Source organism: Sphingomonas sp., from assembly GCF_036402235.1.
In the GTDB taxonomy this organism is placed as follows: Bacteria; Pseudomonadota; Alphaproteobacteria; order Sphingomonadales; family Sphingomonadaceae; genus Sphingomonas.
In genome coordinates this window covers 1-56,215 of sequence record NZ_DASWTG010000029.1, presented here as the reverse complement: position 1 = coordinate 56,215, position 56,215 = coordinate 1, and the positions used below count along the sequence as shown (strand labels likewise).

52 protein-coding genes and 3 tRNA genes (1 of these 55 cut by a window edge) are annotated in these 56,215 nt (G+C 66.9%); 31 read left to right on the top strand and 24 right to left on the bottom strand.

Features of this window, described 5'->3' with window-relative positions; all coding sequences use genetic code 11:
* The 6 genes from VGD28_RS06020 to VGD28_RS05995 form a co-directional block, all read left to right on the top strand.
* Positions 1-1,612: the 3' portion of a glycoside hydrolase family 3 protein gene (locus tag VGD28_RS06020; RefSeq protein ID WP_331027425.1), read on the top strand. Its footprint begins 845 nt before the window's first position; 1,612 of the gene's 2,457 nt are visible here — the last part of the coding sequence; the start codon falls outside the window, past its left edge; it ends in the stop codon at positions 1,610-1,612.
* Between the two features lie 337 nt (positions 1,613-1,949).
* A complete protein-coding gene (locus tag VGD28_RS06015) occupies positions 1,950-4,841 on the top strand; it encodes a TonB-dependent receptor (protein WP_331027424.1) in 2,892 nt (963 codons plus the stop codon).
* 52 nt (positions 4,842-4,893) lie between these two features.
* Positions 4,894-6,432 carry a tryptophan halogenase family protein gene (locus VGD28_RS06010; protein ID WP_331027423.1) on the top strand — a complete coding sequence of 513 codons (1,539 nt, stop codon included), beginning with the start codon at positions 4,894-4,896 and terminating at the stop codon, positions 6,430-6,432.
* A complete protein-coding gene (locus VGD28_RS06005; RefSeq protein WP_331027422.1) occupies positions 6,429-7,961 on the top strand; it encodes a tryptophan halogenase family protein in 1,533 nt (510 codons plus the stop codon). Before VGD28_RS06010 ends, VGD28_RS06005 begins: the two co-directional genes overlap by 4 nt.
* Positions 7,962-8,004: 43 nt before the next feature.
* Complete coding sequence (locus VGD28_RS06000; protein WP_331027421.1) at positions 8,005-9,615, top strand: GH39 family glycosyl hydrolase; 1,611 nt, start codon at positions 8,005-8,007, stop codon at positions 9,613-9,615.
* Positions 9,616-9,645: 30 nt separating this feature from the next.
* Positions 9,646-11,247 carry a tetracycline resistance efflux system leader peptide gene (locus VGD28_RS05995; RefSeq protein WP_331027420.1) on the top strand — a complete coding sequence of 534 codons (1,602 nt, stop codon included), beginning with the start codon at positions 9,646-9,648 and terminating at the stop codon, positions 11,245-11,247.
* A 52-nt stretch (positions 11,248-11,299) separates the two neighbouring features.
* Here the strand turns inward: VGD28_RS05995 and VGD28_RS05990 are convergent.
* Positions 11,300-11,374, bottom strand: a tRNA-Thr gene (locus tag VGD28_RS05990).
* A gap of 101 nt (positions 11,375-11,475) precedes the next feature.
* On the opposite strand from VGD28_RS05990, the gene VGD28_RS05985 reads away from it, so the two are divergent.
* Positions 11,476-11,604 (top strand): hypothetical protein, encoded by a 129-nt coding sequence (locus VGD28_RS05985; protein WP_331027419.1) that lies wholly within the window; start codon positions 11,476-11,478, stop codon positions 11,602-11,604.
* A 137-nt stretch (positions 11,605-11,741) separates the two neighbouring features.
* Here VGD28_RS05985 and VGD28_RS05980 read toward each other — a convergent pair whose 3' ends face one another.
* The gene (locus VGD28_RS05980) at positions 11,742-13,544 is read right to left on the bottom strand and encodes an aminopeptidase P family protein (RefSeq protein WP_331027418.1); all 1,803 of its coding nucleotides are present in this window, start codon (positions 13,542-13,544) and stop codon (positions 11,742-11,744) included.
* Between the two features lie 244 nt (positions 13,545-13,788).
* Here VGD28_RS05980 and VGD28_RS05975 point away from each other — a divergent pair, with 244 nt between their 5' ends.
* From VGD28_RS05975 to VGD28_RS05965, 3 genes are all read left to right on the top strand, one after another.
* Entirely contained in the window at positions 13,789-14,448 is a 660-nt protein-coding gene (locus tag VGD28_RS05975; RefSeq protein ID WP_331027417.1) for a L,D-transpeptidase family protein, read from the top strand.
* A gap of 219 nt (positions 14,449-14,667) precedes the next feature.
* Entirely contained in the window at positions 14,668-15,147 is a 480-nt protein-coding gene (locus VGD28_RS05970; protein WP_331027416.1) for a methylated-DNA--[protein]-cysteine S-methyltransferase, read from the top strand.
* A 117-nt stretch (positions 15,148-15,264) separates the two neighbouring features.
* A complete protein-coding gene (locus VGD28_RS05965) occupies positions 15,265-16,281 on the top strand; it encodes an alpha/beta hydrolase family protein (RefSeq protein ID WP_331027415.1) in 1,017 nt (338 codons plus the stop codon).
* 27 nt (positions 16,282-16,308) lie between these two features.
* On the opposite strand, the gene VGD28_RS05960 is transcribed toward VGD28_RS05965, so the two are convergent.
* Positions 16,309-18,591, bottom strand: a complete 2,283-nt coding sequence (locus tag VGD28_RS05960; RefSeq protein WP_331027414.1) for a penicillin acylase family protein — start codon at positions 18,589-18,591, stop codon at positions 16,309-16,311.
* An 88-nt stretch (positions 18,592-18,679) separates the two neighbouring features.
* On the opposite strand from VGD28_RS05960, the gene VGD28_RS05955 reads away from it, so the two are divergent.
* On the top strand, positions 18,680-20,746 hold the full coding sequence (locus VGD28_RS05955) for a S9 family peptidase (protein ID WP_331027413.1): 2,067 nt from the start codon (positions 18,680-18,682) through the stop codon (positions 20,744-20,746).
* A 5-nt stretch (positions 20,747-20,751) separates the two neighbouring features.
* Complete coding sequence (locus tag VGD28_RS05950) at positions 20,752-21,372, top strand: DJ-1/PfpI family protein (protein ID WP_331027412.1); 621 nt, start codon at positions 20,752-20,754, stop codon at positions 21,370-21,372.
* Here the strand turns inward: VGD28_RS05950 and VGD28_RS05945 are convergent.
* A complete protein-coding gene (locus tag VGD28_RS05945) occupies positions 21,306-22,151 on the bottom strand; it encodes a hypothetical protein (protein ID WP_331027411.1) in 846 nt (281 codons plus the stop codon). The genes VGD28_RS05950 and VGD28_RS05945 overlap by 67 nt on opposite strands.
* Complete coding sequence (locus VGD28_RS05940; RefSeq protein WP_331027410.1) at positions 22,152-22,346, bottom strand: hypothetical protein; 195 nt, start codon at positions 22,344-22,346, stop codon at positions 22,152-22,154.
* Between the two features lie 144 nt (positions 22,347-22,490).
* Here VGD28_RS05940 and VGD28_RS05935 point away from each other — a divergent pair, with 144 nt between their 5' ends.
* A complete protein-coding gene (locus VGD28_RS05935) occupies positions 22,491-23,168 on the top strand; it encodes a thermonuclease family protein (RefSeq protein ID WP_331027409.1) in 678 nt (225 codons plus the stop codon).
* 117 nt (positions 23,169-23,285) lie between these two features.
* On the opposite strand, the gene VGD28_RS05930 is transcribed toward VGD28_RS05935, so the two are convergent.
* On the bottom strand, positions 23,286-23,612 hold the full coding sequence (locus VGD28_RS05930; RefSeq protein WP_331027408.1) for a hypothetical protein: 327 nt from the start codon (positions 23,610-23,612) through the stop codon (positions 23,286-23,288).
* A 239-nt stretch (positions 23,613-23,851) separates the two neighbouring features.
* A complete protein-coding gene (locus tag VGD28_RS05925) occupies positions 23,852-24,115 on the bottom strand; it encodes a hypothetical protein (RefSeq protein ID WP_331027407.1) in 264 nt (87 codons plus the stop codon).
* 570 nt (positions 24,116-24,685) lie between these two features.
* Between VGD28_RS05925 and VGD28_RS05920 the strand changes: the two genes are divergently transcribed.
* The 10 genes from VGD28_RS05920 to VGD28_RS05875 all read left to right on the top strand — a co-directional run bounded on the left by VGD28_RS05920 (position 24,686) and on the right by VGD28_RS05875 (position 31,175).
* A complete protein-coding gene (locus VGD28_RS05920; protein WP_331027406.1) occupies positions 24,686-26,632 on the top strand; it encodes a ribonucleoside-diphosphate reductase subunit alpha in 1,947 nt (648 codons plus the stop codon).
* Between the two features lie 57 nt (positions 26,633-26,689).
* Positions 26,690-27,070 (top strand): endonuclease domain-containing protein, encoded by a 381-nt coding sequence (locus VGD28_RS05915; RefSeq protein WP_331027405.1) that lies wholly within the window; start codon positions 26,690-26,692, stop codon positions 27,068-27,070.
* Positions 27,071-27,149: 79 nt separating this feature from the next.
* Entirely contained in the window at positions 27,150-27,458 is a 309-nt protein-coding gene (locus tag VGD28_RS05910; protein WP_331027404.1) for a hypothetical protein, read from the top strand.
* On the top strand, positions 27,455-27,658 hold the full coding sequence (locus tag VGD28_RS05905) for a hypothetical protein (RefSeq protein WP_331027403.1): 204 nt from the start codon (positions 27,455-27,457) through the stop codon (positions 27,656-27,658). The genes VGD28_RS05910 and VGD28_RS05905 overlap by 4 nt, the downstream gene beginning before the upstream one ends.
* Complete coding sequence (locus VGD28_RS05900; RefSeq protein ID WP_331027402.1) at positions 27,655-27,846, top strand: hypothetical protein; 192 nt, start codon at positions 27,655-27,657, stop codon at positions 27,844-27,846. The genes VGD28_RS05905 and VGD28_RS05900 overlap by 4 nt, the downstream gene beginning before the upstream one ends.
* Positions 27,843-28,142, top strand: a complete 300-nt coding sequence (locus VGD28_RS05895; RefSeq protein WP_331027401.1) for a hypothetical protein — start codon at positions 27,843-27,845, stop codon at positions 28,140-28,142. Before VGD28_RS05900 ends, VGD28_RS05895 begins: the two co-directional genes overlap by 4 nt.
* 4 nt (positions 28,143-28,146) lie before the next feature.
* Positions 28,147-29,199 carry a ribonucleotide-diphosphate reductase subunit beta gene (locus VGD28_RS05890; protein WP_331027400.1) on the top strand — a complete coding sequence of 351 codons (1,053 nt, stop codon included), beginning with the start codon at positions 28,147-28,149 and terminating at the stop codon, positions 29,197-29,199.
* Between the two features lie 174 nt (positions 29,200-29,373).
* Positions 29,374-30,027 carry an MT-A70 family methyltransferase gene (locus VGD28_RS05885; protein WP_331027399.1) on the top strand — a complete coding sequence of 218 codons (654 nt, stop codon included), beginning with the start codon at positions 29,374-29,376 and terminating at the stop codon, positions 30,025-30,027.
* Positions 30,027-30,764 (top strand): BglII/BstYI family type II restriction endonuclease, encoded by a 738-nt coding sequence (locus tag VGD28_RS05880; RefSeq protein ID WP_331027398.1) that lies wholly within the window; start codon positions 30,027-30,029, stop codon positions 30,762-30,764. The genes VGD28_RS05885 and VGD28_RS05880 overlap by 1 nt, the downstream gene beginning before the upstream one ends.
* Before the next feature lie 66 nt (positions 30,765-30,830).
* A complete protein-coding gene (locus tag VGD28_RS05875; RefSeq protein WP_331027397.1) occupies positions 30,831-31,175 on the top strand; it encodes a LysR family transcriptional regulator in 345 nt (114 codons plus the stop codon).
* Between the two features lie 197 nt (positions 31,176-31,372).
* On the opposite strand, the gene VGD28_RS05870 is transcribed toward VGD28_RS05875, so the two are convergent.
* From VGD28_RS05870 to VGD28_RS05840, 7 genes are all read right to left on the bottom strand, one after another.
* Positions 31,373-33,001 (bottom strand): NAD(P)/FAD-dependent oxidoreductase, encoded by a 1,629-nt coding sequence (locus VGD28_RS05870; RefSeq protein WP_331027396.1) that lies wholly within the window; start codon positions 32,999-33,001, stop codon positions 31,373-31,375.
* Between the two features lie 9 nt (positions 33,002-33,010).
* A complete protein-coding gene (locus VGD28_RS05865) occupies positions 33,011-34,402 on the bottom strand; it encodes a M20/M25/M40 family metallo-hydrolase (RefSeq protein ID WP_331027395.1) in 1,392 nt (463 codons plus the stop codon).
* A 69-nt stretch (positions 34,403-34,471) separates the two neighbouring features.
* On the bottom strand, positions 34,472-35,311 hold the full coding sequence (gene fghA, locus VGD28_RS05860) for an S-formylglutathione hydrolase (RefSeq protein WP_331027394.1): 840 nt from the start codon (positions 35,309-35,311) through the stop codon (positions 34,472-34,474).
* A complete protein-coding gene (gene purU / locus VGD28_RS05855; RefSeq protein ID WP_331027393.1) occupies positions 35,308-36,171 on the bottom strand; it encodes a formyltetrahydrofolate deformylase in 864 nt (287 codons plus the stop codon). The genes fghA and purU overlap by 4 nt, the downstream gene beginning before the upstream one ends.
* Positions 36,168-36,566, bottom strand: coding sequence for a VOC family protein (locus VGD28_RS05850; protein ID WP_331027392.1), 399 nt, complete (start codon positions 36,564-36,566; stop codon positions 36,168-36,170). Before VGD28_RS05850 ends, purU begins: the two co-directional genes overlap by 4 nt.
* Positions 36,567-36,584: 18 nt before the next feature.
* Positions 36,585-37,697 carry an S-(hydroxymethyl)glutathione dehydrogenase/class III alcohol dehydrogenase gene (locus VGD28_RS05845; RefSeq protein ID WP_331027391.1) on the bottom strand — a complete coding sequence of 371 codons (1,113 nt, stop codon included), beginning with the start codon at positions 37,695-37,697 and terminating at the stop codon, positions 36,585-36,587.
* An 87-nt stretch (positions 37,698-37,784) separates the two neighbouring features.
* Positions 37,785-38,408 carry a DNA-3-methyladenine glycosylase 2 family protein gene (locus VGD28_RS05840; RefSeq protein WP_331027390.1) on the bottom strand — a complete coding sequence of 208 codons (624 nt, stop codon included), beginning with the start codon at positions 38,406-38,408 and terminating at the stop codon, positions 37,785-37,787.
* A 93-nt stretch (positions 38,409-38,501) separates the two neighbouring features.
* Between VGD28_RS05840 and VGD28_RS05835 the strand changes: the two genes are divergently transcribed.
* Together VGD28_RS05835 and VGD28_RS05830 are read left to right on the top strand one after the other, a co-directional pair.
* A complete protein-coding gene (locus VGD28_RS05835; RefSeq protein ID WP_331027389.1) occupies positions 38,502-38,819 on the top strand; it encodes a 2Fe-2S iron-sulfur cluster-binding protein in 318 nt (105 codons plus the stop codon).
* Between the two features lie 66 nt (positions 38,820-38,885).
* Entirely contained in the window at positions 38,886-39,248 is a 363-nt protein-coding gene (locus VGD28_RS05830; RefSeq protein ID WP_331027388.1) for a hypothetical protein, read from the top strand.
* A 199-nt stretch (positions 39,249-39,447) separates the two neighbouring features.
* On the opposite strand, the gene VGD28_RS05825 is transcribed toward VGD28_RS05830, so the two are convergent.
* Both VGD28_RS05825 and rlmB read right to left on the bottom strand, forming a co-directional pair.
* Positions 39,448-40,218: a hypothetical protein gene (locus VGD28_RS05825; protein WP_331027387.1), complete on the bottom strand. Its 771-nt coding sequence runs from the start codon at positions 40,216-40,218 to the stop codon at positions 39,448-39,450.
* Between the two features lie 19 nt (positions 40,219-40,237).
* Positions 40,238-40,996, bottom strand: coding sequence for a 23S rRNA (guanosine(2251)-2'-O)-methyltransferase RlmB (gene rlmB / locus VGD28_RS05820; protein ID WP_331027386.1), 759 nt, complete (start codon positions 40,994-40,996; stop codon positions 40,238-40,240).
* A gap of 94 nt (positions 40,997-41,090) precedes the next feature.
* Between rlmB and VGD28_RS05815 the strand changes: the two genes are divergently transcribed.
* Together VGD28_RS05815 and VGD28_RS05810 are read left to right on the top strand one after the other, a co-directional pair.
* Positions 41,091-41,176 (top strand) — tRNA-Tyr (locus VGD28_RS05815).
* A 32-nt stretch (positions 41,177-41,208) separates the two neighbouring features.
* Positions 41,209-41,282: transfer RNA gene (locus VGD28_RS05810), tRNA-Gly, on the top strand.
* Positions 41,283-41,308: 26 nt separating this feature from the next.
* Here VGD28_RS05810 and VGD28_RS05805 read toward each other — a convergent pair.
* Genes VGD28_RS05805 through gluQRS form a run of 3 tightly spaced genes read right to left on the bottom strand, consistent with a single transcriptional unit; the run spans position 41,309 to position 42,983 of the window.
* Positions 41,309-41,878, bottom strand: coding sequence for a cob(I)yrinic acid a,c-diamide adenosyltransferase (locus VGD28_RS05805; RefSeq protein ID WP_331027385.1), 570 nt, complete (start codon positions 41,876-41,878; stop codon positions 41,309-41,311).
* A gap of 10 nt (positions 41,879-41,888) precedes the next feature.
* Positions 41,889-42,119 carry a twin transmembrane helix small protein gene (locus tag VGD28_RS05800; protein ID WP_331027384.1) on the bottom strand — a complete coding sequence of 77 codons (231 nt, stop codon included), beginning with the start codon at positions 42,117-42,119 and terminating at the stop codon, positions 41,889-41,891.
* Positions 42,120-42,128: 9 nt separating this feature from the next.
* Positions 42,129-42,983: a tRNA glutamyl-Q(34) synthetase GluQRS gene (gluQRS, locus tag VGD28_RS05795; RefSeq protein ID WP_331027383.1), complete on the bottom strand. Its 855-nt coding sequence runs from the start codon at positions 42,981-42,983 to the stop codon at positions 42,129-42,131.
* A gap of 98 nt (positions 42,984-43,081) precedes the next feature.
* On the opposite strand from gluQRS, the gene VGD28_RS05790 reads away from it, so the two are divergent.
* The 3 genes from VGD28_RS05790 to VGD28_RS05780 all read left to right on the top strand — a co-directional run bounded on the left by VGD28_RS05790 (position 43,082) and on the right by VGD28_RS05780 (position 47,527).
* Positions 43,082-43,648, top strand: a complete 567-nt coding sequence (locus VGD28_RS05790; RefSeq protein WP_066580840.1) for an HNH endonuclease — start codon at positions 43,082-43,084, stop codon at positions 43,646-43,648.
* Positions 43,649-43,701: 53 nt separating this feature from the next.
* The gene (locus VGD28_RS05785) at positions 43,702-45,291 is read left to right on the top strand and encodes a serine hydrolase (RefSeq protein WP_331027382.1); all 1,590 of its coding nucleotides are present in this window, start codon (positions 43,702-43,704) and stop codon (positions 45,289-45,291) included.
* A 154-nt stretch (positions 45,292-45,445) separates the two neighbouring features.
* Positions 45,446-47,527 (top strand): transglycosylase domain-containing protein, encoded by a 2,082-nt coding sequence (locus VGD28_RS05780; protein WP_331027434.1) that lies wholly within the window; start codon positions 45,446-45,448, stop codon positions 47,525-47,527.
* On the opposite strand, the gene VGD28_RS05775 is transcribed toward VGD28_RS05780, so the two are convergent.
* Positions 47,524-48,399 (bottom strand): helix-turn-helix domain-containing GNAT family N-acetyltransferase, encoded by an 876-nt coding sequence (locus tag VGD28_RS05775; protein WP_331027381.1) that lies wholly within the window; start codon positions 48,397-48,399, stop codon positions 47,524-47,526. The genes VGD28_RS05780 and VGD28_RS05775 overlap by 4 nt on opposite strands.
* Before the next feature lie 121 nt (positions 48,400-48,520).
* Between VGD28_RS05775 and VGD28_RS05770 the strand changes: the two genes are divergently transcribed.
* Positions 48,521-49,075 carry a hypothetical protein gene (locus tag VGD28_RS05770; RefSeq protein WP_331027380.1) on the top strand — a complete coding sequence of 185 codons (555 nt, stop codon included), beginning with the start codon at positions 48,521-48,523 and terminating at the stop codon, positions 49,073-49,075.
* A 61-nt stretch (positions 49,076-49,136) separates the two neighbouring features.
* On the opposite strand, the gene VGD28_RS05765 is transcribed toward VGD28_RS05770, so the two are convergent.
* The 4 genes from VGD28_RS05765 to VGD28_RS05750 all read right to left on the bottom strand — a co-directional run.
* Entirely contained in the window at positions 49,137-49,805 is a 669-nt protein-coding gene (locus VGD28_RS05765; RefSeq protein ID WP_331027379.1) for a glutathione S-transferase family protein, read from the bottom strand.
* A gap of 223 nt (positions 49,806-50,028) precedes the next feature.
* Complete coding sequence (gene gltB / locus VGD28_RS05760; RefSeq protein WP_331027378.1) at positions 50,029-54,543, bottom strand: glutamate synthase large subunit; 4,515 nt, start codon at positions 54,541-54,543, stop codon at positions 50,029-50,031.
* Positions 54,536-55,189, bottom strand: a complete 654-nt coding sequence (locus tag VGD28_RS05755) for a DUF2059 domain-containing protein (RefSeq protein WP_331027377.1) — start codon at positions 55,187-55,189, stop codon at positions 54,536-54,538. The genes gltB and VGD28_RS05755 overlap by 8 nt, the downstream gene beginning before the upstream one ends.
* On the bottom strand, positions 55,186-56,215 hold a 1,030-nt coding region (locus tag VGD28_RS05750), incomplete at its 5' end, for an FAD-dependent oxidoreductase (RefSeq protein WP_331027376.1). The genes VGD28_RS05755 and VGD28_RS05750, both read right to left, overlap by 4 nt.

The window sequence follows — 56,215 nt, the reverse complement described above, 5'->3', positions numbered from 1 at the left end:
GGTGATGACGGTGATGGCGTCGTTCAACAGCTGGAACGGCGAGAAGATGCACGGCAACAAGTCGATGCTGACCGATGTGCTCAAGGGCAAGATGGGCTTTGACGGTTTCGTCGTGAGCGACTGGAACGGCCATGCACAGATTCCGGGGTGCACCGGCACCGATTGCGCGCGCGCGATCAATGCCGGCATCGACATGGTGATGGCGCCCGATACGTGGAAAGGGCTGTACGAGAACACGCTGGCACAGGCGAAGAGCGGTGTGATTCCGTTGGCGCGGATCGATGATGCGGTGCGCCGCATCCTGCGTGTCAAGTTCAAGCTCGGCTTGTTCGATGCGCCGCGCCCCTATGACGGGCGCGCCGAACTGATGGGCGCGCCAGAGCATCGCGCGGTGGCGCGCGATGCTGTGCGCAAGTCGCTGGTGCTGCTCAAGAACGAGGGAAGGCTGCTTCCAGTACGGGGCAGCGCCAAGGTGTTGGTGGCAGGCACGGCAGCGAACGACATGGGGCCGCAGGCGGGCGGCTGGACGTTGAGCTGGCAGGGCGACGGCAATCAGCGCAGCGACTTCCCCAACGCCCAGACGATCTGGGAAGGGATCGACGAGGCGGTGCGCGCGCAGGGCGGCAGCGCGGCGCTCAGCCCCGACGGCGGCTTCACCGCCAAGCCAGATGTGGCGATCGTGGTGTTCGGCGAGGCGCCCTATGCCGAGATGCGCGGCGATATCCGCACGCTCGAGTTCGAGCCGGGCGACAAGCAGGCGCTGGCGGTGCTGCGGAAGCTCAAGGCAGCGGGCATACCGACCGTTTCGGTGTTCCTGTCGGGGCGCCCGCTCTGGGTGAATCCCGAGCTCAACGCATCGGACGCGTTCGTCGCGGCATGGCTGCCGGGCAGCGAAGGCGGCGGCATCGCCGATGTGCTGATCGGCGACAAAGCGGGCAAGCCGCGCCACGATTTCCAGGGGCGGCTTAGCTTCTCCTGGCCGAAGACCGCGGGCCAGTTCGTGCTCAACCCGGGCCAGCCCGGCTATGATCCGCTGTTCGCCTATGGCTTCGGGCTCGACTATCGCACGCCGGGCAAGCCGCTCGGCAAGTTGAGCGAGGTCTCGGGCGTCGACGCCAGCCTGTCGAACCGGACGGTCTTCTTCGCCCGCGGCGCGGCGCCAGCGCCGTTCAGCGCGCCGGCGGTTGCCGGGATCGCCCGCAGCGCGGTCGATTCGCCGACGCAGCAGGAGGGGGCGATTCGGCTGGTCTGGTCGGGAAGCGCGCCGGCCGCGTTCACGATCGCCGGACCGCAGATGGACTGGTCGCGCGAGAGCAACGCCGATCTGTCGCTGCGCATCGTCTATCGTGTGGACACCGTGCCTGCGGGGCCGGTCGAGATCGCGATCCCCGACGGCGATGCGGGCAAGGGGCTGCCCGCGACCGCGATGTTCAGCCGCAAGCCGGGCGAATGGCAGACCGCGACCCTGAGCCTCAAATGCTTCGCCAAGGCGAACCCGGAGCTCAGCAAGGTTGCCGCGCCGTTGCGCATCACCGCGGCGGCGCCGTTCGGGCTGACCATCGCCGACGCGCGACTCGTGTCCGACCCGAACGCCAGCAGCTGCCCGGAATAGGTTAGGGACCCGCCGGATTTGAAGGAGTCGGTAGCGCGGAAGCTTGCGCGCCACCGGGCGCCCTGCGCTGGAAACAGGTTAAATACGTACTAAATCAAAGAGATAGCTCCATTCCAATCAATTCTGTTAGCGCTCGCTGACATCGTTGACATCGACGCATAGATGTGATCAAACAGGCTAATGCACGCCCCATAGAAGGCGTGAATGGCCGAGCTTGCTTGGCCTGGTAGGGGAGAGGTATTTAATGACGCCACGTTATGTTACCGCTAACATCGAGGCTCGCGCCAAGGGCCGGGCCGGTGTTCGGGCTGGAGCTTCGTGCCTGGCCATCATCGCGATGAGCGTTGCTGCTCCGGCCTGGGCCGCCGATCCGGCGCCGCTGCCGGCTGCGCAGGATGCGCCTGCGGCAGCCGGCGAGGCGGGCGCAGACGAAGTCGTCGTCACCGCACGGCGCCGCGCGCTCGAGGCCGCCGACGCGCGCAAGAAGGCATCGGAAAGCATCATCAGCTCGGTCGTCGCCGACGAAGCGGGCAAGCTGCCCGACAATTCGATCACCGAGGTTCTCCAGCGCGTCTCGGGCGTCAGCATTGTCCGTTTCGGCTCGCTGGGCGACCCGGATCACTTTTCGGTCGAAGGCTCGGGGATTCAGGTGCGCGGCATTTCCGGCGTCGCCTCGCGCCTCAATGGCCGCGAGATCTTCAGCGCCAATGGCGGTCGCGGGCTCCTCTGGGGCGATGTGACGCCCGAGCTCATGTCCGCGGTTGATGTGTACAAGTCTGCGACCGCCGACCTTGTCGAAGGCGGAACCGGTGGTCAGATCGATCTGCGCACCAAGCTGCCATTCGACTTCTCGAACGGCTGGCACGCTGCGGCCAGTCTCGAAACCAGCTTCGGCGATCTGACGAGGAAGACCGATTATGCCGGGTCGCTCCTGATCACTAACCGCTGGTCTACCGGGATCGGCGACATTGGCATTCTGTTCGATCTGGCGCACAGCCGCCTCACCTCGCGCTCGAACTTCTTCCGCACCGAGCCCTATTTCCGCCGACGCTTGCCGGGCGAGACGCAGGACGTATTCATCCCCGGCGGCTATGACTATGGCGACGAGGAGTTTCAGCGCGATCGCACCGGCATCTATGGCGCAGTGCAATGGGCGCCGAGCGACGATCTGACGCTGACCGGCATCTTCTTCCAGTCGCGTTACAAGAACCACAATCAGTCGCATTTCGCGATGCAGGCGCTGCAGGATCTGTCGGTCGATCGCAATGGCAGCACATTCGACGAGAATGGCGCGCTGCTCTCGACCAACTCGATGTTCCTGCGTGATAGCAGCACGTTCCTGCCCACCGGCAATCCGATCGAAGGCCAGGGCGGAACGGAGGGAACGCGGTCGCAATCGCTGACGCGGGATATCTCGGCCGAATTCACGTGGCGGCCGGGGCAGGGGCCGTTCAAGCTCTCGGGCGCCTACCAGAATGTCCTTTCGACCTCACGGCTCGATCGCCTCGCTGTTTTTCGTAACGTGAACTTTCCTTCGTCATTCGGGTTCGATCTGACGGGCGAGTTCCCGACGGTCACCCTGCCGGCATTGTCCCCGGGCCAGTTCACCGATCCGGCCAACTACAGATGGGCCGCGGCGATGCCGCATAACGAGCGCAACCGCGGCACGATGAACGCGGCCAACCTCGATGCCGAATATGTATTCGAGGACAGCTTCTTCCGTGCGATCAAGGTCGGCGGTCGTTGGTCGGAGCGGCGCGAGCGCGATCTCAACAACGGCTATACCTGGTCCGCGCTCGGTCGCGGGTGGAGCGCAAGCGACCCGCAACTGACCTTTGCCGATGCGCGACCCGGCGACGTCGAATTCTACGCCTTCGACAATTTCTTCCACGGCGACATCGCCGTCCCGGCGAACACGTTATGGCCATCGATCGCGCTGATGGAAAATACGCACGCCGATGACCTCCATCGCCCGGCGCCCAACGGCTATGGCGGCTCGCGGTCGCGCACCGCAAATTTCCTGCAGCAGGATCTGGGGCTGTGGCGGACCGAGACCTTTGCCGGCTATGCGCAGGTCCGCTTCGGCCGCGATTATGAGGCGGGCAAGCTCGGTTTCACCGGTAATGTCGGCGGGCGGATCGTGCGGGTGAAGAACGAGTCGCAGGGCTTCATTGTCCAGAACGGATTCACCTTCATTCGCAACGGGCAGCGTTTCGAGACCGCGAACCGCGTCGATCCGCGCGGCGGCAGCGCGACCTTCACCCGCTTCCTGCCGGCAGTGAACCTGCAGCTCCAGCCGAGCGAGGATATCAAGCTGCGCGCGGCCTACAACATCACGATGGACCTGCCGAACTTCAACGCCACGCGCGGCGGCGGCGAAATCGGTGTCGCGACGACAGCGAATCCGGTACAGGGCGAGCCGGGCATCTTCACCAACTTCACCGCTTCGACCGGCAATCCGTTCCTGAAGCCCGCCATGTCCAACAATGTGGACGTGTCGCTGGAATGGTACGTCAAGCCGGGGACGATGTTCTACGTCAACGGCTTCTACAAGCATATCAAGGACCTGCCGATCTACTCGCTCGGCCAACGTGAGGTCACGATCCGTTACCTGAACGGTACGACCGAGACCGCGCTGGCGGCGACTTCGGACGTGGTGACGGCAAGCGAGGCGGCGACGGTGAAGGGCATCGAAGTGGGCGGCCGCGCCTTCCTCGACATGCTGCCCGGCGTTCTTGCCGGGTTCGGCGTCGAGGCCAACTACACTTTCATCGACAGCAAGAACCCGGGTGACCTGTACCGCGACATCTTCGGCACGATCCGCAACGATGCGCCGCTTCAGGGTCTCTCGAAGCACAATTACAACGTTACCTTGCTCTACGAGCGCAGCAAGCTCTCGGCGCGCGTCGCCTATTCGTGGCGGTCGAAATATCTCCAGTCGACCAACGCGAACGGCACCACCCCCACCTACACCTTCGTCTCGGCGCCGGGCGCGGCGGGGCAGAGCGTGCAGATCGCGCTGCCGGTCTATGGCGACGCCTATGGGCAGGTCGATGTTGGCGTGACCTACAAGGTGACCGACCAGCTGTCGTTCACCGTCAAGGGCACCAACGTCCTCAACGAGACGCAGCGCACGCTGATGGGCGGTTACAAGAACGATGCCATCTACACGCGCAGCTGGTTCCAGAGCGACCGACGGGTTAGCATCGGCGCGAACCTGTCCTTCTAGATCGCTGTCATGGGGCGGCCGGCTGGAAGGCCGGCCGTTCCTTGAGAGGCTTATGAAGAAGCAGATCCTCATCGTCGGAGGCGGGACGGCTGGGTGGATCACCGCAGGCTATCTCGCCAAGCGGCTCGGCGCCGATCTGCCGGGCGGGGTCGATATCCGCCTGGTCGAATCCAGCGCGATCGGCATCCTCGGGGTGGGCGAGGGCACCTTCCCCACCATCCGCAAGACGCTCGCCACGATCGGGGTGGACGAAGCCGAGCTGGTGCGGCGCTGCGGGGCGACCTTCAAGCAGGGCGCGCGGTTCGCCAACTGGCGCACCGGCAACGATCATTATCTCCACGCCTTCCAAGAGGCCGACGAGCGGTCGGGGTTCGAGCTGCTGCCCTATTGGCTGCTCGGGGCGGCGGGAGCCGAGGAATGGGACGTGGCCGCCACGCCCCAGACCAGGGCGGCGGACGCGCACCGCGCGCCCAAGCTGCCCTCGCACCCAGACTATGTCGCGCCGCTCAACTACGCCTTTCATTTCGACGCGGTGATCCTCGCTGAGCTGCTGCGCGATCAGGCGGTCGCGAACGGCGTCATGCATCTGATCGACACGGTGACCGAAGTGCGCGTCGGCGCGGACGGCGCGATCGCGGGCGTGCGGACCGAAGCCAACGGCCTGCTCGAGGCCGACCTCTATATCGACTGCACCGGCTTCCGCGCCGAGCTGATCGGCAAGGCGCTCGGCATGCCCTGGCGCTCGTGCCGCGACGTGCTGTTCTGCGACAGCGCGATCGCGATCCAGCTGCCCTATGCGCGGCCCGACGATCCGATCGCCTCCTACACCATCTCGACCGCGCAGCAGGCGGGCTGGATCTGGGACATCGGCCTCGATCACCGCCGCGGGATCGGCCATGTCTTCTCCTCCGCCCATAGCGACGATGCCACCGCCGAGGCTGCATTGCGCGCCTATATCGGCGGCGCGGCGGACGGGCTGGAGACGCGCACATTCCGTTTCGACGCCGGTTATCGCGAGATCAACTGGCACAAGAACTGCGTCGCGATCGGCCTGTCGAGCGGCTTTTTCGAGCCGCTCGAGGCAACCGGGATCGTCTTCTCCGAGGTCGCCGCCGCGATGGTCGCCAACCTGTTTCCCTGGGGCGGCGACTATGAGACCTCGGCGCGCCAGTTCAACGCGATCATGCTGCGCCGCTACGAGCGCACGCTCGATTTCATCAAGATGCACTATTGCCTGACCGAGCGGCGCGACACGCAATTCTGGCGCGACAATGCCGACCCCGCCACCGTCCCCGACAGCTTGCACGAGCTGCTCGACCGCTGGCGCTTCCGCCCGCCGAACGAGATGGACGTCGATACGAATGTCGACATCTTCACGGAGACGAGCTGGCAATATGTGCTCTACGGCATGGGCTGGAAGACGGATCTGAGCGACCGTGCCGGCCTCTATCGCTATCATGACGAGGCACGCGCCGCTTTCGCCGAGGTGCGCCGCCAGGCCCAGTTCGCGGTCCGCAATCTGCCGTCCAACCGCGAGCTCGTCGAATATGCGCGGACCGGAAGGTTCGGGGCGCAGGGCGCGGCGGCATGAGCGTTGCCGCACCGGTCACCAAGCTCGTCATCGTCGGCGGCGGCACCGCTGGCTGGATGACGGCAGCCGCGGCTTCGCGTCTTGTCGCGGCGGGAGTTTCGATCACCCTGGTCGAATCCGACGAGATCGGCACCGTCGGGGTGGGCGAGGCGACGATCCCCTCGCTGCACGACTTCAACCACCTGCTCGGCCTGGACGAGGACGAATTCATCCGCGCGACCCAGGCGACGTTCAAGCTCGGCATCGAATTCGTGAACTGGGCGCGGCTCGGCGACCGCTACATCCACCCCTTCGGCACTCATGGCCGCGACACCCAGGGAATCAAGTTTCACCAGATTTGGCTGCGTCAGTCGAGCCTTGGCGGCGCGGAGGGTGATGTGGGGCCGCTATCGGACTATAACCTCTCTGCCGTCGCGGCGCGGACGAGCAAATTCTCCCGCCCGTCGCAGAACCCGGCGGCGGTGCTCTCGACGCTCGCCTATGCCTTCCATTTCGACGCTGGCCTCTATGCGCGCTTCCTGCGCGGCTATGCCGAGGACCGCGGCGTCAGGCGCGTCGAAGGGAAGATTGCGACGGTCGAGCAGGACGGCGAGTCCGGCTTCATTACCGGCGTCCTGCTGGCGGACGGCCGGCTCGTCGAGGGTGAGCTGTTCGTCGACTGCTCGGGCTTCCGCTCGCTGTTGCTCGGCGAGACGCTGGGGGTCGGCTATCGCAGCTGGCTGCACTGGCTGCCGTGCGACCGCGCGATCGCGATCCCGTCCGAGAGCGTGAGTCCGCTCACTCCCTATACGCGCGCCACCGCGGGCAAGGCGGGGTGGCGCTGGCGCATCCCGTTGCAGCACCGCATCGGCAACGGCCATGTCTATTCGAGCGCGCATTGTGGCGACGAGGATGCGCTGCGCGACCTGCTCGACGAGCTCGACGGCGCGCCCACCGCCGAGCCGCGCCAACTGCGCTTCACCCCCGGCCGGCGCGAGCGGCTGTGGGAGAAGAACTGCATCGCCATCGGCCTGTCGGGCGGCTTCATCGAGCCGCTCGAATCAACCAGCATCCACCTGATCCAGTCGGGCATCGCGCGGCTTCTGGCGCTGTTCCCCGATACCGGGTTCGACCCCGTCGAGCGCGACGAGTATAATCGCTGGCTGACGCGCGAGTACGAGCAGGTCCGCGATTTCGTGATCCTGCATTATCACGCGACCGAGCGAAGTGATTCCGCCTTCTGGGACCATTGCCGGACGATGCCGGTGCCCGACAGCCTGGCCGAGCGGATCGAATTGTGGCGCGGCAAGGCGCGCAACTTCCGCATCCAGGGCGACCTGTTCACCGAGGACAGCTGGTATGCGGTGCTGCTCGGGCAGAACATCGCCCCGCGCGGGTTCGACCCGCTCGCCGCGGCGCTGCCTGTTCCCGAAACCGGCCGCTTCCTGCGGCACTTGCGCGACGTGATCGGCAAGACCGCCGCCGCCATGCCGACCCATGAAGAATTCATCGCGCAGCATTGCGCCGCGCGACAGCCCGAGACGGCCTGACGCGTCCGGCGGCGCTGCATTTCAATCAACCGAGGAAGAAGCAATGCGATCGAGTGCCCTTGCCCCGTCAACCCTGTTTGCCGGGCTGCTGCTGGCGGCGGCAGGGCTGGGCACGACCCCCATGGCGCTGGCGCAGACGCCGGCAGCGGGCCAGACCGAGGTTCGCCGGATCGAGGTCGATCTGGCCGACGCCGGCGCGCCGCTCGACCGCTCGTTCAATCTTTCGGTGGGCGCCGATTATCCCGGCACCACGATGCGCCCGGAAAACCTCGCGCAGCTCAAGACGGCGGTCGACGAGCTGGGGTTCCGCTATATCCGCTTCCACGACATCTTCCACGATGCGCTGGGCACCGTCCGGGTGATCGACGGCAGGACGGTCTATGACTGGACCAGGATCGACCAGCTCTACGACGCGCTGCTCGGCATGGGGATCAAGCCGTTCGTCGAGCTCGGCTTCACCCCCGCTGCGATGAAGACGTCCGATCAGACGATCTTCTACTGGAAGGGTAATACGTCGCATCCGAAGCCCGAAGCCTGGCGCGCGCTGATCGATGCGTTCGTGCGGCATCTGCGCAACCGCTATGGCGCGGAGGAGGTGCGCAGCTGGTATTTCGAGGTATGGAACGAGCCGAACCTGGCCGGTTTCTGGGAGCGCGGCGACCAGAAGGCCTATTTCGAGCTGTACGAGAACACCGCGCGCACGATCAAGGCGATCGATCCCAGGCTCAGGGTCGGCGGCCCTTCCACCGCCGGCGCAGCCTGGGTTCCGGAATTGCTCGCCTTCGCGGCGGAACGCGGGCTTCCGGTCGATTTCGTGACGACCCACACCTATGGGGTGGAGGGCGGATTCCTCGACGAGTACGGGCAGGACGACAACAAGCTCTCCACCAATCCCGATGCGGTGACGGCCGATGTCAGGAAGGTGCGCCGGGAGATCGATGCGTCGAAGTTTGCGGGCGTGCCGCTGTTCTTCAGCGAATGGAGCGCGAGCTACAACCCGCGCGACCCGGTGCACGATTCCTACATCAGCGCCGCCTATATCCTGGGCAAGCTCAAGGCGACGCGCGCCTATAGCCAGGGGATGAGCTACTGGGCCTATAGCGACCTGTTCGAGGAACCCGGCCCGCCACCGGCGCCTTTCCATGGCGGATTCGGCCTGATCAATCGCGAGGGCATCCCCAAGGCCGCCTATTTCGCATATAGGTATCTGAACCTGCTGCGGGGACGCGAAGTGCGCGTCGGCGACGATCAGGTGCTGGCGGCGACCGCGGACGGGCGCACCGGCGTCGTGCTGTGGAACTGGACCCAGCCCGAGCAGAAGGCGAGCAACCGGCCCTTCTTCACCAAGCTGCTCCCCGCACAGCCCGCGGCGCCCGCTGAGCTGAGCTTTGCCGGCCTCGCGCCGGGCAGCTACCGGGTGACGGTCCGGCGCACCGGCTTTGAGGCGAACGACGCGCATGGCCGCTACCTTCAGATGGGATCGCCCAAGGACCTCAGCGCCGGGCAACTCGCCGAGCTGCGCGCGCTGACGCAGGACAAGCCCGAGACGGACAGCACGATCCGCGTCGGCTCTGACGGCCGCTATACGCTGCGCGTCCCGATGCGCACCAACGACGTGATCTTCGCGCAGCTCGAGCCTGCGGAACGCAACTAGGCCAACGCCCCTTCTGGAGTTTAGAGTCCGATGGAACCCACACGCCGCCAGACGCTTGCGCTCGCCTTGGCGGGCGCCGGCCTGACCCTGCCGGGCCGCGCCGGCGCCGCCGATTGCCCCGCTCCCGCGCCGGTGTGGCAGCCGGGGATCGAGGGGCAGCGCAAGGCGGATCTCGGCGACGGGCGCTATCTCAACCCCGTGCTCGCGGGCGACCGGCCCGATCCCAACGTGCTCAAGGACGGGGACGATTACTACGCCACCTTCTCGTCCTTCCAATATTATCCCGGCATCCCGATCTGGCATTCGCGCGATCTGGTGAACTGGACGCCGCTGACCACCGCGCTGAGGAAGCATATCGGCATTGTCTGGGCGCTCGACATCGCCAAGCATGACGGGCGCTATTTCATCTACATCCCCGCGCTCGATCCCAATGATGCCAAGCGCGGGATCAAGACCTGGGTGATCCACGCCGACAGCATGGCGGGCCCGTGGAGCGATCCGATCGATATGAAGATCGACAATCTGATCGACCCCGGCCACGCGGTGGGCGAGGACGGCAAACGCTATCTGTTCTTCAACGCGGGCAACCGCGTGCGCATCAGCGACGACGGGCTGTCGGCGGCCGGGCCGGTCGAGCATGTCTATGGCGGCTGGCCGATCCCCGATGACTGGATCATCGAGGGCTTCGCGCTCGAAGGGCCGAAGATGATGCGCCGCGGCGGCTGGTTCTACATGTTCTCCGGCCAGGGCGGCACCGCGGGGCCGCCGACCAGCCACATGGTCGTCGTCGCGCGCGCGCGCTCGATCCACGGGCCGTGGGAGAATTGCCCGCACAACCCGATCGTGCGCACGACGCGGGCAAGCGAGCCCTGGTGGTCGCGCGGGCACGCGACGCCGGTCGAGGGGCCGCAGGGCGACTGGTGGATGATCTATCACGGCTATGAGAACGGCATGCGCACGCTCGGGCGGCAGATGCTGCTCGAGCCGATGGAGTGGACCGCCGATGGCTGGCCGCGTGCGCTCGGCGGCGATCTGTCGCGCCCGCTCGCCAAGCCGCGCGGCACGGCGGCGGGCCGGCACGGCACCGCGCTGTCAGGCTTCTCCGACGCGATGTTCGGGACGCACATGGCGTTCCAGACCATGGACCGCGACTATATGAATCGTGTCCAGCTCAAGCATGGGGTGCTGCGGCTCGCGGGCCGCGGCACCGGCCCCGCCGATGCCTCGCCGCTGACCTTCGTCGCGGGCGACCGCGCCTATCGGATCGACGTCGAGGTCGAGATCGAGGGCGACGCCCAGGGCGGCCTGCTGCTGTTCTACAACGAGAAGTTGTTCTGCGGCATCGGCCTCAGCGACGGCAGGCTCCATGCCTGGCGCATCGGGCAGGAGGAGCGCTGGCCGCCAGGCGGCCCGGCCTCGACCCGCCGGCTATTCCTGCGTGTCGTCAACGACGCGAACATCGTCACCTTCTTCCACAGCCGTGACGGCGAGAAGTGGACCAAGGAACGCTCGGTCGAGGTCGCTGGGTACAACCACAATGTCGCCGATGGCTTCCTCAGCCTCCGCCCCGCACTCTACGCGTCGGGGAAGGGGCATGTGACCTTCCGCGCGCTCTCCTACCGCGCGGGCTAGGCGCACGCACCCGGACAAGTGCTGCGGCCGGCGGTCTCCGACGGAAGAAAAATGGTGCTGCCGGTGAGGATTGAACTCACGACCTCAGCCTTACCAAGGATGCGCTCTACCACTGAGCTACGGCAGCACTCGGCGCGGGCGGCACGTCCGGCCCCGCGCGGGAGCGGCCCTTTTGCGCAGGGTCAGCCGGTTGTCAACCCGGGCAGGGCGGGTTTATCGCATCGCGCCATGAACGATGCCGAAAAGAAGGCCCGCCTCGCCGCTGCGCTGCGCGAGAATCTGCGCAAGCGCAAGGCGCAGGCGCGCGCGGTGACCGAGACGCAGCCCGTGCCACCGCGCGAGCGAGAGGATGGCTAGAGGGGTCCAGGTTCGGCTCAGGTGGAGCCGAAAAGTGTGATTTGCGAGCATCGGAGCGCAGCGTACTTAGGTACGTGGGCACCGAAGCGGAGCAAATCGCGCTTTGCAGGCCCGCATGGGCCGAACCTGGACCCCCTCTAGCGCGCCGTGATCGGCCGGCACTTGGCCTCGAGCCACACCCGCTCCTCGGGCGAGAGCTGCGGGCCGAGCACCTCCAGCACCTTGGCATGATATGCGTCGAGCCAGCGGCGCTCGTCCTCGGTCAGCAGCGTCGGCTCGATCAGATCGCGCTCGATCGGCGCGAAGGTCAGCGTCTCGAAGCCCAGCATCGGCGATTCGGCGCCGGGAATGTCCTTGTCGATCACCAGCACGAGGTTCTCGATGCGGATGCCGAACTCGCCGGCCTTGTAATAGCCCGGCTCGTTGGACAGGAACATGCCCGCGCGTAGCGGCTCGGCCGGGCCGCCGCCGGGATAGTTGGGCGCGGCGATGCGCTGCGGCCCCTCATGCACCGAGAGGTACGCGCCGACGCCGTGGCCGGTGCCGTGGCCATAGTCGCAGCCGACTTCCCATAGCGGCCGCCGCGCGAAGCCGTCGATCTGCCCGCCGGTGGTGCCCGCCGGGAACACCGCCGTCGCGATCGCGATATGGCCCTTGAGCACGCGGGTGAAGCGGTCGCGCATCTCCTGGGTCGGCTCGCCCACCGGGATCACGCGGGTGACGTCGGTGGTGCCGTCCGCATATTGCCCGCCCGAATCGACCAGATAGAGCTGGCCGTTCCCGATGGGCAGGCTCGATTCTTCCGTCACCTTGTAATGCGGGATCGCGCCGTTGGGGCCGGTGGCGGAGATGGTGTCGAACGACAGGTCCTTGAGCAGCCCGGTCTCCTCGCGGAACGCCTGAAGCTTCGCGGCGGCCGAAATCTCGGTCACGCCGCCCTTGGGCATCTCGGCCTCGGCCCATTTGAGGAACCGCGCCAGCGCCGCGCCGTCGCGCGCCTGCGCCGCACGGTGCCCCGCAATCTCGGCGTCATTCTTGATCGCCTTTGCCAGCACCACCGGATCGCGCACTGCCAGCACCTTGCCGCCGCCGGCCTCGATCGCGTCGAAGATCGCCGCCACCGATCCCGCCGGATCGGCCGCGACGCGCTTGCCCGCGAACTGGCCGAGCGCCGGGGCGAAGGCCGACCGGTCGTGCACCCGCACCGCATTGCCCAGATGCTTGGCGACGTCTTCGCCCACCTTGTCCCTGGCGACGAACAGGTCGGCGGTGCCGTCGGCATGGACGATGGCATAGGCGAGCGCGACCGGCGTGTGGCTCACATCCTTGCCGCGCACGTTGAACGCCCAGGCGATCGAATCGAGCGCGGACAGCACCACCGCATCGGCCTTGCGCTCGGCCAGCCAGTCGGCGATTCCCGCACGCTTGGCGGCGCTGGTCTGCCCGGCGGCCTCGTCGCTCTGGATCGCGAGCCTGGCGTCGGAGGGGAGCGGCCGGTCGTCCCACACCGCGTCGATCGGGTTGCGCTCCACCGCGACCAGCTCGGCGCCCTTCTCGGCCAGCGCCTTGCGCGCTTCCTCGACCCAGCCGCGCGTGTGCAGCCAGGGGTCGTAGCCGATCCGCCCGCCCTGCGGCGCGTGCTCGCCCAGCCAGCCGGCGATGCTCACTTGCGGCACCGGCACATATTCCCAATGCGTACCATCGACCTGCTGGCGCACCTGCAGCGTGTAGCGGCCGTCGGTGAAGATCGCCGCGGCTTCGGGCAGCACCACCGCGCTGCCCGCGCTGCCCTGAAAGCCGGTGAGCCAGCCCAGCCGCTGGGCATAGGCGCCGACATACTCGCTCATATGCTCGTCGGTCAGCGGCACGACGAACCCGTCGAGCTGCTCGCGCTTCAGTTGCGCGCGCAGGGCATTCAGGCGATCGGCATAGGTGGACATTCTCGTGATCCTCAACAGCGCGTGGTCCGGCGGCTCCTCCCCCAATCTGGGTGCGGCAGGCTCGTGTGTGAAGCCGTCCGGGCAATGGCGAAGGGCTAGGCCGATCGCGCGGCTTTTGGAAGGGGCGGGGCGGGCGGTTAACGCCGCGCCGGGCTGTGCCAGCATGGAACGCCCCCAAATCGGGGGTGGTACCCGCCGCCCGAATTTCGGATCATGCCGGGACAGGATTCAGGGAGTCGGGCACGTGCGCTGGAGCGGATGGGCGATCAGGACCGGGGTTGTCGTCGGCGGCGTGCTCGCCGCGATGGGCGCTGCCGCGCTGGTGCCGGCGAATGCGCCCGCCGGGCCTGTGGCGGCCGCGCCACAGCCCAAGCCTGCGGTCAAGGCGCCCGTGACCAAGGCGCCGGTCCCGCCCAAGCCCGCCCCTGCGCCCGAGCCGCAGCTGGTGGTCAAGCGCATCCTCGATATCCCCGGCCCGATCCGCTTCGGCGAGTATTTCTGGGATGCGGAGGGCATCCCCGCGGATGGGCCCCTCACCATCACCATCGACCTGGAGGCCGAGACGATGTCGGTCTTCCGCGACGGGTACGAGATCGGCGCCACCGCGATCCTCTACGGCGCGGACGAGAAGCCGACTCCGCTTGGGCTTCACAAGATCACGCAGAAGAAGGTGCACCACATCTCCAACCTCTACGGCGCGCCGATGCCGTACATGATGCGCCTCACCAATGACGGCGTCGCGATCCACGCGTCGGAGGTCGAGATGGGTGCCGCGACGCATGGCTGCATCGGCGTGCCGCTGCCCTTCGCCAAATTGCTGTTCGCGCAGGCCAGGCTCGGCGATCGCGTGATCATCACCCGCGGAAAGCGGCTCGGCATGGGCGGGGTGATCGCGGGAAGCTGAGGCAGGGAAGGTTCCTCTCAGCCGTCATTCCCGCGAAGGCGGGAATCCATTCCTCCCGCCGTTCCGGCTCGATCCGGCAGGTCAGCCGGAATGGATCCCCGCCTGCGCGAGGATGACGGTGAGGGAGGAGACGGGCAGAATAACTTTGCCCGCAAGCCGCGGGAAGCACGCGATTTGCACGGCGCCTATCTTGCGGAGCATATCCGCAGGAGAATTCCAATGACCCTCGCTCACAAGGACATAGACTCGCCGGTCGGCACGCTCCGCCTCGTCGCCAGCGACAAGGGGCTGGTCGCCCTCCTCTGGCCCAATGAGCGTCCCGGCCGCGTTCCGCTCGGCCCGACGCAGGAGGACGGCGACAACCCGATCCTCGTCCGCGCCGCGGCGCAGGTGACCGATTACTTCGCCGGCAAGCTGCGCGCCTTCGACGTGCCGCTCGATTTCCGCGGCACCAATTTCCAGCGCAGCGTATGGCAGGCGCTGCTCACCATCCCCTATGGCGAGACGCGCAGCTATGTCGAGATCGCGCGCCAGATCGGGCGCCCCACCGCCAGCCGCGCGGTCGGTGCCGCCAATGGCCGCAACCCGGTGTCGATCATCGCGCCGTGCCACCGCGTGATCGGCACCAGCGGCGCGCTCACCGGCTTCGCCGGCGGGCTCGAGGCAAAGCGCATGCTGCTCGACCTCGAGGCGGCGTAGCGAGGCATCCCGCCCTTGCGTCTCTGGTCGCGGTTTCCGATCGATTTGATATATCGATACCGCACGCAGCGCGGGGAGGATGGTCTCATGTACCGATACAGGATTTTTGCTGCTCTCATGGCCGCGATGCTGGCGTCGAGCCCGGCGGCGGGACAGCTCGCCGGGCTCGCGACCGCGACACCGGCCGCTGAAGAGCAGGTTTTGGATGTGCGCATCCCTTCCGCGCCAGGCGTGATCCTGGCGGCAACGCTGCGCCTGCCCAAGCGGAGCGGCCGGTATCCGGCGGTCATTCTCCAGACCGGCTCCGGCCCCAACACGCGCGGTGCCTATCTCACGCTCCAGCGGCGGCTGATCGCAGCCGGAATCGCCACGCTCGATTTCGAGAAGCGCGGTGTCGGCCAATCGACCGGCACGTTCACCGATTCGATGGGCGACATGGAGACCGATCTCGCCGCAGCGATCGCCTGGCTGCGCACACGCGCCGACATCGATGGCGCCCGGATCGCGCTGCTCGGCCACAGCCAGGGTGCCGCCGCCGCACCGATCGTCGCCGACCGGGATGGGAGCCTGGCCGCGATCGTCTTCCTTGCCGGGCCAGTGGGAGATCGCGGGACCATGTTCCTCGATGGCATGCGGGCCCAGCTGATCGAGGGCGGGCGCTCGCCGGATGCCGCCGAAAGCGTGGTTGGCGCAGCCCGCATCTGGATGGAGGCGCGCAGCCGCAAGGCGCCCGGTGGAGAGATCGTCCGGGCGCGCGCTGACTTGGTCGCAGCCTTCACGCGCGCCGGCTTCCCGCCACAAGCCGCCGAAGGCGCGACGAAGGTGCTCGACACCCCCCAGCTCCTGTCGTTCTACGAAGCCGCGCCCGGCCCGGCCCTGCGCCGATTGCGTATTCCGGTCCTGGTCGTCCTGGCGGGGCGCGACGAGATCGTCGATCCTCCCGGAGCTGCCGCCGCGCTGGGCGAGAATCCCAATGCGCTTGTCCTCACGGTGCCGGGAGCGGGACACAACTTCGCCTACCGTCCGGCAGACGCGCCGCCGCGGACCAATCCTCCCGGCGGCCGCTGGTTGTTTCCGGAGCCGCTGATTGCCCGGTGGCTCACAGATTGGCTGGTGCATGGCGGCATGAACTAGGCCGCTGCGCCGCCGCATGCGGCTTCGCTACTCGTTGATCGTCACCGCCTCGCCCACCTTCGCCGCTTCGATCTGCGCGGGAGTGAAGGGGAAGCGCACCCAGGCCTTCTTCGCATAGAGCCGCGTCTGGTCGGCGTACCAGGGCGATGCCGGATCGGGCGACTGCGAATAGCTCAGCACCGTATCCGCGACCGGTCCCGTGGCGTCGAAGCCGACGACCTGCACATAGCTCGACCCGTGGCGCGGCGTGACGCCGCCGGGTGCGGGTTCGGAGATCTGGACGTTGAGCACGCCCAGCTGCCCGTCGCCGCCATGCACCGGGATGCGCTCGGTCCCGCGCTGGGCGTATTGCACGTCGCTCCAACGCGCATCGAGCGCAATTCCCGCCTTGGCCACTTCCTCGGCAGCGGCCTTGAGTGTCTCGATCAGCTTCGCGGCGGGCTCGCCATGAACCGCAAGGGCGCGTGGCGTCTGGATCGGCATATCCAGGCTGAACGGAACGGTCCAAACGCCGGGAATGGATCGCGCCTTCATCCAGAACCGGTCGAACAGATACGCGCCGCGGCTGTCGATCTCGTAGCGGCGATCCCATTTCGCCAGCACCGCGCACGCCTCTGCGACTTCCGCCTTGCCCCGGCACAGGTTGAGCAGGTTGCCCATCACCAGATCGGCGGCCAGGCTCTTGTTGGCGAAGAGCATATCCTTCGCGCCTGCGTGATCGACCTTGCCCCGTTCGATCAGCGCATCGGTTTCCTTGAAGCCGGATCGCGTGCGCAGCGATAGCGGCTGCTCGGCCGGCCCCAGGATCGGCGACAGCACCCTGTGCGGGCTACGCGGATTGCTCATCCAGTAGCTGTCATTCATGTTCGCGACGTAGTCGCGCCGCTGGTAGATCGCCTGGTCCTTCGCCGGCATCAGGCCCGGCACCGCGGTTCCCGCCGCCACGTCCCAGGCGCATGCTGACTTCGACCCGTCGAGCAGGGTCGCCGCGCGCGCCACCACGGGCGACAGCGGCGTCGCGCACGCCTTGATCTTCTCCGCGGAGACATTGGGCACCGCGGTGACGTCCGCATGCAGCGCATCGCCATGCCGGTCGGCGGCGATCGTGTTGACCCAGGGAATGCCCAGAGTCTGCGTCACCGCATCGCGCACCTCGCCGACATTGCGCGCCCGCGCGATGCGCAGCCAGGTGCCCACGCCGCGCTGGTTGCCGCGATTGGCGTCGCGCATCGTGAACGCCATCTTCCCGGTCCAGTTCGCCATCGCCTGCGGCATCACCACCACCGGCCCGAAGCGGGTCGAATACAGCGTCCGCTCGAACGATTTCCCGTCCGGCAACGGCACGTGCACCGTCCTCGCGATCATCTTCTCCGCCTTGCCGTCCACGAGATAGGCGGTGGGATCGGCGGGATCGAGCGCGAGCTGGTAGAGGGTGAAATGCCGCGCCGCGGTCACCGTATGCGTCCAGGCGATGTCGCGGTTGAAGCCTAAAGTGGGGAACGGCGTTCCCGCGATCCCCACCCCCGCCACGTCGATCTTGCCGGGAATGGTGACGTGCATCTCCCAGAATCGGCTCGGCCCAGCCCAAGGGAAATGCGGGTTGCCGACCAGCAGCCCCTTGCCGTCCGCAGTCACGTCGCCGCCGAACGCCCAGCCGTTGCTGGCGATCTCCAGCCGGTCGAAATCGGGCAGCACCGCGCTACTTACCGCAGCCGGCTTCTCCGTCCCCGGCGGCACCGCATTGGCGATCGCCGGGGCCAGCGCGAGCGAGCTCGCCAGCAGCATCTGCTTCTCGTTGAGCCGAAGCGTGTCGTCCGGCGTGATCGGCCGCACCCATGCTTTCCCGCGGCACGCCTCCGGAGCACCCTGCGGCCCGATGTCGCGCAGATAGCGGTTGTAGCCGGCGACATAGCCTTGAACGATCTCGAGCACCTCGCGCCCCTGTGCCCGCAAGCCCCTGCGCAATGCGGGCAGGTCGATCGCGCTGCGGAAGAAGATGTCGGAAGAGAGGTTATCGACTGGCTGGAAGCCCAGGGTCGCGCGGTTCGCCGGCCCGAAATGCAGCGACCGCTCGCCCGCCACCGTCGCGAACTCCTCGGCGATCATGCAGAGATTGTCCTGCGCATAGGCATAGCCCACGCCGTATCCCGCACCGCGCCAGTCCTTGGCGCTGATATGCGGGATGCCGTGCTGCGTCCGCACAATCTTCGCCTCATACCGCTGTGCGTGAGCCGCCCCCGCCAGCGCCACCAGGGCCGCGCCCGCCAACATCGCCCGCTTCATCCGCCCGCTCCCGTTCGTTTCGGCCATGATGGCGTAGGCCTTACGTTCGCGGCAAGTGCCCGCGGAGGGTAATGCCGCCTCGACTTGGAGGAAGGCGAGCGGCTAGGGAAACGCCATGACCGATCTTCCCAAGCCCCCCGTCGCCGCCACCCGACCCCACAGCTTCGAGCGCCACGGCGTGACCATCGAGGATCCGTGGAGCTGGCTGCGCGATCCGGGCTATCCCAACGTCACCAGCGAGGAGGTGCTGGCGTATCTCCGGCAAGAGAACGCCTATTACGAGGCGGTGATGAAGCCGCTGAAGCCGCTCGCCGACACGCTGTTCGCGGAGATGCGCGGCCGCATCAAGGAGGACGACGCCACCGTTCCGCAAAAGGATGGCGACTGGCTCTACTGGAGCGATTTCGAGCAGGGCGGCGAGTATCGCCGCTGGTGGCGCAAGCCCGTTTCCGGCGGTGACGACCAGCTGATCCTCGACGAACCCGCGCTCGCCAAGGGCAAGGAATATTTCCGGCTCGGCGGCTTCTCGGTCTCCAACAATGGCCGCTGGCTCGCTTATGCTTATGACGACAACGGCTCGGAGCGCTTCCTGCTCAGGGTCAAGGATCTCGAGACCGGCGAGCATCTGCCCGACGAGATCCCCGGCATGCTCTCCGACATCGTGTGGACGTCGGACGATGCAGGCTTCCTCTACGGCCTCGCCAACGAGCAGTGGCGCACCGACAATGCCCGCTACCACCGCCTCGGCAGCGACCCCGCCGAGGATGTCGAGCTCTATCACGAGGAGGATGAGGGCTATCGCGTCGGCGTGGGCGAGACCCAGTCGCGCAAGTGGATCGTCATCTCGACCGGCGATCATGTGACAAGCGAGGTGCGCCTGCTCCCCGCCAACGACCCGCTCGCCACGCCGATCCTCGTCGCCCCGCGCAAGGAAGGGCGCGAGTACGACGTCGAGGAGCATGATGGCACGCTGTTCATCCACACCAACGACACCCACACCAATTTCCGCCTGTGCACCGCCAGCATCGACGCGCCGGGCGAGTGGGTCGAGCGGATTGCGCCCTCGCCGCATTTTTATATGACCGGCGTGACCCCCTTCGCGGACTTCTTCGTCGTCGAGGGGCGTGAGGACGGGCTCGACCAGATCGAGCTGCACCAATATGCGGGCGGTCCCGCCAAGCGCATCCCCTTCCCTGAGGCGAGCTATGTCGCCTCGCTCGGCGACAATCCCGAATATGCGGTCGGCGTGCTGCGCATCGGCTATGAATCGATGGTCACGCCCGGCACCGTCTATGATTATCACGTCGCGACCGGCGAACTGGAGACGCGGAAGGTCCAGATCATCCCCTCGGGCTATGACGCCGGCAAATACGCCACCGAGCGCCTCAAGATCGTCGCACGCGACGGCACCGAGGTGCCCTGCTCGATCGTCTATCCGCGGGACTTCCCGCGCGACGGTACGGGCAAGCTCTATCTCTACGCATACGGCGCCTATGGCATCGCGATCCCGCCGGGTTTCTCGACCTCGCGCATGTCGTTCCTCGACCGCGGCGTCGCCTTTGCCATCGCGCATATCCGCGGCGGCGATGATCTCGGGCAGCAATGGTATCTCGACGGCAAGCTCGCCAAGCGCACCAACACCTTCAACGATTTCGTCGATGTCGCGAAGGGGCTGATCGAGCGCGGCTTCACCCATAAGGGCGGCATCGCCATCGCGGGCGGCTCGGCCGGCGGCGAGCTGATGGGCGCGGTGGTGAACTCCGACCCCGATCTCTGGGGTGCGGTGGTCGCCGACGTGCCCTTCGTCGACGTGCTCAACACGATGCTCGACGACACGCTTCCGCTGACGCCGGGCGAATGGCCCGAATGGGGCAACCCGATCACCGACAAGGAGGCGTTCGAGCTGATCCGCGGCTATTCGCCCTATGACAACGTCAAGCCCCAGGCCTATCCGCCGATGTTCATCTCGGGCGGCCTCAACGATCCGCGCGTCACCTATTGGGAGCCGGCCAAATGGGCGGCCCGGCTGCGCGCGACCAAGACCGACGACAACATCCTGCTGCTCAAGACCAATATGGGCGCCGGCCATGGCGGCAAGTCGGGCCGCTGGGAAAGCCTGCAAGAGACCGCAGAGGAGAATGCGTTCGTCCTGTGGCAGCTCGGCGTCGCGCAACCGGAGTAGCAGTGATGCAGATCGCCGTCCTCACGCTCGAAGGCTATAACGAGCTCGATTCCTTCATCGCCGCCGCGATCCTCAACCGGATGCGGGGCAAGGGCTGGGCGGCCTACATCACATCCCCGGCGGAAGAGGTGACGTCGATGAACGGCGTCACCGTCCGTCGCCAGCGCCCGCTCGACTTCATCGCCGAGGCCGACGCCGTCCTCATCGGCAGCGGCATCCGAACGCGAGACCACGCCGCCGAGGCCGATCTTCTCGCATGCGTCCGCCTCGACCCCGCGCGCCAGCTGATCGGCGCGCAATGCTCAGGCACCTTGCTGCTCGCCCGGCTCGGCCTGATCGGCGATCTCCCCGCCTGCACCGATCTCACCACCAAGCCCTGGGTGATCGAGGCGGGGGTCAACGTCATCGACGCGCCCTTCGTCGCCCATGGCAATGTCGCGACCGCGGGCGGCTGCCTGTCCTCGCACTATCTCGCCGCCTGGACGATCGCCCGCCTCGGCTCGCTGGCGGATGCCGAGGAGGCGATCCACTATGTCGCCCCGGTCGGCGAGAAGGCGGCCTATGTGACCCGCGCACTGGAGGTGGTGCGGCCGTTCGCGGGGACGGCCGCGATGCGGGCGGCCTGAGTGCCGGCCCGGCTTCTGAAGCCGTCGCACGAACTCATCGCCAAAAAAGGGCCACCCCGGCACGCGCCAGGGTGGCGTAGGAGAGAGCCTGACAGACCCTCAGCAGCGCTCCGCGACCAGCGCGCGGATACGTTCCAGCGCTTGCGGGTCGCGCGCCTGATATGGAAGCTATCGCCCTGAAGCGGCTCGGCGACAAAGGGCTCGGAGACCACGCCGCCATCGACGCGAACGGCCAGATTCTCCGTCACCGCGCGCGCGAACAGGCTGGCTAGCGCGTTGCCGCCTGGTCCGGTCAAGACGATCCGCAATTCGGGTTCGCCGTTCCAGTCGGACTTGCCGATCTCTGCCTTCGATACCGTATCCCGGCACAGCCGGAAAGCACCGATCCAGGCGCCTTGCGCCAGAGGGCTGGTGGCTTCGGCAATCGACCGCTCGACCCGCTCCAGCGTGATCTCGGCGCGCTGCAATGCAGCCTGTACCTTCTCGCGCGCGCAGGATGGCGGGTCGTTCGGATATTCTTCCTCACCCATGCCGATTTCGATCTTGCCCCAGATCTCTGTGGCCCGTCCTTCTGCATAGGCGTGCCGGCCCTCGACCATCTGGCGCTTCGCTTCCATCCGGCGGTTCATGTAGGTGGCCGCGCATTCCGCCGCGAACTCCAGATCGGCCTTGGCCGCGGCGAGGTCGTCATTCAGCCGCCGCGGCTTTTCCAGCATTGCTATCGGTCCTTGCAGCGCAATCGCGGTTCCCGAAATGCCCGCGAACAACCAACTGGCCACCTATTCCCCCTCCGCCTTCCGCTCTTCCAGCTGGGTCCTTCGGTGGCAGCGGTGGCAGAAAGCGTAGTCGAACATCTCGGCCAGCACCCAGGCCTGCGCTTCCGCATCCCACGCCGCCCATGCCTCGCGCGTCACGCCCGGCGTGCCGCAACCTTCGCATACATAGAGGATCCGTCCCGCTTCGCTCACCCGCATGGCTGTAGCGGGGGATCGCGCCGCTTTGGGGATTGTCCGATCCGAAACGGATCAATCGCGCCCGCTCCGGAATGGCGGCAAACGCCCCCGAAACCGCGCCGTCCCGAAAGGATTTGGTGAGGGCCGACGGTTAGGATCGCCGGTGTGAAATATCCGTTCGAGCTGCATCAGCGCGGCCGTCCCTCGCGGACCTGGCATCGCGCGCGTCCGAAGCCGCGCCTCCTTGCACGCCGCCCCGCGTGGCTTCCCGGCCGCGCCTCGCTCGTCACCATGACGCTTGCGGGCATGTTCGGCGGGCTGGGCTGGGCCGCATGGCCGATGCTGTCGCGCGCGCCCGCCGTCAAGCATGGCGCGGCGCTGGAGGCGCCGGCGCGCGACCCCTGGGCCGAATCGCGCCGCTCGGCCGCGTTGCTCGAGCCCCAGGAAGCGGCCCCCCTGTCCCGCGTCGATGCGCCGCCCGCGCCGCCGCTTCGCGCCCGCTTCACCCTGTGCCACAGTGGGGGCGGCAGCAATTGCGTGGTCGATGGCGATACCTTCTGGATGAACGGGACGAAGATCCGCATCGCCGATATCGACACGCCCGAGACCCACCCCGCGCGCTGCCCGCGCGAGGCCGAGCTGGGTGCGGCCGCCACGCGGCGGCTCCACGCCCTGCTCAACGCGGGCGCGGTCTCGCTCGCATCGGCGGGGCGCGACGCCGATCGCTATGGCCGCAAGCTGCGTCTGGTGTCGGTCGACGGCCAGGGCGTCGGCGATACGCTGGTCTCCGAAGGGCTCGCCCGCCGCTATGCCGGCGGATATCGCGAAGGCTGGTGCGGCTGACGGCACGGAAAAGGGCGGAAACCGCACCCGCGAAACGCTGTCCGCGCGGATGCTGCTCCCGCCCTCCCGGGCCCGAAGGCCCGGATCGCTTAGCTTGCTCAGCCGTTCAGTGCCGCATCAGCGCGGCGACAGCATCGACACCTCGGTCTCCACGGTCACGCGGCCGGCGGGGATGCGGATGCCCTTCTCGGCCATCTCCTTGCGGAAATCCTTCTCGGCGTCGGCGAGCTCCGCCTCATATTCGGCATAGGCATCGACGCGGTCGGCCTCGTCGTCGGCATCGGCCAGGTCCTTGCGCAGCTCGCGCTTCGCCTCGCTGATCGACGTCTTGTAGTCGAGATAATGGTGGTTGCTGTCGTCAAAGACCGGTTTGACGCGGTCACGCGCCAGCGCCGGAACGGTCAGCACGGCGAGCGCCGCGGCGGTCAGCGTCAGGGTTCGCATCGTTCGTCTCCTCATGTTGCCATGAACCGGGGAAAGGAACGGCTGCCGGCGACGACCGGTTGCCGCCGCAAATGCCCGCCGCGCCGGCTCCCTCTGGCCACGCCAAGGCGAGGCGTGGCGGGGAAGGGACGGAACGAACCGGGCGAAATGAGGCGGTGAGGGCATCGCTTCACCGGGCGTTCAGCGCGCCGCCACATTCGCGCCGGATTTGGTCGCCGCGGATCACGATCGGGCGGAGCTCAGCGATGGCCGCTCCGCCTGGCGCCGGTCACGCTGCGCAAAGCCGCGATCCGCGATTCCAGCTCGGCGCGCTCGGACGCGGAGAGCCCGCCCCGGCGGTAACGTGCCTCAAGCACGCCGATCTGGCGGCTTTCGCGGCGCAGCGCCCGCGCCTCGCGCCGCGACAGCTGGCCGCTCTCGCGCCCCGCGCGGATGTCGCGATCGGCCTGGCCCAGCTCGCGCGCGACGCCGGGCAGCGCGGGGGAGGGGGCGGGCCAGCGCACCCCGCCCGCGACGGGTCGCGGATCTGCGCTGCGGCGGGCAGCGCGCTCAGCATGGCGGACATGGCGAGCAATGTGATTCGCATGGATCCGGCCCTCCCGCCCGCAATGCCGGGCCCGGGCATCCTGACCCGCGCTTGCTTTCACGAAGCTGACTGACCGGCCGCTACATCTTGTGTCAGATTCCTGTGGATGAATCGGTGCATGAAAAATTTGTGAGTTCCGCGTTCGTTCTCTTGCATTCTGAAAAGGCGAGGAAGGTCCGCGCGTCGCGTGCGGCAAGGCGTGGCTATGCGCCGGTGAACCGACTCAAATCAGCGACGAAACGAGTCTTCAAACGTTCATTTACGGTCTTGCCTCCGACGCCGATCTGCCACAATCTCTAGTGGTCACACAGGGGGACAAGCCCAAGCACTGGTGGAACGCCACCCGCGAACCCATATTCGCGGTATGGCCCGCCGCGTGCCGGGCAGGGCGGATGGACTGTTTTTGTTCTCACGCCCGCGCACGCGCGGTGGTAACATCGCCGGATGCTCCCGAGTCGTGATCTGGACGGTTTGGGGACGAGCAGCGATGGACTTCAGGGAACAGCAGGAAGCAAGCGTGAGTGAGACCGTGACCGATACCGCAGAAGTGATCGCAGAGACCAGGGCGGCGCCCGAAAAGGCAGCCGAGAAAGCCGCTCCCAAGGCGAAGAAGAAGCTCGACACCAAGACGGTGGCGCCGCGCATCTTCCCGGTCGAGGTCGATCATTCGCGCGACGCGCTGCTCACCGAATTCGGCAAGGAAACGCTCAAGGACCGCTATTTGCTGCCCGGCGAGAATTTCCAGGACCTGTTCGTCCGCGTCGCCTCGGCCTATGCCGACGACGCCGCGCACGCCCAGCGCATCTACGACTATATCTCGAAGCTGTGGTTCATGCCCGCGACGCCCGTGCTGTCCAACGGCGGCACCGGCCGCGGCCTGCCGATCTCGTGCTTCCTCAACTCGGTGCCCGACAGCCTCAACGGCATCGTCGATACCTGGAACGAGAATGTCTGGCTCGCCTCGCGCGGCGGCGGCATCGGCACCTATTGGGGCAATGTCCGCGGCATCGGCGAGCCGGTCGGCCTCAACGGCAAGACCAGCGGCATCATCCCCTTCGTCCGCGTGATGGATTCGCTGACCCTCGCGATCAGCCAGGGCAGCCTGCGCCGCGGCTCGGCCGCCTGCTATCTCGACATCTCGCACCCGGAGATCGAGGAGTTCCTCGAGATCCGCAAGCCCTCGGGCGACTTCAACCGCAAGGCGCTGAACCTCCACCACGGCGTGCTGATCCCCGACGCCTTCATGGAGGCGGTGCGCGACGGTGCCGAATGGACGCTGCGCAGCCCCAAGGATGGGTCGGAGCGCGGCACGGTCGATGCGCGCGCGCTGTTCCAGAAGCTGGTCGAGACCCGCCTCGCGACCGGCGAGCCGTACATCGTGTTCGCCGATCACGTGAACAAGAACATGCCCAAGCATCATCGCGATCTGGGCCTCAAGGTCTCGACCTCGAACCTCTGCTCGGAGATCACCCTGCCCACCGGCAAGGACCATCTCGGCAACGAGCGCACGGCGGTGTGCTGCCTTAGCTCGCTCAACCTCGAGACGTGGGACGAGTGGAAGGGCGAGAAGGGCTTTATCGAGGACGTGATGCGCTTCCTCGACAACGTCCTTCAGGACTATATCGACCGTGCCGAGCCGGGCATGGAGAAGGCCGCCTATTCCGCCGCGCGCGAGCGCTCGGTCGGCCTCGGCGTGATGGGCTTCCACAGCTTCCTCCAGGCGCGCGGGCTCCCGTTCGAGGGCGCGATGGCCAAGACGCACAATCTGCGCATCTTCAAGCACATCAAGGCGCAGGTCGACGAAGCCTCGATGCAGCTCGCGATCGAGCGCGGGCCGTGCCCCGACGCCGCCGACATGGGCGTGATGGAGCGCTTCAGCTGCAAGATGGCGATCGCGCCGACCGCGTCGATCAGCATCATCTGCGGCGGCACCAGCGCCTGCATCGAGCCGATCCCGGCCAACATCTACACCCACAAGACGCTGTCGGGCAGCTTCTCGGTCAAGAACCCCTATCTCGAGAAGATCTTCATCGAGAAGTCGAAGAATTCGGACAATGTCTGGAACTCGATCCTCGAGCGCGGCGGCTCGGTCCAGCATCTCGACTTCCTCACGCAAGAGGAGAAGGACTGCTACAAGACCAGCTTCGAGATCGACCAGCGCTGGCTGCTCGAGCTCGCCGGCGACCGCGCGCCGTACATCGATCAGGCGCAGTCGCTGAACCTGTTCATCCCGGCGGACGTCGAGAAGTGGGATCTGCTGATGCTCCACTTCCGCGCCTGGGAGCTCGGCATCAAGTCGCTCTACTATCTCCGCTCGAAATCGGTGCAGCGCGCCGGCTTCGCGGGCGGGGTCGAGGCCGACAACACGATCGAGAAGCCTGAGTTCAACCTCGGCGAGAGCACCGATTACGATGAGTGCCTCGCGTGTCAGTGAGGTAGCAAATCCCTCTCCCTCTGGGAGAGGGAGGGAGCCGCCGAAGGCGGCGGAAGGGTGAGGGCAGTGCGTCTCTACGCAAATCAACCGATTGGCACCGTCCCCCGCGCCCGGCAACTCAGGCGCGACGCGCCGAAGCCTGAACGCCGCCTGCTACGCGCATTTCGCGAAGCGCTCCCGGCGTACAAGTGGCGGCACCAGGCGCCTGTCGGCCCTTTCTATGCGGATATCCTGTGCTTCGCGGAAGCGCTGGTGATCGAGGTCGATGGCGACACGCACGCCGATTGCGAGGCGCGCGACGCTTCGCGAACGGCAATCATTGCCGCCGAAGGTTTCCGGGTGATCCGCTTCACGAACGATGATGTGATGCACAACCTCGATGGTGTATTGTCGAGCGTCGCAGCGACTTTGGCGGATGGCAAAGGCGGTGTCGCATGAACATTGCTGCCCTCACCCTTCCGCCGCTTCGCGGCTCCCTCCCTCTCCCAAAGGGAGAGGGAATGAAGGAGCATCGCCCATGACTCACCTCCGCCTTCTCCCCCTCGCGGCGCTCACCCTGCTCGCCGCTTGCGCGCAACAGGTCGCCACCGCGGTCGAGCCGGGCGCTCCCGGCTTCCTGCTCGGCCTGTGGCACGGCTTCATCTTCCCGGTCGCCTGGGTGCTGTCGCTCTTCCTGCCCGAGGTCGCGGTCTATGCCGTGCCCAACAATGGCGGCTGGTATGATTTCGGCTTCTTCCTCGGCATCGTCGTGTTCGGCGTCGGCTCGTGGCGCGGCAAGAAGGTCGTGGTGCGCGAGCGTGTGGTGAAGGTCCGCGATCCGTCATGAACGCCTCGCTCGCCCTGACCATCGCCGGTGCCGCCTTCGCCGTCTTCGGCATCGCGCTTGCGCTGGTCATCGGCCCGATGCTCAGCCATCAGGCCGCGGCAAAGGGCGGCAAGCCCGCGCCGCGCGCCCTGTGGCTTGCGATCGGCGCGATCGACATGATGATCGGCCTCGGCCTGATCGTCTGGGCGCAGACGGCATGACCCGCGCGCTCGCCCTTCAGGCCGGAATCGGCATCGTCAGCGGCGTCGCGGGCCTCGCCCTGCTGCGCCGCCGCGCCGCCACGCCCGAGGGCGCCTATGCCGCGCGCATCGCCGGCATGATGCTGGTCGCGCTCTGTCTCTTCCTCACCGGCTTCGCGCTGGTGTTCAGCCTGGCGAGCGCGGCATGAACCGGGCGCAATTTCCAGCTGGCCTTCGGAACGGGTGGCGGCCGCTGGCCGGCTACGCCGTCACGGTTGCGCTCGCGATCGCCGTTTACGAGCTGCTTCGGTTCCTGGGGCCCGCGATGCCCGCATGGGTCACCTCCGTTATTGCGCTAGGCATGATTGCTTACGGCCTGTTCCTGACGGTTCAGCGCATCCGCCGCCCGCTTTTCGATCACGAGGGAGATGCCGGTTGGACCGGCCCGCCGACCTTCATCACGTTCGGTGCCCTCATCCTCATCCTGAAATTCGCCTCGGAGTAATCCAATGCCTCTTCTCGAAGCCCGCAAGACCTACAAGCCCTTCGAATATCCCTGGGCGTTTGAGTTCTGGAAGCGCCAGCAGCAGATCCACTGGCTGCCCGAAGAGGTGCCGCTGGGCGAGGATTGCCGCGACTGGGCGCAGAAGCTCACCGATCACGAGCGCAACCTGCTCACTCAGATCTTCCGCTTCTTCACCCAAGCCGATGTCGAGGTGCAGGATTGCTACCACGAGAAATACGGCCGCGTGTTCAAGCCGACCGAGATCAAGATGATGCTCGCCGCCTTCTCCAACATGGAGACGGTGCACATCGCCGCCTACAGCCACCTGCTCGACACGATCGGGATGCCCGAGAGCGAGTACGGCATGTTCCTCGAATATGCCGAGATGAAGGACAAGCACGACTATCTGCAGAAGTTCGGCGTCGACACCGACGAGGACATCGCCAAGACGCTCGCCATGTTCGGCGGCTTCACCGAGGGGCTTCAGCTCTTCGCCTCGTTCGCGATGCTGATGAACTTCCCGCGCTTCAACAAGATGAAGGGCATGGGCCAGATCGTCTCCTGGTCGGTCCGCGACGAGAGCCTGCACTGCGAAGGCATCACCCGGCTCTTTCATGCCTTCGTCAAGGAGCGCGACTGCCTGACCAAGGCGGTGAAGGACGACATCATGGACGTCTGCCAGACGACCGTGCGGCTCGAGGATGCGTTCATCGACCTCGCGTTCGAGCAGGGCCCGGTCCCCGGCATGACGCCCAAGGAGATCAAGAAGTATATCCGCTTCATCGCCGACTGGCGCCTCAACCAGCTCGGCCTCAAGCCGATCTACATGATCGACGAACACCCGCTCCCCTGGCTCACCCCGCTGCTCAACGGCGTCGAGCACGCCAACTTCTTCGAGACGCGCGCGACCGAATATTCGAAGGGCGCGACCAAGGGGAACTGGAACGAGGTGTGGGATTCGTTCGACAAGCGCCAAAAGGCGAAGGCCGGGCCTGCGGCGAACGAGGATGGCGCTGGAGAGGGCGGGCTGTTCGATGGGACGGTGGCGGCGGAGTGAGCGGGCCGCGCAGGGGATTAGCGCCAGCTAATCCCCGCTCCTCGGCGGCACGCCCGGCCGGCGGCGCTACGAGCGCCGACCGACGCAGGCACGGGCTTTGCCCGTGCTTGACCTGATTCTCGAGTTCTGTAAGATCTCATTTTGTTCCAGAGTATATAGATGGGAAGCGCGCCGATGTTGGATCCTCTCGGTCACGTCTCTGCCCATGTCGATCTTCTCGCCACGGCTCGTGGGAAGAAGTTCGGAACGATCCTCGCCGATCCGCCGTGGCAGTTTCAGAACCGCACCGGCAAGGTTGCGCCTGAGCACAAGCGGCTTAACCGCTACGGCACAATGACGCTGGACGAAATCTGCGCGCTACCGGTGGACGACATCGCGGCTGATCCATCCCATCTCTATCTTTGGGTGCCCAACGCGCTGCTGCCTGAAGGCCTTCGCGTCATGGAAGAATGGGGCTTCCGTTACATCTCCAACATCGTCTGGCACAAGGTGCGTAAAGACGGGGGTTCAGATGGACGCGGAGTGGGTTTCTATTTCCGTAACGTCACCGAACTGCTGCTTTTCGGGGTAAAGGGGAAGAACGCCCGCACGCTCGATCCTGGGCGCAGTCAGGTTAATATGATCCAGTCGCGCAAACGCGAACATAGCCGCAAGCCGGACGAGCAGTATAAGATCATTGAGGATTGCAGTTGGGGGCCTCGCCTTGAAATGTTTAGCCGTGGGGCACGGAAAGGCTGGACGGTTTGGGGAAATCAGGCCGACGAAAGCTATAAGCCGACTTGGGATACCTATGGCTACAACAGCGCGATGCCGGTAGCAGCAGAGTAATGTTCGACCGACTTCGTGATCATGGCTTCGAGGTGCTTTTCACCAATCACGCCGAAGCCATCCTGCTGCACGACTTTCCTGAGCTCATTGACGAGATGGAAGGCGCATTGCTCAACATCTCACTTCCAATCACCGAAATCATCGGCGGTGGTGGCGGTGAAGCGAAGATGACGCAACGCCTTCGGCGCGGCCTGGCTGCGCTTCACTGGACCAAGCACAATTTCGAAATGACCAAGACGGTCGATGGTGTCGCAAAGGAATCTATTAGCCACGAAATCGATCATGTCCGGCGCGCGGATAAGGGGATCGTGGCATTCGAAATCGAATGGAACAACAAGGATCCATTCTTCGACCGCGACCTAGAAAACTTCAAACGCCTTCATGCCGAGGGGGCGATCAGCATCGGTGGTATCATCACTCGCGGTTCCGAAATGCAGGCAACCATGCGGGAGCGGATTGAGCAATTCGCGAGCGGTCGCGGGATCGTGGACTTCGACGGGCTGATCGAGTTTGGAGCCGGCTCGCCGACTGGACCTCAGCGAAAACAGATCGAGGCCGACATTGCTCGGCAGGTCTCATTCGTAAAAGCTTGGGCTCGCAAGTTCACATCCGACAAATTCGGCCAAGCGACCACGCATTGGTCAAAACTAATGGATCGCGTGGCGCGAGGTGTGGGCAACCCTTGCCCGCTTGTCCTTATCGGGCTTCCACCCTCGATCATCGACATGAACAGCTAGAGGAATTTTCCTACAAGAGCCAAATAGGTTAAATACGCCAACTCCAAGAACCAAAGGAGTCGGCCCATGAAGCAGGACCAACCAACCCCAGGCCCCACCGACGACATATCCCTCCTGCCACCAGCATCGCGCAACCACTGGACCCCGGCGCGTCAGCGCATCTTCCTCGCCGCGCTGGTCGAAACCGGGAGCATCGCACGGGCGGCGCGCGCCGCGGGCATGTCGCGGTCGAGCGCGCATGCGCTGCGCAACCGCCTCCCCGGTACGCCCTTCGACTATGCCTGGGATCGCGCGCTCCGGCTTCACGCCGCGCGCCTCGCCGATCCGTTCGCGCCCGATCTGCTCGCCCCGCGCCCTGCCGTCGCCGGTCCCGCCAGTTGCCCGCCCGTCGCGCCGCCGACGCGCGCATGACGCCGGCCGGTCGCCTTGGGGTCGAAACCCGTCGCCAGGCTGTCGCGCTGGTATCCCGCCATCGTCGTGCACCTGTCGCGTCGGTGTCGCGCCATCGTCGCGCGCCCGTCGCAATGTCAGCCACTTCCGGTCGCAAACCCGGCGTGTCGGCCGCAAACACCCGCTTTTACGTCAACTTTGTCGGAGGGCCTGCGTCGTCATGACGCCCCGAACCTCGCCTGACGCCGCAACAGCCTGCCGAACACGCTGCGGTCCTTCAGGATCTCCCGCGCCGCATTGTGCCCCGGCGCCCCGGTCACGCCCCCGCCCGGATGCGTCCCCGCGCCGCACATGTAGAGCCCCGCGATCGGTCCGCGATAGTCGCCATGCCCCAGCACCGGCCGCGCCGCCCATAGCTGGTCCAGCGACATCCGCCCGTGGAAGATGTCGCCCCCGACCAGCCCGAACTTGCGCTCGAGGTCCAATGGCGAATGGATCTGCCGCGCGAGGATCGAATCCCGGAAATTGGGCGCATATTGCGTCACCGTGTCGACAATGTCGTCCGCCGCCGCCTCGCGCTCGTCGTCCCAGCTGCGGCCATTGGGCAGGGTGGGTGCGAAATGCTGGCAGAACAGGCTCGCGACATGCGCGCCCGGCGGGGCCAGGCTGTCGTCGACGGTCGAGGGGATGGTCATCTCCACCACCGGCGCGTTCGACCAGCCGTATCGCACGGCGTCCTCGTGCGCGCGGTCCATATAGCCCATGGTCGGCGCGATGATGATCCCGCTGCGGTGGTGCTCGCCGTCCTTGCCCGGCAGCACAATGAAGTCGGGCAGCTCGCTCAGCGCGACATTCATCCGGAAGCTGCCGGAGCCGGTCTTGAACCCCGCGATGCGTCGCCGGAAGTCGTCGCCCAGGTCGCTCGGATCGACCATCTGCCGGTACAGCAGCGCCGGCCCGACATTGGCCGCGACCACCCCCGCCGCGATCTCCTCGCCGCTCGCCAGCCCCACGCCCGCCACGCGGCCGCCATCGACCAGCACGCGCTCGACCGGTGCCTCCAGGCTGATCTCGACCCCGGCCTCGCGCGCCGCATCGGCCATATACCCCGTGATCGCGCCCATTCCGCCGACCGGGTGGCCCCAGGCGCCCTTCTTGCCGTTCACCTCGCCGAACACATGGTGCAGCAGCACATATGCCGATCCCGGCGCACTCGGCCCCGCGAAATTGCCGACCACAGCGTCGAACGCGAACGAGGCCTTGACGTGCTCGTTCTCGAACCACTGGTCGAGGAATTCGTGCGCCGACTGCACGAACAGGGCGAGCGCGTCGCGCTGTCCCTCGATCGGCATCTTCGCCAGCTCGCGCCCCTGCGCCGCCGCCGCGAGCAGCGCCGCGATCCCGCCGCCGGCATTGGGCGGGGTCTTGAGCGCCATCGACCGCAGCAGTTCCGCGACCCGCTCCAGCGCATCCCAATATTCGGGCAGCGCCGCGGCATCCTTCATCGAGAAGCGCGCGAACTCGCCCTGCGTCCGCGCCGCGCCGCCGCCCAGCATCAGGTGCCCGTTATCGAGCGGAAAGAAGTTGCTGACCGGCCGCTCGATCACGCGATACCCGCGCTCGGGCAGCTTCATGTCGGCGATCACCCTGGGCTGGAGGAGGCTGACCGTGTAGCTCGCCGCCGAATTGCGGAAGCCGGGATGGAATTCCTCGGTCACCGCCGCGCCGCCCACCACGCTGCGCCGCTCCAGCACCCGCACCTTCAGCCCCGCCCGGGCGAGGTAGAAGGCGCAGACCAAGCCGTTATGGCCCCCGCCGATGATCAGCGCGTCGTAGCGGGCGGTCATCTCAAGCGGTCACTTGGACAGCTCGGCCACCACCCGCCGGAAATAGGTGACCGCCGGCCCCAGCTCGCTCAGCGGCGTGCGCTCGTTGAGGCCGTGGGCGAACTGGTCGGACTGCTTCATGAAGATCGGCGCGATGCCGTAGCTCGGCACCCCGCGCCCGCGGAAATGCATCGAATCGGTCGCCCCGGCGGACATGCTCGGGATGACCTTGACGGAGGGGAAGCGCGCATGGATGCCGCCGGTCACCGCCTTCATCACATCGGGCCGCAGCGGGGAGGCGGGGCCGGGCTTGCCGCCGCTGTCGTCCTTGACGATCGTCAGGCTCGGCTCCGCGGCGACCTCCTTGAGCTTCGCCTGGATGCTCTCGATCGAGTTGCCGGGGAAGATGCGGCAGTTGACGTTGGCGGTGGCGCGCTGGGGCAGGGCGTTCTGGGCATGCCCGGCATTGACCATGGTTGGCACGCAGGTGGTGCCGATCTGCCCGACCAGCCCGTAATTGGCGCGCAGCACCTTGAGCGCGGCCTCGTCCTGCGGATTGGCGAGGAAGGCGCGGATCGCCGCGGCGTCCTCGGGCTTGGCTGTCTCCGCCGCGACGGCGAGGGAGGCCTTGGTGATCTCGTTCTGCTCGGCCGGGAATTTGTAAGCACCGATCCGCTCCAGCGCCCGGGCCAGCGTGACGATCGCGTTCACCGGCCGCGGCGCGCTCGAATGGCCGCCGGGATCGGTGACCGTCAGGGTGAAGTCGGCATAGGTCTTCTCCGCCGCCTGCAGCCCGTAATATTCGGCCTTGCCCTCGGGCGAGTAGCGCCCGCCGCCGGCATCGATGTTGAGCAGCAGCTCGAGGCCGGTGTACTTCTCCGCCAGCGCGGCGGTGGTCTTCATGTCGGTTTCCTCGTCGCCCGACGCCATGAAGACGATGTCGCGCTTGGGCTTGAACCCGTCCTTCTTGAGCTGGATCAGCGCCGCGACCATCGCCGATACGCTGAACTTGTTGTCGGTCGATCCGCGGCCGAAGATATAGCCATTCTCGATCACCGGAGTGAACGGGTCGCGCTCCCAGTCCTTGGGGTCGGCGGCGACCACGTCCATATGGCCGATGATCCCGATCGGCTTGACGGTGCCGGACTTGTCCGTCCCGCGATAGCGCGCGACGAGCATCGCGGTGCCGGCCACGCGCTCGACGGTCACGTCCTCCGCCGCGAAGCCACCCGCGACCAGCGCGTCGCGCAAGTAGCTCGCATATTCCGGCGTCTGGTTGCCGGGCCCGTCGACGGTGCGATAGGCGATCGCCCGCTTGAGCAGCTCGAGCGCTTGCGCATCGGCTTCGGGCGCCGCCTTCTGGGCGTGGGCCGTGCCCGTCGCCGCTGCCATCATCGCCAACACCGCAACCATTGTCCGCATACGCCAACCCCTTCGCTGTTTGCGCGCACGCTAGTGGCGCGAAGGCGGATCAGCAATGCGGACGGCGTGTCATTTCAGCCGTGCGGCGTGCCAGGCGACATGCTCGGGAAGGAAGGTCGAGATGAAATAATAGCTGTGGTCGTATCCCGGCTGCATGCGCAGCGTCAGGTCGATCCCCGCATCCTTGCACGCCTTCTCCAGCAGATCGGGCTTCAACTGATCGGTGAGGAACTGGTCGGCGTCGCCCTGATCGACCATCAATTCGGGAACCGTCAGCCCATCCTCGATCATCGCGCAGGCATCGTAAGCGCGCCAGTCCTCGCGATTGCCGCCCAGATAGCCGGTCAGCGCCTTCTCGCCCCAGGGGCAGTGGAGCGGCGCGCAGATCGGGGCGAAGGCGGAGACCGAGCGGAAGCGGTCGGGGTTGCGCAGACCGATGGTCAACGCCCCGTGCCCGCCCATCGAATGGCCGGTGATCCCTTGGCGCGACAGATCGGCGCAGGCGAATTCGCGCAGGATCAACGCAGGCAACTCGTCCTCGATGTACGAACGCATGCGGTAATTCGCCGCCCACGGCTCCTGCGTCGCATCGACATAGAAGCCCGCGCCCTTGCCGAAGTCGTAGGCCTCGTCGTCGGGCACGCCGTCCCCTCGCGGCGAGGTGTCGGGCGCGATGAAGATCACGCCATGCTCGGCGCAGGCCTGCCGATACTCGCCCTTCTCGGTGACGTTGGCGTGCGTGCAGGTGAGGCCCGAGAGATACCAGAGCACCGGCAGCTTCGTGCCCTCTTCATGGTCGGGGACGAATGCCGAGAAGGTCATCGGCGTGCCGGTGGTGGCGCTCGCGTGACGGTATACGCCCTGGATCCCGCCATGGGCCTTGTTGGTCGAGAGCGTTTCGAGGGTCATCTGAACACCAAAGTCCGGTTGCCGTTGAGGAACAGGCGGCGCTCGCCCAGCGCATCGACGGCGCGGGCCAGCACCTGCGCCTCGATGTCGCGGCCGATGCGGATCAGGTCGTCGACCGAATCCCGGTGATCGACCCGCTCCACCGCCTGCTCGATGATCGGCCCCTCGTCGAGGTCGCTGGTGACGAAATGCGCGGTGGCCCCGATCAGTTTCACGCCGCGGTCATGCGCGCGATGATAGGGGCGGGCGCCCTTGAAGCCCGGCAGGAAGCTGTGGTGGATATTGACGCACCGTCCCGCCAGCCGGTCCGCGAACTCGGGGGTCAGCACCTGCATGTAACGGGCGAGGATCAGATAGGGGGCGCCCGCCGCCGCCATCACCGCCTCGATCCGCCGCTCCTGCGCAGCATTGTCGCCGTCCTCGACGGGGAGGTGGTGATAGGGCACCCCATGCCATTCGGTGAGGCCGCGCAATTTGTCGTGGTTGGAGACCACCGCGACGATCTGCGCCGACAGCGTCCCCGATTGCTGGCGGTGGAGCAGGTCGTTGAGGCAGTGCGAGCCCTTCGACACCGCGACCACCAGCTTGGGCTTCTCGTCCGCCGCCGACAGTCCCCAGTCGAGCTCGAACTCGGTCGCGACCGGTGCGAAAGCCGCGACCAGCGCCTCGCGGCCCGCCGGGAACCCTGGCCCGCCCGACGTGAAGACGACGCGCATGAAGAAGCGCCCCGTCTCGAGGTCGGCATATTGCTGGCTGTCGAGGATGAAGCCGTCATGCCGCGCCAGGAACCCGCTCACCCCCGCGACGATCCCCACCCGATCGGCGCAAGTGAGGGTGAGGATCCAGCCGGTCTCGCTCATGCCGGGCGGTGGATGGCGCAGAGCTTGTTGCCGTCGGGATCGCGGACATAGCTCAGATGCATCGGCCCCAGCGGGCTGCCGGTACGAAGGCCGGGCGGATCCTCGATCGAGGTGCCGCCATTCGCCACCGCGACGTCGTGGAACGCCTTCACCTGCTCGGGCGAGCTGCACTTGAACCCGATCGTTCCGCCATTGGCGCAGGTCGCCGGTTGGTCGTCGATCGGCTCGGACAGGCACAGCGTGCCGCCGTCATGCCGGTAGAACAGCCGCGTATGTCCGCTCGGCGAAACGTCGCGGAACGCCTCGCCGCCGAAGCCCAGCGTGCCGAGCACCGCGTCATAGAACGCCTTCGACCGGTCGATATCGTTCGACCCCAGCATGATGTGGTTGAACATGGCTCCTCTCCCTTCTGCTCAGTAGACGACGACGCTGCGGATGCTCTCCCCTGCATGCATCAGGTCGAATCCCTTGTTGATCTCCTCCAGGCTCAGCACATGGGTGATCATCGGGTCGATCGCGATCTTGCCGTTCATATACCAGTCGACGATCTTGGGCACGTCGGTCCGCCCCTTGGCGCCGCCGAACGCGGTGCCCTTCCACACCCGGCCGGTGACGAGCTGGAAGGGGCGGGTCGCGATCTCCTTGCCCGCTTCTGCAACGCCGATGATGATGCTCTCGCCCCAGCCGCGGTGGCAGCATTCGAGCGCCGTGCGCATCACCTCGGTATTGCCGGTCGCGTCGAAGCTGTAGTCGGCGCCGCCATCGGTCAGCGCCAGCACCTCGGCGATCACCTCGTCGCGGCGCTTGCCCTTGCCGTTGATGAAATGGGTCATGCCGAACCTGCGGCCCCATTCCTCGCGGGCGGGGTTGATGTCGACGCCGACGATCACGTCCGCGCCCACCATCTTCGCGCCCTGGATGACGTTGAGGCCGATGCCGCCCAGGCCGAACACCACGACCTTCTCGCCGACCTGCACCTTGGCGGTGTTGACCACCGCGCCGACCCCGGTGGTGACGCCGCAGCCGATATAGCAGCTGGTCTGGAACGGCGCGTCCTCGCGGATCTTCGCGACCGCGATCTCGGGCAGCACGGTGAAGTTCGAGAAGGTCGAGCAGCCCATATAATGGAAGATCGGCTGCCCCTTGTAGCTGAAGCGCGTGGTGCCGTCGGGCATCAGCCCCTTGCCCTGGGTGGCGCGGATCGCGGTGCAGAGGTTGGTCTTGCCCGACAGGCACGACTTACACTGGCGGCATTCGGGGGTGTAGAGCGGGATGACATGGTCGCCCGGCTTCACGCTGGTGACGCCGGCGCCGACCTCACGCACCACGCCCGCGCCCTCATGCCCCAGCACGCTCGGGAAGATCCCCTCGCTGTCGAACCCGTCGAGCGTATAGGCGTCGGTGTGGCAGATGCCCGTCGCCATGATCTCGACCAGCACCTCGCCGGGCTTCGGACCTTCCAGGTCGAGCTCGACGATCTCGAGCGGCTTCTTCGCCTCGAAGGCGACGGCGGCGCGGGTCTTCATGGAAATGGGCCTCCTTGCTGTCCCGCGCTCTTTGGCAAGGGAAAGCGGTCCGCGCCAGTCCGAAGCGATCGTAAGTTCAACTTACGATCAGATCACTTCCATCTCGGCCTTGTAGTGATGCCAGGCAAGGATCGCCGCCGCGCCGCGATGCGGGCGCCATGGCTCGGCGATCGCGCGGGTCAGCTTCTCGCTCGGCCGCTCGGCATACCCCATGATCCGCCCGATCTCGATCTGCACCGCCAGGTCTCCCGCCGGCCAGATGTCGGGCCGCCCCTCGGCGAACAGCAGGTAGATCTCGGCCGACCAGCGCCCGATCCCCTTGATCTGCACCAGCTGCGCGATCGCCTCCTCGTCGTCGGCGGGCAGGTTGGCGAGGTCGAGCCGCCCGCTCGTCACCTCGTCGGCCAGGCTGCGGGCATAGCTCGCCTTCTGGCGCGAAAGTCCCGCGGCGCGCAGATCCTCGTCGCTCGCCGCCGCGACGATCGCCGGCTTGGGCAGGGCGCCCAGCGCCGCGGCGAGCTTGTTCCAGATCGAAGCGGCCGCGGCGACGCTCACCTGCTGGCCGACGATCGTGCGCAGCAGCGTCTCGTAGCCGCGGTCGCGGATGCGCGGTTCGGGATAGCCGACGCGGCCGACCGCCGCCGCGATCAGCGGTTCGGATTCGGCGAGCGCATCGAGCGCGGTGCGAAGCTGTTCGGCGCTCAGGCCCATGCGATGCTGTCCTCGAGAACGAAGCGTTGCCGGAGGGAACCTTGAAAGCCGCGCCATTCCCCGGCATGGGCGCGGCAGAGACAGGAGAATCCGATGCCCAAGCTTATCGTCGTCACGCGCGAAGGAGAAGAACGCGAGGTCGAGGGCGAAACGGGCCTGAGCGTCATGGAAGTGATCCGGGACAATGGGTTCGACGAGCTGCTCGCGCTGTGCGGCGGCTGCTGCTCGTGCGCGACCTGCCACGTCCATGTCGATCCGGAATTTGCGGACAAACTGACGCCGATGAGCGAGGACGAGAACGACCTGCTCGACAGCTCGTCCGACCGCGACGATCGCTCGCGCCTGTCGTGCCAGATCCAGTTCGGTCCCGCATTGGACGGTCTCAAGGTGACGATCGCCGCGGAGGATTGACGCCGCGCTACAGTGCGACGAGCTTCGCCCGTTGCTGCCGTCGGCCGGAAGGTGCACAATTAGCGCATGAACGGAAAGCCGCGGAAATTCCCTCGACAGAAGAAGGCGCTCAGTCTTGCGCGGGATTGCCGTAATACTTACGGTGAGAACACAAAGGCCGCCCGTAAGGCTATTCCTCTTAGGAAAGCGATCGAGAATCGGCGCATCCGACACGAGAATAACCAGGCATTGTCGCAAGCCGATAGGTTGGATGAGGCTGATCTTGATCTCGTCGAAAGTTCAGCGCGGCAGAATGTCGCGCGGTTGGGGGGATGGAAGAAGGCTTCAGATGAGCCTCTTGGTGTGGTGATCGAACGAGCCTACAAAGCTCGCGAGCAACGAGCCGGTCGTAAGACGCGTGCCCGCTTCAATTATACGAACGACAGCTAACCGTCTGACCTAGCCCGCTTGCAATGTTGGAATTCATTTGCTTGCGTCGTTAGGTCGCTCTGACCGCTCTTTGATTTCGTCGATACGCGCAGCAGGAACGGCTCGGGCTGCCCACGCCCGGCAAAGGCGGCGAAGCTGACAGAATAAACCGCGTTCCCCGTAACTTCGTCAACTTCCACCCGGCCCCGGTCGCCGCCCGTCAGGGCAGCGGCGATACCTTCACCACCGCCATCGGCGCGTCCTTGCTCAGCGGGGTCGCCTTCCACGTCACGCTCCTGCGGCCGTTCGCGCTGGTCGCGCCATCCTCGTTGTTCTGGCTCACAAGCTCGCCGTCGGTGACGAGGGTGAAGATGCCGTCGAGCTTGGCCTTGCTGTCGTCGCCCTTGCCCTTGGCGGGCGAATCATTGTCGCCGAACGCGGGCGCCTTGACCCGGATTTGGTCGCGCCCGCGCATCTCGATCACCACGAAGGGAAAGATCACCTCGGCATCGAGGTTGTACGGCCACAGGAAATTGTGGGTGAGCTTGCCGCTGATCTGATAGTCGATCAGGAACACACCCTTGCCCTTGTAGGTGACCGATCGATAGCCGGCCTCCTTGGTCAACGCCTCGCCGATCGCCTTGAACTTGGCTTCCTTCTTGGCCTCGTCCTCGGCCGAATCCTCCTCGTCGAAAGGCTCGGTGAGGTTCCCGGCAGCATCCTTGTCCTGCCACATCGCCGGCTGCAGCAGAGCGGGGTTGCTGGTGTCCTTCTTGCCCTTCTCGTCGTCGTCCTTGAAGGCGTCGCCCATGCCCTTGGCCATCTCGCTCGCAAGATCGACTGCGATCACCTCGCCCTGATAGCTGAAGGTGAAGCTGCGATCGGCGAGGATGGTGAGCGAGGAGGTGAACTTCCCCGGGCTGAACGCGCAGCCGACCAGCACCAGCGGCGCAAGCAGCGTCAGCGCGATGCCCTTAAACCGATCGAACATCGTTGCCCCCTTTTCGGCGTCAGCGGGAGACCGCGGCATAGAGCGCGATCGCTGCGGCATTGGATACGTTCAGGCTCTCGACCTTAGGAGAGATCGGCAGCCGCGCAAGCTCGTCGCAATGCTGCGCGGTGTTGTGGCGCATGCCTTCACCCTCGGCGCCGAGCACGAGCGCCGGGCGGGTATCGCCCATCACTTCCGACAGCGTGCCCTTGGCCTCGCCGGCAAGGCCGATGCGCCAGAAGCCCGCCTCGCCGATTTCGTCGAGCGCGCGGGCGAGGTTCACGACCCGCACCCAGGGCACCAGCTCGAGCGCGCCCGAAGCGGAGCGGGCGAGCGAGCCCGACTCGGGTGGGGCATGGCGGTCCTGGGTGACGATGCCGAGGGCATCGAACGCCGCTGCCGAGCGCAGGATCGCGCCGACATTGTGCGGGTCGGTGACATGATCGAGCACCAGCAGCGGCCGCCGATCGTCCGCGCCGCTTTCCAGCAGGTCACCCAGCCAGATTTCCTCGAGCGGATCCACCTCGATCACGATGCCCTGGTGCGGCGCGTCGGCGGGCACCATCCGGGCGAGGTCGGCGGCGTCGGCATAGGTGATCGGCAGCACCGGCGGCAGGTCGAGCGCCGCCAGCGCCTCGCGCGTGCCCCATACCTTGCGCACGTTGCGCTCGGGATTCGCCAGCGCGGCGGTCACGGCGTGGCGGCCCCAGAAACGCGGCCGGTTGCCGCTGCCCGAATTGCCCGAAGGGCGATGCCCGCGTCGTGGTCCCTTGCTCATCGCGAGACGCTAGGCGGCACAATTCCCCCGCGCAAGGCGTTGACAGGGGCGGTCCGCTTCGGCAATGGCGCCCACTCGCTTCGGCGTGCCGCATGGAAGGGTGGCCGAGTGGTTAAAGGCAGCAGACTGTAAATCTGCCCGCGTGAGCGTACACTGGTTCGAATCCAGTCCCTTCCACCACCTCCCCTTGCGGGATATGCTGCGAGCCATGGGCGGGTATAGCACAATGGTAGTGCAGCAGCCTTCCAAGCTGAATACGCGGGTTCGATTCCCGCTACCCGCTCCACCCTTTTCCGGAGGATATGCCGTAGCTTAGCGGTTGGCGCCAGGCTTCCACAGCACGTCGCCGCCGCGGTCGAGGTTGGCTTCGCGTGCCAGCACGAACAACAGGTCCGACAGCCGGTTGAGATAGGCCAGCGCCTGCGGATTCAATGAAACCTCCTGCGATGCCGCGACCGCGGTTCGCTCGGCCCGGCGCGTTACGGCACGGGCAAGGTGGATCGCGGCGGCTGTCGCCGACCCGCCCGGCAGGATGAAGCTGCGCAGCGGCTCGAGCGCTTCGTTAGCGGCGTCGATCGCCACTTCCAGCCGCGCGACCTGTGCCGGGACGATGCGCAGTGCCATCTCGCTCGGGGTGAAATCCTCGCCCGGAGTGGCGAGGTCTGCGCCCAGATCGAACAGATCGTTCTGCACCGTCTCCAGCAGCCGCGCGGGATAGCCGTCGCCCATCAGCGCGATCGCGACTCCGATCGCGCTGTTCGCCTCATCGACATCGCCGATCGCGGCCATGCGCGGATCGTTCTTGGCGACACGCGATCCGTCGACAAGGCCGGTCGTGCCGTCGTCGCCGGTGCGGGTATAGATCTTGTTGAGCTTGACCAAGGCTCGCGTCTTAGCTGCTGCTCGCCATCAGCAGGAGCAGCGCGACGATCGCGATGGCGATGCCCTGGAACAGGATGCGCTGCTGCATCATCCTGTTCGACTTGAGCGCCGAGGCGCTCGGGCCGTTGCCGGCCTTCAGGTCCGCCTCGCTGGTGCGAAGGAAGGCGATGATCCCGCGAACCAGCGCGACGACGGTCGCGATCATCGCCGCGATCAGGAGCAGGATGAGGAACAGTTTCATAACGCTCATTTAGGCGCTTGCAGCGGCGAATCCAATCGGCAGTTCGCCCTTGCGCAGGGCGTCTGCCAGCGCATGCCCGTCTTCCCCTGCCTCTCTCAGCGCGGCGAGGGTGGAGGCATTGTGCCGCTTGGCGAGCCGCTGGCCGTCCGGGCCCAGCAACAGCGGATGATGGTGATAGCGGGGCACGGGCAGGCCGAGCAGGTGCTGGAGCAGCCGGTGGACATGCGTCGCGGCGAACAGATCCTCGCCGCGGACGATATCGGTGACGCCCTGTGCGGCATCATCGATCGTCACGGCAAGATGATAGGAGGCAGGCGCGTCCTTGCGTGCCAGCACGACATCGCCATGCGACACGGGATCGGCCTCCACCAGGCCATGCCCCGAATCCTCGAAGCGGAGCGGCGCGCTGACCGTGGCGAGCGCCCTCGCCATATCGAGCCGCCAGCAATGCGGCCGCGAGAGGTCGGGCGCATCGAGCGTGCGGCAGGTGCCCGGATAGACCGGCCCCTCCGGCCCGCCTGATCCGGGGTGCGGCGCGCTCACGCTCGCTGCGATATCCGCGCGGGTGCAGAAACATGGATAGAGCAGCCCCGCCGCCTTCAGCCGTTCCAGCGCCGCTTCGTACAGGGACAGGCGCTGCGACTGGAACACCACCTCGTCGTCCCAGCGCAGCCCCAGCCATTCCAGATCGCGCAGGATCGTCTCGACATGCTCGGGCCGGCTGCGCGTGCCATCGATATCCTCGATCCGCAGCAGGAAGCGCCCGCCGCGCTCCCGGGCGAAATCATGCGCGCGGATGGCGGAGAAAGCGTGGCCCAAATGCAACCGTCCGGTCGGGCTGGGCGCAAAACGCGAGACGATCATCGCGCGACACCTTGACCGCGAGTCACGGCATATGGTGTCATCACCGTGCAACGCTTCGTGGCGAGAGGCGGAAAGGCGTAACGGGCACGAGGGGGACCATGTACCATCCCGATCTGATCCGCCATCCCGACGGGTGTCCCGCCCTGGTGCTGAATGCCGATTATACCCCGCTCTCCTATTATCCGCTGAGCGTGTGGCCCTGGCAGACGGCGATCAAGGCGGTGTTCCTCGATCGCGTCGATATCGTCAGCCACTATGAGCGCGAGGTGCGCAGTCCCACCGCGGCGATCAAGCTGCCTTCGGTGATCGCGCTCAAGCAATATGTGAAGCCGTCGCAATTCCCTGCGTTCACGCGCTTCAACCTGTTCCTGCGCGACAAGTTCGAGTGCCAATATTGCGGCAGCCCGCGCGATCTGACCTTCGATCACGTCATCCCCCGCGCCCAGGGCGGCCGCACCACCTGGGAGAATGTCGCTACCGCCTGCGCCCCCTGCAACCTGCGCAAGGGCGGGCGCACGCCGCGGCAGGCGGCGATGCCGCTGCACGTCGCGCCGATCCGGCCGACCAGCTGGCAATTGCAGGAGCATGGCCGGCGCTTCCCGCCCAACCATCTGCACGAGACCTGGCACGACTGGCTCTATTGGGACGTCGAGCTCGAAGCGTAGCTCTCGACAAATGCGGCGCTCAGGCTAGCTTCCGCGGCAGCGGAGGGTTCCCGATGAGCGGATTGACGATCGACCGGCGCGGCGCGCTGGCACTTGGGCTGGGTAGTGCGGCAGGGCTGGCACTGCCGGCATGGGCGCAAACCCCGGCTCCGGGGCTGGACATCGCGGTCGATGCGATCGTCGCGAATTTCATGAAGGCATTCGAGACCCCCGGCATCGCCGTCGCGATCGTGCGCAAGGGGCAGGCGCCCTGGCTCAAGGGCTATGGCGTGCGCACCATGGGCAAGCCCGATCCGGTCGATGCGCATACGCGCTTCGGCATCGCGTCCAATTCCAAGGCGTTCACCGGCGCCGCGCTGGGGATGCTGGTCGAGGAGAAGAAGCTCGGCTGGGACGAGCCGCTGGTCAACTATCTCCCCGAATTCAGGATGGCCGATCCGGCGGTGACGGGGATGTTCACCGTGCGCGATCTGCTGGTCCATCGCTCCGGCCTGCCGCTCGGCGCGGGCGATCTCATGTACTTTCCGCAATCGAGTGCCGACACCGCGCAGGTGCTGCGCGCGCTTCGCTTCCTGCGCCCGGCGCGCGGTTTCCGCGCCGGCTATGATTACGACAACATCCTCTACATCGTCGCCGGTGTGCTGATCGAGAAGATGTCGGGCCTGTCGTGGCGCGACTTCATCACCACGCGCATCCTCCAGCCGCTCGGCATGGCCGATGCGGTGCCTTCGCGTGAGCTGCTGCGGACGCCCAACGTTGCAGGCCGGCATGCGCGGCTCGGCCCGCCGGCGCGCGGCATGGGGCCGATGCAGGTGATCCAGCCCGACGAGGGACCGTTGATCGACGCGGCCGGCGGCATCAACGCCAGCGTCGCCGATGTCGCGAAATGGCTTGAGGTCCAGCTGGCGCTTGGCGAGCTGCCCGGCGGCAAGCGGCTGTGGAGCAAGGAAACCGCTGCGGAGATGTGGAAGCCGCAGGTGATCGTCTCGTCGAGCGACGGCGGCACCGACGCCAATCCCGCTCGCCCGGTGATGGCGGGCTATGCGCTCGGCTGGTTCGTGCAGGATTTCCGCGGCCGGCGGCTGGTCAGCCATTCAGGCGGGCTTTCGGGGCAGGTGACGCAGACTGCGATGGTCCCCTCGGCCGGGATCGGTATCGTGGTGCTCAGCAATGTCGAGGACGGCGTCTCGGGCGGCATCCGCAATGCCATCCTCGATCATCTGCTCGGCGCTCCCGCCTATGATTGGGTCGCGAGCTATGTCGCGCGCAACAGGCAGGCGCAGGAGGAAGCGATGGCGGGCCTCGCGGCCGGCGAAGCCAAGCCGCCCGAGGGTTCTCCGAGCTTGCCGCTCGCCGCCTATGCCGGGCGCTACCGCGACGCCTGGTATGGCGACATCGTCATCACTGCGAAGGGCAAGGGACTCGCCATCGCCTTCGTCCCGACGCCGGCGTTCAAGAGCAGGCTCGAGCCCTGGGGCACCGATACCTTCCGCACGCGCTTCCCGGCCGGGGCTGGCGAAGACGCCGTGGTGAGCTTCGCCGTCGCGGACGGCAAGGTCACCGGCGTCAAGATGAAGGCGCTCTCCCCGCTCGCCGACTTCAGCTATGATTTCCATCACCTCGACTTCGTGCCCGTGCGGTAAGCGTATTATTGCATTAATACACCTGGGCGTTTAGGCTGGCCGGGTTCGATAGAAGGATTCACCATGGAGCGGTCAGCCATTGCCGCGATCCCGCGTGCGGCCCGGCTCGCGCTTGAACCCGCTGTCGTGGCGGGGTAAAACAGTGCCCGGTTCCATGCGCTACGATACCCTGTACCCCGAGGTCGCCGATCCGCGCGCGCCCACGGTCTCGCCCTCCGATCCGTTTGACGGCCCGAGCGGCGCAGACGCGCCGCCGTCCGGCCCGCGTCTTCCCCTGCGCCAGCGCCCGTGGTGGCGGTGGACGATGCGCGGACTCGCCGCGTTCATCGTGCTGTTCGTCGTCACGATCGGATGGCTGGTCTTCACCGCGCCGCTCTCCAAGTCGCTCGAGCCGCCGGTGCCCCCGTCGATCACGCTGCTCTCCGCAGAGGGCACGCCGATCGCCAGGACCGGCGCCGAGGTCGGCAAGCCGGTCGACGCGACCAAATTGCCCGCGCACGTCGTCGATGCCTTCATCGCGGTCGAGGACCGCCGCTTCCGCAGCCATTGGGGCATCGACCCGCGCGGCATCCTGCGCGCCTTCGTCAACAACGTCTTCACGAGCAAGAGTTCGCAGGGCGGCAGCACGATCACGCAACAGCTCGCCAAGAATGCGTTCCTGAGCTCCAAGCGCACCTTCGGCCGCAAGTTCCAGGAGGTGCTGATCGCCTTCTGGCTCGAAGCGTGGCTGACCAAGGACGAGATTCTCTCGCGTTACCTCTCCAACGTCTATTTCGGCGACAATCAGTACGGGCTCGATGCCGCCGCGCGGCATTATTTCAGCCGTCCCGCGACGCAGCTGACCACCGGCCAGGCGGCGATGCTCGCGGGCCTCGTCAAGGCGCCCTCGCGGCTCGCGCCGTCGTCCAACCTCAAGGGCGCGCAGGAACGGCAGGCGGTGGTGATCGGCACGATGGTCGACGCCGAGCTGCTGACCGAGGCGGAGGCGCGCGCGATTCCGCCGGCGCGACTGCGGCTCGCGCGGAGCAAGGCGCTGCCCAGCGGCACCTATTTCGCCGACTGGGTGCTGCCCGAGGCGCGCGATCAGGCGGGCGAGCTCGGCGCGGTGCGCGAGGTGACGACCACGCTCGAGACCCGGATGCAGCGCGCCGCCGAGCGTGCAGTGCGCAATGCCGGGCTGCGTCAGTCGCAGATTGCCATCGTCGCGATGCGCCCCGACGGCCGCGTCATCGCGATGGTCGGCGGCAAGAACTACGGCGAATCCCCGTTCAACCGCGCCACGCAGGCGCGCCGCCAGCCGGGCTCGACATTCAAGCTGTTCGTCTATCTCGCCGCGCTGCGCAGCGGAATGACCCCCGATTCGACCGTGCTCGATGAGCCGGTGACGATCGGCGAATGGGCGCCGAAGAACAATGACGGCCGCTATCGGGGCGAGATCACCTTGCGCCAGGCATTCGCGCGATCGAGCAACGTCGCGGCGGCGCGGCTGATCAAGGATGTCGGCCCGCGTGCCGTGATCCGCGCGGCGCGCGACCTGGGCATCTCCACGCCGATTGCCGAAGAGGCCTCGATTGCGCTCGGCACCTCGACCGTGTCGCTGCTCGAGCTGACGGCGGCCTATGCCGCGATCGCCAATGGCGAGGCGCCGGTGCGCCCGCGCGGCCTGTCCGAGGCCGATGAGCCGGGCTGGCTCGATCGCCTCACCGGCTCGCAACGCCCGATCGGGCGGCGCGAGCTGGAGGGGATGCGCGAGCTGCTCCGGGCGGCGGTGAGCGAGGGGACCGGGCAGAGCGCGGCCCTCTCGGTCGAGACCTTCGGGAAGACCGGGACGACGCAGGACAATCGCGATGCGCTGTTCGTCGGCTATGCCGACGGCATCGTCACCGCGGTGTGGATGGGGAATGACGACAATACCCCCAATCCGGGCCTTGCCGGCGGCGGCGCGCCGGCCCGCGTATGGCGCGATTTCATGGCGCAGGCGCTGGGCGTCGCGGCGAAGCCGAAGCCCGAGCCGGTGGTCGAGAACCTTTCCGACGCGCTGGCGGACGAAGGCGAGAACGTCATCGACGAGCCGATCGAGATCGAAGGCAGCTTCGGCGGCCAGGCCGTCGGCGTCCGCGTCAACCGCGACGGCAGCCTCGAGATGACCCGGCCCGGGGAAGAGCAGCTCGACGCGCCACCGCTCGAGCGTGAGAGTCGCCGCCGCGAGCCGGTTCCCGAGGACGAAGGCTTCTAGAGCCGCTTCTCGAAGAAGATCTCCGCATAGGGATTGTCGTTGTAGCGGCTGATCTCGGTCCAGCCGGCGGCGCGGTAAAAGCGCGCGGCTTCGGGCAGCGCGCGGTTGGTGTCCAGTCGCAGCCTGTTGATCGCCAGCGCGCGAGCTGTCTCTTCCGCTGCCGCCATCAGGCGCTGCGCCAGCCCAAGCCCGCGCGCCCCGCGATCCACCCACAGCCGCTTGATCTCGGCGCTGCCGCCACCCTCGCCCCTCAATGCCACGCAGCCGACCGGCAACCCGTCCGACATGGCGACGAAGAAGGCGCCGCGCGGGCGGATCATGTCCTTGATGTCCGGGTCGCTGGATCGCGCCACGTCGAACCCGCCGGGAAAACGCGCGTCCAGCTCGGCATAATAGCGTAGCAGGCAATGCCGCGCCGCTTCGCCTGCCGGGTCCGTCTCTTCGATGACGACATCCGCCCGGCCGAATGCCGAGGCGATCAGGTCCATCGCATCGAGCAGGGCGTCACGGTTCGCCGCGCCGTCCAGGAACGCCGCCGCGCGCGCATCGGACAGTGCCTCATAGGCGCGGAACTCGCGCAACCCGGCCGGAGTCAGTGCGGCGACGCGGCGCCGGGCGTCGCCGGGATGCGGCGTGGTGTCGATCAGGCCCTCGTCCTCGAGCCCGCGCAGCATCCGGCTCATCAGCCCGGAATCGAGACCGAGATAGGCACGCAACTCGGCCACGTCGCTCCGCCCCGACCCGATCGCGTTGATCACGCGCGCCATGCCGAGCGGGCGGCCGCGCCCCAGGAACGAGCTGTCGAGCGCGCCTACCTCGCGCGTCACGGCGCGGGCAAAGCGGCGGAAGCGGCTGACAGGGTTGAGGCTCATTTATCTGACTTATGTCAGCTAATAGGACTGGGTCAAGCGGCGTGCGTTACTGGCTGGTGGTCGGGAGTCCGTTATGCCAAGGATTGGCCGACAGGCAGCCGCCGGTGCGGGAGTTGCGTAAATGACAGCCATTGCAGTGATCGCGACGATGCTGGGGGCCGTGGCCCTGCAGACCGCCGCGCTGGTCGAAGGCGAGCCGCTGCGACCCGGCACGGTCGCGATCGAATCGATGGCCGATCCGGCCGTCCCCGCTCCGGCCAGGCAGGCTTTCGCCGATGCGGTGGAGCGGGCGCTCGCCGACATGCGCTTCATGGCGCTGCCAGCGACCAGCCGCAGCCGCTACATCGCGCGGGTCAAGGTGACGCGTACCGCGCGCGGGGCGGTGACGTCCAAGGCGAAGACGCCCGGCCCGGCGGCCGCGGTCGGCAACTGGGGCGCGGCGATCGGGGTCAGCATGCCCTCGAACAAGCAGGCGCTGCGCGGCCTGATCGTCACCGAGCTGGAGGTCGAGCTGGTGCTGCGCGACGGGATGAAGCCGGTGTGGCATGGCCGCGCGCTGACGGCGCAGGCCGAGGGCACAGCAGCTGACGCGCCCGCGACGCTCGCGCCCAAGCTTGCCAGTGCGGCGGTGCGAGGCTTCCCTGCGCAACAGCCCGAGGCGATCTCGATCCCCTGAAGTTAGATCAGCTTCGCTGAAGCGGGCCGGTGCCGCCACGTTTCAGCTTGGCTGAAACAAACTAAAGGTCGAGCTTCTCGTAATCGGGCGGCGGGTTGATCCCCTCCATCCGCTCGGCGAGCAGCGGTCGGAAGCTCGGGCGGCTCTTCATGCCGACATACCAGCGCTTGGCCTGCTCATGGCTCTTCCAGTCGATCCCGCCGAGATAGTCCGCGACGCTGATCTGCGCCGCGGCGGCAAGGTCGGCGAGGCTCATCGTCGCGCCGCCCAGCCAGGTGCGGTGGTCGAGCAGGAAGTCGATATAGTCGAGATGCGCGACCGCGGCCTTCATCGCCTCGCGCAGCGCGGTCGAATCCGGCGTCGCGCGCTGGACGATGCGCTTGAGCATCCGCTCGTGCAGCAGCGGCCCGGTGATGTCGCGGAAGAACTGGACGTCGAACCAGGCGACGAGCCGGCGAATCTCGGCGCGATCGGCGGCGGTGCCGTTGAGCAAGGCGGCCTTGCTCACCGTCTCCTCGAAGAATTCGCAGATCGCGACCGAGTCGATCAGCACCACGCCGCGGTCGTCGGCCATCACCGGCGTCTGCCCCGCGGGGTTCATGTCGAGAAACTCGTCGCGCCGCGCCCAGGGGGATTCGCGCACGGGTTCGTAGCCGACGCCCTTCTCGCCGAGGACGAGCCGGACCTTGCGCGAGAAGGGGCAAAGCGGGAATTGGTAAAGCTGCCACATGCCGTGGCTTTAGGCGCGAGGGGCGGGGGGCGGCAAGATACGAGTGCCCCTCAGCCGCAATCGCGGGTGCGGAAGTTTACACTAGCTTGACACTATCGAGCATGCCCGTCCGGGAGTGATCCTGCGATGTCAAAGAGCGACCCGGCAACGTCGGTACGTGCAGGCAAGCAGATCAATTCCAACATTGCAAGCGATCCATTTCCTGCTCGTGCTCGACGAGTTCTTATTCCGCCGCCACCAGCTCTTGCGTGTCATCCAGCGGGTGCGGAAGCCGCTCGAGCATTTCCTTCGGAACTACCTGCCAGAAATTGCCGCGGATACGGTCCCAATCCTCGAGCAGCCCGCCCGACCAGTTGCTGTCGGTCGCAGCGTGATGCTCGGTGACCAGGTTCTTGAGCACCGCTTCCCAATGCATCGACGACAGGCGCTGCCATACGATGCTGTCGGGGTTGGCATTGGCCTCGAACACGCCGTCCTCGTCATAGATGAACGCCATGCCGCCGGTCATGCCCGCGCCGAAATTGGTGCCGGTCTTGCCCAGAACGACCGCAACGCCGCCGGTCATATATTCGCAGCCATTGGCGCCGCAGCCCTCGACCACGACCTGCGCACCCGAGTTGCGCACCGCGAAGCGCTCACCCGCCTGGCCCGCGGCGAACAGCTTGCCGCTGGTCGCGCCGTAGAGGACGGTGTTGCCGATGATCGTGTTGGCGCGGCTGTCGAGCGGCGAGCTGACCAGCGGGCGGACGACGATCGTACCGCCCGACAGGCCCTTGCCGACATAGTCGTTGGCGTCGCCGAACACTTCCAGCGTCACGCCCTTGCACAGGAACGCCCCCAGCGACTGGCCGGCCGAACCGCGCAGGCGGACCTGAACATGCCCGTCGGCGAGCTTGGACATGCCGAAGGTCCGCGTGATCTCGCTCGACAGGCGGGTGCCCACCGCGCGGTGGGTGTTACGGACGTTATAGGCGAGCTGCATCTTCTCGCCGCGCTCGAACACCGCCTTTGCGTCGGCGATGATCTGCGCGTCGAGGCTGTCGGGCACCGCATTGCGCCAGGTGTCTAGACTGAAGCGGCGCTCGCTCTCCTCGGCATCGACCTTGGCGAGGATCGGGTTGAGATCGAGATCGTCGAGATGCTCGGCGCCGCGGCTGACCTGACGGAGCAGCTCGGTACGGCCGATCACCTCATCGAGGCTGCGAACGCCGAGCCGGGCGAGGATCTCGCGCACCTCCTCGGCGATGAAGGTCATCAGGTTGATGACCTTCTCGGGCGAGCCGGTGAACTTCTGCCGCAGACGCTCGTCCTGGGTGCACACGCCGACCGGGCAGGTATTGGAATGGCACTGCCGCACCATGATGCAGCCCATCGCGACGAGGCTGAGCGTGCCGATGCCGAATTCCTCGGCGCCCAGGATCGCCGCGACGACGATGTCGCGCCCGGTCTTGAGCCCGCCATCGGTGCGCAGCTTCACGCGGCCGCGCAGCCCGTTGAGGGTGAGGGTCTGGTTGACCTCGCTCAACCCCATCTCCCACGGCGTGCCGGCGTACTTGACTGACGTCTGCGGGGAGGCGCCGGTGCCGCCGACATGGCCGGCGACCAGGATCACGTCGGCATGCGCCTTGGCGACGCCCGCCGCGACCGTGCCGATGCCGGCCGAGCTGACCAGCTTGACGCAGACGCGGGCGCGCGGATTGATCTGCTTGAGGTCGTAGATCAGCTGCGCCAGATCCTCGATCGAGTAGATGTCGTGGTGCGGCGGCGGGCTGATCAGCGTCACGCCGGGCGTCGCGTGGCGCAGCCGGGCGATGAACTCGGTGACCTTGAAGCCGGGCAGCTGGCCGCCCTCGCCGGGCTTGGCGCCTTGCGCGACCTTGATCTCGACCTCGTCGCACGCGCCCAGATATTCGGCGGTGACGCCGAAGCGGCCGGACGCGATCTGCTTGATCGTCGAATTGGCGTTGTCGCCGTTGGCATAGGGCTTGTAGCGGATCGAATCCTCGCCGCCCTCGCCCGACACCGCCTTGGCGCCGATGCGGTTCATCGCGATCGCCAGCGTCTCGTGCGCCTCGGGGCTGAGTGCGCCCAATGACATGCCCGGCGTCACGAAGCGCTTGCGGATCTCGGTGATCGCCTCGACCTGGTCGATCCCGACGCCCTCGTTCGGGAAGTTGAACTCGAGCAGATCACGCAGATAGACCGGCGGCAGATCACGCACGCCGCGCGAGAATTGCAGATAGGTCGAATAGCTGTCGGTCGCGACCGCGGTCTGCAGCGTGTGCATCAACTGCGCCGAATAGGCGTGGGTCTCGCCGCCATGGCGCTGCCGGTAGAAGCCGCCGATCGGCAGCGTCGCGACGCCGGTGTCGAACGCGGCGTCGTGGCGCAGCTTGGCGTTGAGATGCAGCGAGGCATAGCCCTCGCCCGAGATCTTCGCGGGCATGCCGGGGAAGAAGTCGTTGACCAGCGCGCGGCTGAGGCCGACCGCCTCGAAATTATAGCCACCGCGGTACGAGGAGATCACCGCGATCCCCATCTTCGACATGATCTTGAGCAGACCCTCGTCGATCGCCTTGCGATGGTTCTTGAGCGCCTGGTCGAAGCTCATGTCGCCGAACAGGCCGCGCGCGTGCCGGTCGGCGATCGAGGCTTCGGCGAGATAGGCATTCACCGTGGTCGCGCCCACGCCGATCAGCACCGCATAATAATGCGTGTCGAGGCACTCGGCCGAGCGCACGTTGACGCTGGCATAGCTGCGCAGCCCCTTGCGGACCAGGTGCGTATGCACCGCCGCCGCCGCCAGCACGCCGGCGATGGCGATGCGATCCGGCCCGACATGCTCGTCGGTCAGGAACAGCTCGGTCGCGCCCGCGCGCACCGCCTGCTCGGCCTGGAAGCGGACGTCGGCGATCGCCGCGCGCAGCGTCTCCGGCCCGCCGCCGGCGGGAAAGGTGCAGTCGATCTCGGCGGCGAGGCCGCCGAAATGCGCCTTCAATCGCGCCCAGTCACTATTGGTCAGCACCGGGCTTTCGAGCACCAGCACCTTGTTCGCCGTCTCCCCGGTGTCGAGGATGTTGGCGAGGTTGCCGAAGCGCGTCTTGAGCGACATCACGTGCCGTTCGCGCAAGCTGTCGATCGGCGGGTTGGTGACCTGGCTGAAATTCTGTCGGAAGAACTGGCTGATCAGTCGCGGCTTGTCGCTGATCACCGCGAGCGGCGTGTCGTCGCCCATCGATCCGACCGCTTCCTTGGCGTCGGTCACCATCGGTGAGAGGATCAGCTCCATGTCCTCGAGCGTCTGGCCCGCCGCGACCTGGCGGCGGGTCAGCTCGGCCCGGTCGAAGCGCGGCCCGGCTTCGTCCACCACGGGCAGCTCATCGACGGTCAGGAACTCGCCGATCATCCCGGCATAGTCATATTCGCCGGCGATCCGGTCCTTGACCTCGTCATCCTCGTAGAAGCGGCCCTCGTCGAGATCGACCGCGATCATCTCGCCTGGGCCAAGGCGGCCCTTGGCGACCACGGTCGATTCGGGGATCTGGACCATCCCGGTCTCGGAGCCGACGACGAGCAGCCCGTCGGCGGTGCGGGTGTAGCGCAGCGGGCGCAGCGCATTGCGGTCGACGCCCGCGACCGCCCAGCGGCCGTCGGTCATCGCCAACGCGGCCGGGCCGTCCCACGGCTCCATCACCGAGGCGAGATACTTGTACATCGCGAGATGGTTGGCCGGCGTCTCCGGCCCCATCGCCTCGGGCACCAGCATCAGCTTGGCGGTCGGCGCGTCGCGGCCCGAGCGGCAGATCGCCTCGAACACCGCGTCGAGTGCCGCCGTATCGCTCGCGCCCGCCGGGATCACCGGCTTGATGTCCTCCGAATGCTCGCCGAAGGCGAGGCTCGCCATCTTGATCTCGTGGCTGAGCATCCAGTTCTTGTTGCCGCGGATCGTGTTGATCTCGCCATTATGCGCCAGGCAGCGGAAGGGCTGCGCCAGCCACCATTGCGGGAAGGTGTTGGTCGAGTAGCGCTGATGGAAGATCGCGACGCGGCTGACGAAGCGCTCGTCCTTGAGGTCCGGGTAGAACTCGCTGAGGCTCTCGGCGAGGAACAGCCCCTTGTAGATCACCGAGCGGCAGCTGAGCGAGCAGATGTAGAAGCCGCTGATCTGCGCCGCGATGATGCGCTTCTCGATCCGGCGGCGGACGAGGTAGAGGTTCTTCTCGAACTCGTCCTCCGACACCTCGTCGGGCATCGGGCCGGCGATCATGATCTGCTCGATCTCCGGCCGGGTCGCCTGCGCCTTCTGGCCGATGACCGAGACGTCGACCGGCACCTGGCGCCAGCCATAGATGGTGTAGCCGGCCTCGATGATGACGCTCTCGACGATCGTGCGGCACGCCTCCTGCGCGCCCAGGTCGACGCGCGGCATGAAGATCATGCCGACCGCGAGGCGGTTGGGCAGCACGCGGTGGCCCGACGCGAGCACCGCGTCGTCGAAGAAGCGCAAAGGCAGGTCGACATGGATGCCCGCGCCGTCGCCGGTCTTGCCGTCGGCATCCACCGCGCCGCGGTGCCACACCGCCTTCAGCGCGTCGATCGCGCTCTGCACCACGCGGCGCGACGGCTGGCCGTCGATCGCCGCGACCATGCCCACGCCACAGGCATCGCCCTCGAACTCGGGGCGGTACATGCCGTGCTCGGCAAGATAGGTGCGCTGGTCGGTCGTCATGTCAGTCATTCTCGTCAGTCTTCTCGGACGTCTTGGGCGTCGGCGGGAGGTGCTTGGTCGCCGCCTCCACCTTCTCCATGATCGCCGGCATCGCCTTCATCATCTCTGGGGTCGCGGCCATCATCTCCTGGATGACCTCGGGGTCCATGAAGGTGAGCAGATACTGGTCAGCGAAGGCGCCCCCGGTCGGAGTCGCGAAGAAGGCGTTGATCTCATTCAGCTGACCGGTCGTGTACCGGCGCGCAAAGGAACGAGAGAGACCGGCGCGGACACGTGGTTCGAGCTTGTCGAACACGGCGCCCATCTCCTCGCCCATCACGCGCGACATGATCTTCATGCGCTCCTGAAAGTGCGGATCGGCGCTGGCCGCGGCCTCGCCCATCGTCTTGCCGCCGTCACCCTCCGCCGCGGGCACGCCCAGCTCATCCGCGGTCTTGCCCATCATCTGGGCCATCATCGCGTCCATCATCTGCGGGAACTGGTCGCGCATCATCTTGAGGTAGATGCCCTTGGGCACGAGCGCGGCGACCGCCTTCTCCGCCGCAGCGAGACGCGCGGGATCGGGCGCGGCGGAGGGCGATGCGGGTGTGGGCGCCGTCTGCGCGACGGCCGGAGCGATGAGCGCGAGCGACGCTGCGGCAACGATGCGGATCATGCGGCTTCCTTCTGCTTCCGCGCGGGCGCAGCGGCCTGCGCCTTGAGCCAGGCGTGCATCCGCTCGCTGACGTCGCGGCCGTCGCGGATCGCCTGGACGACCAGGCTGGCGCCCTTGACGATGTCGCCCGCGGCGAACACGCCGTCGAGGTTCGACATCATCGTGCGCGCATCGGTGCGGATCGTGCCCCAGCGGGTGACGCCGAGCTCGGGCGCATCGAACAAGTTGGGCAGATCCTCGGCGTCGAAGCCGAGCGCCTTGATCACCAGATCGGCGGGCACGTCGAATGCGGAGCCGGGATCGGGCTCGGGCGCGCGGCGTCCGCTGGCGTCGGGCGCGCCGAGGCGCATGCCGACCGCCTTGACCGCGGTCACCTTGTCGCCGCCGCCATTATCTTTGGCGTCGAACGCTTCGGGCGCGGAGAGCCAGACGAACTCGACGCCCTCCTCCTCGGCATTGGCGGTCTCGCGCTGCGACCCGGGCATGTTGGCGCGGTCGCGGCGATAGAGGCACTTCACGCTCGCCGCGCCCTGGCGCACAGCGGTGCGGACGCAATCCATCGCGGTGTCGCCGCCGCCGATCACGACGACGTGCTTGCCCGCGGCGGTCAGCTCGGGATCGTCCGCCGGGTCCTCCCCGCGCGCGACGAAGCGGTTGCGCGCGTACAGGTAGTCCATCGCGAAGCGCACGCCCTGCAGGTCGGCGCCGGGCACGTCGAGCGGGCGGTGCACGCGCGAGCCGATCGCGAGGACGAGCGCGTCGTGGCGCTCGAGCAGCTCCTCAGGGCTCAGGCTCGACCCGACGTCGACCCCGTATTCGAACCGGATTCCCTCCGCCTCGAGCACGGCGATGCGCCGGTCGACGTAGTGCTTCTCGAGCTTGAAGTCCGGGACGCCGAAGCGGAGCAGGCCGCCGGGGCCCTCGTCGCGCTCGTAGACGACGACCTCGTGGCCGGCCTTGAGGGCGCCGAGGGCGGCGGCCATGCCGGCGGGACCGGCGCCGAGGACGGCGACGCGTCCGCGCGGG

Excerpts from the sequence above, each read along its gene's own strand:
- VGD28_RS05950 (WP_331027412.1), top strand. The coding sequence starts at position 20,752 with ATGCAGATCGCCGTCCTCACGCTCGAAGGCTATAACGAGCTCGATTCC.
- VGD28_RS05770 (WP_331027380.1), top strand. The coding sequence starts at position 48,521 with ATGACAGCCATTGCAGTGATCGCGACGATGCTGGGGGCCGTGGCCCTG.
- rlmB (WP_331027386.1), bottom strand. The coding sequence starts at position 40,996 with ATGAGCAAGGGACCACGACGCGGGCATCGCCCTTCGGGCAATTCGGGC.
- VGD28_RS05970 (WP_331027416.1), top strand. The coding sequence starts at position 14,668 with ATGACCCTCGCTCACAAGGACATAGACTCGCCGGTCGGCACGCTCCGC.
- fghA (WP_331027394.1), bottom strand. The coding sequence starts at position 35,311 with ATGACCCTCGAAACGCTCTCGACCAACAAGGCCCATGGCGGGATCCAG.
- VGD28_RS05940 (WP_331027410.1), bottom strand. The coding sequence starts at position 22,346 with ATGCGGGTGAGCGAAGCGGGACGGATCCTCTATGTATGCGAAGGTTGC.
- VGD28_RS05995 (WP_331027420.1), top strand. The coding sequence starts at position 9,646 with ATGGAACCCACACGCCGCCAGACGCTTGCGCTCGCCTTGGCGGGCGCC.
- VGD28_RS05910 (WP_331027404.1), top strand. The coding sequence starts at position 27,150 with ATGACTCACCTCCGCCTTCTCCCCCTCGCGGCGCTCACCCTGCTCGCC.
- VGD28_RS05985 (WP_331027419.1), top strand. The coding sequence starts at position 11,476 with ATGAACGATGCCGAAAAGAAGGCCCGCCTCGCCGCTGCGCTGCGCGAG.
- VGD28_RS05800 (WP_331027384.1), bottom strand. The coding sequence starts at position 42,119 with ATGAAACTGTTCCTCATCCTGCTCCTGATCGCGGCGATGATCGCGACC.
- gluQRS (WP_331027383.1), bottom strand. The coding sequence starts at position 42,983 with ATGATCGTCTCGCGTTTTGCGCCCAGCCCGACCGGACGGTTGCATTTG.
- VGD28_RS05850 (WP_331027392.1), bottom strand. The coding sequence starts at position 36,566 with ATGTTCAACCACATCATGCTGGGGTCGAACGATATCGACCGGTCGAAG.
- VGD28_RS05785 (WP_331027382.1), top strand. The coding sequence starts at position 43,702 with ATGAGCGGATTGACGATCGACCGGCGCGGCGCGCTGGCACTTGGGCTG.
- purU (WP_331027393.1), bottom strand. The coding sequence starts at position 36,171 with ATGAGCGAGACCGGCTGGATCCTCACCCTCACTTGCGCCGATCGGGTG.
- gltB (WP_331027378.1), bottom strand. The coding sequence starts at position 54,543 with ATGACTGACATGACGACCGACCAGCGCACCTATCTTGCCGAGCACGGC.
- VGD28_RS05920 (WP_331027406.1), top strand. The coding sequence starts at position 24,686 with ATGGACTTCAGGGAACAGCAGGAAGCAAGCGTGAGTGAGACCGTGACC.
- VGD28_RS05930 (WP_331027408.1), bottom strand. The coding sequence starts at position 23,612 with ATGCGAACCCTGACGCTGACCGCCGCGGCGCTCGCCGTGCTGACCGTT.
- VGD28_RS05775 (WP_331027381.1), bottom strand. The coding sequence starts at position 48,399 with ATGAGCCTCAACCCTGTCAGCCGCTTCCGCCGCTTTGCCCGCGCCGTG.
- VGD28_RS05755 (WP_331027377.1), bottom strand. The coding sequence starts at position 55,189 with ATGATCCGCATCGTTGCCGCAGCGTCGCTCGCGCTCATCGCTCCGGCC.
- VGD28_RS05955 (WP_331027413.1), top strand. The coding sequence starts at position 18,680 with ATGACCGATCTTCCCAAGCCCCCCGTCGCCGCCACCCGACCCCACAGC.
- VGD28_RS05780 (WP_331027434.1), top strand. The coding sequence starts at position 45,446 with ATGCGCTACGATACCCTGTACCCCGAGGTCGCCGATCCGCGCGCGCCC.
- VGD28_RS05835 (WP_331027389.1), top strand. The coding sequence starts at position 38,502 with ATGCCCAAGCTTATCGTCGTCACGCGCGAAGGAGAAGAACGCGAGGTC.
- VGD28_RS05890 (WP_331027400.1), top strand. The coding sequence starts at position 28,147 with ATGCCTCTTCTCGAAGCCCGCAAGACCTACAAGCCCTTCGAATATCCC.
- VGD28_RS05830 (WP_331027388.1), top strand. The coding sequence starts at position 38,886 with ATGAACGGAAAGCCGCGGAAATTCCCTCGACAGAAGAAGGCGCTCAGT.
- VGD28_RS05840 (WP_331027390.1), bottom strand. The coding sequence starts at position 38,408 with ATGGGCCTGAGCGCCGAACAGCTTCGCACCGCGCTCGATGCGCTCGCC.
- VGD28_RS06005 (WP_331027422.1), top strand. The coding sequence starts at position 6,429 with ATGAGCGTTGCCGCACCGGTCACCAAGCTCGTCATCGTCGGCGGCGGC.
- VGD28_RS05880 (WP_331027398.1), top strand. The coding sequence starts at position 30,027 with ATGTTCGACCGACTTCGTGATCATGGCTTCGAGGTGCTTTTCACCAAT.
- VGD28_RS05960 (WP_331027414.1), bottom strand. The coding sequence starts at position 18,591 with ATGGCCGAAACGAACGGGAGCGGGCGGATGAAGCGGGCGATGTTGGCG.
- VGD28_RS06000 (WP_331027421.1), top strand. The coding sequence starts at position 8,005 with ATGCGATCGAGTGCCCTTGCCCCGTCAACCCTGTTTGCCGGGCTGCTG.
- VGD28_RS05965 (WP_331027415.1), top strand. The coding sequence starts at position 15,265 with ATGGCCGCGATGCTGGCGTCGAGCCCGGCGGCGGGACAGCTCGCCGGG.
- VGD28_RS05825 (WP_331027387.1), bottom strand. The coding sequence starts at position 40,218 with ATGTTCGATCGGTTTAAGGGCATCGCGCTGACGCTGCTTGCGCCGCTG.
- VGD28_RS05900 (WP_331027402.1), top strand. The coding sequence starts at position 27,655 with ATGACCCGCGCGCTCGCCCTTCAGGCCGGAATCGGCATCGTCAGCGGC.
- VGD28_RS05875 (WP_331027397.1), top strand. The coding sequence starts at position 30,831 with ATGAAGCAGGACCAACCAACCCCAGGCCCCACCGACGACATATCCCTC.
- VGD28_RS05790 (WP_066580840.1), top strand. The coding sequence starts at position 43,082 with ATGTACCATCCCGATCTGATCCGCCATCCCGACGGGTGTCCCGCCCTG.
- VGD28_RS05895 (WP_331027401.1), top strand. The coding sequence starts at position 27,843 with ATGAACCGGGCGCAATTTCCAGCTGGCCTTCGGAACGGGTGGCGGCCG.
- VGD28_RS05885 (WP_331027399.1), top strand. The coding sequence starts at position 29,374 with ATGTTGGATCCTCTCGGTCACGTCTCTGCCCATGTCGATCTTCTCGCC.
- VGD28_RS05980 (WP_331027418.1), bottom strand. The coding sequence starts at position 13,544 with ATGTCCACCTATGCCGATCGCCTGAATGCCCTGCGCGCGCAACTGAAG.
- VGD28_RS05765 (WP_331027379.1), bottom strand. The coding sequence starts at position 49,805 with ATGTGGCAGCTTTACCAATTCCCGCTTTGCCCCTTCTCGCGCAAGGTC.
- VGD28_RS05870 (WP_331027396.1), bottom strand. The coding sequence starts at position 33,001 with ATGACCGCCCGCTACGACGCGCTGATCATCGGCGGGGGCCATAACGGC.
- VGD28_RS06010 (WP_331027423.1), top strand. The coding sequence starts at position 4,894 with ATGAAGAAGCAGATCCTCATCGTCGGAGGCGGGACGGCTGGGTGGATC.
- VGD28_RS05845 (WP_331027391.1), bottom strand. The coding sequence starts at position 37,697 with ATGAAGACCCGCGCCGCCGTCGCCTTCGAGGCGAAGAAGCCGCTCGAG.
- VGD28_RS05905 (WP_331027403.1), top strand. The coding sequence starts at position 27,455 with ATGAACGCCTCGCTCGCCCTGACCATCGCCGGTGCCGCCTTCGCCGTC.
- VGD28_RS05865 (WP_331027395.1), bottom strand. The coding sequence starts at position 34,402 with ATGCGGACAATGGTTGCGGTGTTGGCGATGATGGCAGCGGCGACGGGC.
- VGD28_RS06015 (WP_331027424.1), top strand. The coding sequence starts at position 1,950 with ATGAGCGTTGCTGCTCCGGCCTGGGCCGCCGATCCGGCGCCGCTGCCG.